The 47,798-nt window shown below is 47.4% G+C and carries 48 protein-coding genes and 1 pseudogene; 45 read left to right on the forward strand and 4 right to left on the reverse strand.

The window, feature by feature from the left end; all coding sequences use genetic code 11:
* Both AN477_RS23860 and AN477_RS16170 read right to left on the reverse strand, forming a co-directional pair.
* Nucleotides 1-126 (reverse strand): annotated as a pseudogene (locus tag AN477_RS23860) (hypothetical protein); the annotation flags it as partial.
* Nucleotides 127-371: 245 nt separating this feature from the next.
* Complete coding sequence (locus AN477_RS16170; RefSeq protein WP_054970211.1) at nucleotides 372-890, reverse strand: helix-turn-helix domain-containing protein; 519 nt, start codon at nucleotides 888-890, stop codon at nucleotides 372-374.
* 679 nt (nucleotides 891-1,569) lie between these two features.
* Here AN477_RS16170 and AN477_RS16175 point away from each other — a divergent pair.
* The 16 genes from AN477_RS16175 (at nucleotide 1,570) to AN477_RS16255 (ending at nucleotide 14,828) form a co-directional block, all read left to right on the forward strand.
* Complete coding sequence (locus AN477_RS16175) at nucleotides 1,570-2,514, forward strand: hypothetical protein (protein ID WP_054970212.1); 945 nt, start codon at nucleotides 1,570-1,572, stop codon at nucleotides 2,512-2,514.
* Nucleotides 2,515-3,168: 654 nt separating this feature from the next.
* A complete protein-coding gene (locus AN477_RS16180; RefSeq protein ID WP_054970213.1) occupies nucleotides 3,169-3,645 on the forward strand; it encodes a hypothetical protein in 477 nt (158 codons plus the stop codon).
* A gap of 109 nt (nucleotides 3,646-3,754) precedes the next feature.
* Complete coding sequence (locus AN477_RS16185) at nucleotides 3,755-4,444, forward strand: zinc metalloprotease (RefSeq protein ID WP_054970214.1); 690 nt, start codon at nucleotides 3,755-3,757, stop codon at nucleotides 4,442-4,444.
* Between the two features lie 619 nt (nucleotides 4,445-5,063).
* On the forward strand, nucleotides 5,064-5,906 hold the full coding sequence (locus AN477_RS16190) for a hypothetical protein (protein WP_054970215.1): 843 nt from the start codon (nucleotides 5,064-5,066) through the stop codon (nucleotides 5,904-5,906).
* Nucleotides 5,907-6,217: 311 nt separating this feature from the next.
* On the forward strand, nucleotides 6,218-6,454 hold the full coding sequence (locus AN477_RS16195; RefSeq protein WP_054970216.1) for a hypothetical protein: 237 nt from the start codon (nucleotides 6,218-6,220) through the stop codon (nucleotides 6,452-6,454).
* A 296-nt stretch (nucleotides 6,455-6,750) separates the two neighbouring features.
* Complete coding sequence (locus AN477_RS16200) at nucleotides 6,751-7,188, forward strand: JAB domain-containing protein (protein ID WP_054970217.1); 438 nt, start codon at nucleotides 6,751-6,753, stop codon at nucleotides 7,186-7,188.
* A 94-nt stretch (nucleotides 7,189-7,282) separates the two neighbouring features.
* The gene (locus tag AN477_RS16205; RefSeq protein WP_054970218.1) at nucleotides 7,283-7,861 is read left to right on the forward strand and encodes a DUF6618 family protein; all 579 of its coding nucleotides are present in this window, start codon (nucleotides 7,283-7,285) and stop codon (nucleotides 7,859-7,861) included.
* Nucleotides 7,862-8,249: 388 nt separating this feature from the next.
* Nucleotides 8,250-8,453, forward strand: a complete 204-nt coding sequence (locus AN477_RS16215) for a hypothetical protein (protein ID WP_054970220.1) — start codon at nucleotides 8,250-8,252, stop codon at nucleotides 8,451-8,453.
* 54 nt (nucleotides 8,454-8,507) lie between these two features.
* Nucleotides 8,508-8,795 carry a hypothetical protein gene (locus AN477_RS16220; protein WP_054970221.1) on the forward strand — a complete coding sequence of 96 codons (288 nt, stop codon included), beginning with the start codon at nucleotides 8,508-8,510 and terminating at the stop codon, nucleotides 8,793-8,795.
* Between the two features lie 482 nt (nucleotides 8,796-9,277).
* On the forward strand, nucleotides 9,278-10,624 hold the full coding sequence (locus AN477_RS16225; protein WP_054970222.1) for a hypothetical protein: 1,347 nt from the start codon (nucleotides 9,278-9,280) through the stop codon (nucleotides 10,622-10,624).
* Between the two features lie 66 nt (nucleotides 10,625-10,690).
* Nucleotides 10,691-10,933: a hypothetical protein gene (locus AN477_RS16230; RefSeq protein WP_054970223.1), complete on the forward strand. Its 243-nt coding sequence runs from the start codon at nucleotides 10,691-10,693 to the stop codon at nucleotides 10,931-10,933.
* 256 nt (nucleotides 10,934-11,189) lie between these two features.
* The gene (locus AN477_RS16235) at nucleotides 11,190-12,020 is read left to right on the forward strand and encodes an ArdC-like ssDNA-binding domain-containing protein (RefSeq protein WP_054970224.1); all 831 of its coding nucleotides are present in this window, start codon (nucleotides 11,190-11,192) and stop codon (nucleotides 12,018-12,020) included.
* A 60-nt stretch (nucleotides 12,021-12,080) separates the two neighbouring features.
* Complete coding sequence (locus AN477_RS16240) at nucleotides 12,081-12,428, forward strand: winged helix DNA-binding protein (RefSeq protein ID WP_054970225.1); 348 nt, start codon at nucleotides 12,081-12,083, stop codon at nucleotides 12,426-12,428.
* A gap of 31 nt (nucleotides 12,429-12,459) precedes the next feature.
* Entirely contained in the window at nucleotides 12,460-12,717 is a 258-nt protein-coding gene (locus AN477_RS16245) for a hypothetical protein (protein WP_054970226.1), read from the forward strand.
* A 966-nt stretch (nucleotides 12,718-13,683) separates the two neighbouring features.
* Nucleotides 13,684-14,100, forward strand: coding sequence for a hypothetical protein (locus tag AN477_RS16250; protein ID WP_054970227.1), 417 nt, complete (start codon nucleotides 13,684-13,686; stop codon nucleotides 14,098-14,100).
* Between the two features lie 2 nt (nucleotides 14,101-14,102).
* Nucleotides 14,103-14,828 (forward strand): relaxase/mobilization nuclease domain-containing protein, encoded by a 726-nt coding sequence (locus tag AN477_RS16255; RefSeq protein WP_054970228.1) that lies wholly within the window; start codon nucleotides 14,103-14,105, stop codon nucleotides 14,826-14,828.
* Nucleotides 14,829-14,850: 22 nt separating this feature from the next.
* Here the strand turns inward: AN477_RS16255 and AN477_RS16260 are convergent, their stop codons facing one another.
* Complete coding sequence (locus AN477_RS16260; protein WP_054970229.1) at nucleotides 14,851-15,183, reverse strand: hypothetical protein; 333 nt, start codon at nucleotides 15,181-15,183, stop codon at nucleotides 14,851-14,853.
* A 137-nt stretch (nucleotides 15,184-15,320) separates the two neighbouring features.
* Between AN477_RS16260 and AN477_RS16265 the strand changes: the two genes are divergently transcribed.
* The 16 genes from AN477_RS16265 to AN477_RS16335 all read left to right on the forward strand — a co-directional run bounded on the left by AN477_RS16265 (nucleotide 15,321) and on the right by AN477_RS16335 (nucleotide 32,747).
* Nucleotides 15,321-16,646 (forward strand): hypothetical protein, encoded by a 1,326-nt coding sequence (locus tag AN477_RS16265; RefSeq protein WP_054970230.1) that lies wholly within the window; start codon nucleotides 15,321-15,323, stop codon nucleotides 16,644-16,646.
* Nucleotides 16,647-16,733: 87 nt separating this feature from the next.
* Nucleotides 16,734-17,453 (forward strand): SAF domain-containing protein, encoded by a 720-nt coding sequence (locus AN477_RS16270; protein WP_054970231.1) that lies wholly within the window; start codon nucleotides 16,734-16,736, stop codon nucleotides 17,451-17,453.
* A 20-nt stretch (nucleotides 17,454-17,473) separates the two neighbouring features.
* Nucleotides 17,474-18,532, forward strand: a complete 1,059-nt coding sequence (locus AN477_RS16275) for a hypothetical protein (RefSeq protein WP_054970232.1) — start codon at nucleotides 17,474-17,476, stop codon at nucleotides 18,530-18,532.
* A gap of 14 nt (nucleotides 18,533-18,546) precedes the next feature.
* Entirely contained in the window at nucleotides 18,547-20,028 is a 1,482-nt protein-coding gene (locus tag AN477_RS16280; RefSeq protein WP_054970233.1) for an ATPase, T2SS/T4P/T4SS family, read from the forward strand.
* A complete protein-coding gene (locus AN477_RS16285; RefSeq protein WP_054970234.1) occupies nucleotides 20,007-20,996 on the forward strand; it encodes a hypothetical protein in 990 nt (329 codons plus the stop codon). The genes AN477_RS16280 and AN477_RS16285 overlap by 22 nt, the downstream gene beginning before the upstream one ends.
* Nucleotides 20,997-21,008: 12 nt before the next feature.
* Nucleotides 21,009-21,866, forward strand: a complete 858-nt coding sequence (locus AN477_RS16290; RefSeq protein WP_054970235.1) for a hypothetical protein — start codon at nucleotides 21,009-21,011, stop codon at nucleotides 21,864-21,866.
* Between the two features lie 214 nt (nucleotides 21,867-22,080).
* Complete coding sequence (locus tag AN477_RS24635) at nucleotides 22,081-22,236, forward strand: hypothetical protein (RefSeq protein WP_157062015.1); 156 nt, start codon at nucleotides 22,081-22,083, stop codon at nucleotides 22,234-22,236.
* Nucleotides 22,237-22,264: 28 nt separating this feature from the next.
* Nucleotides 22,265-22,642, forward strand: coding sequence for a hypothetical protein (locus tag AN477_RS16295; RefSeq protein WP_054970236.1), 378 nt, complete (start codon nucleotides 22,265-22,267; stop codon nucleotides 22,640-22,642).
* Nucleotides 22,639-23,139 (forward strand): hypothetical protein, encoded by a 501-nt coding sequence (locus AN477_RS16300; RefSeq protein ID WP_054970237.1) that lies wholly within the window; start codon nucleotides 22,639-22,641, stop codon nucleotides 23,137-23,139. Before AN477_RS16295 ends, AN477_RS16300 begins: the two co-directional genes overlap by 4 nt.
* Nucleotides 23,140-23,306: 167 nt before the next feature.
* Nucleotides 23,307-24,668 (forward strand): hypothetical protein, encoded by a 1,362-nt coding sequence (locus AN477_RS16305; protein ID WP_054970238.1) that lies wholly within the window; start codon nucleotides 23,307-23,309, stop codon nucleotides 24,666-24,668.
* A 38-nt stretch (nucleotides 24,669-24,706) separates the two neighbouring features.
* A complete protein-coding gene (locus tag AN477_RS16310; RefSeq protein ID WP_054970239.1) occupies nucleotides 24,707-29,863 on the forward strand; it encodes a hypothetical protein in 5,157 nt (1,718 codons plus the stop codon).
* A gap of 14 nt (nucleotides 29,864-29,877) precedes the next feature.
* Entirely contained in the window at nucleotides 29,878-30,429 is a 552-nt protein-coding gene (locus tag AN477_RS16315; RefSeq protein WP_054970240.1) for a hypothetical protein, read from the forward strand.
* Nucleotides 30,430-30,448: 19 nt separating this feature from the next.
* Complete coding sequence (locus AN477_RS16320; protein WP_054970241.1) at nucleotides 30,449-31,150, forward strand: EAL domain-containing protein; 702 nt, start codon at nucleotides 30,449-30,451, stop codon at nucleotides 31,148-31,150.
* Entirely contained in the window at nucleotides 31,137-31,766 is a 630-nt protein-coding gene (locus AN477_RS16325) for a restriction endonuclease (protein ID WP_054970242.1), read from the forward strand. Before AN477_RS16320 ends, AN477_RS16325 begins: the two co-directional genes overlap by 14 nt.
* Before the next feature lie 12 nt (nucleotides 31,767-31,778).
* Entirely contained in the window at nucleotides 31,779-32,024 is a 246-nt protein-coding gene (locus AN477_RS16330) for a hypothetical protein (RefSeq protein WP_054970243.1), read from the forward strand.
* 57 nt (nucleotides 32,025-32,081) lie between these two features.
* A complete protein-coding gene (locus tag AN477_RS16335) occupies nucleotides 32,082-32,747 on the forward strand; it encodes a hypothetical protein (RefSeq protein WP_054970244.1) in 666 nt (221 codons plus the stop codon).
* Between the two features lie 100 nt (nucleotides 32,748-32,847).
* Here the strand turns inward: AN477_RS16335 and AN477_RS16340 are convergent, their stop codons facing one another.
* A complete protein-coding gene (locus tag AN477_RS16340; protein ID WP_054970245.1) occupies nucleotides 32,848-33,099 on the reverse strand; it encodes a hypothetical protein in 252 nt (83 codons plus the stop codon).
* A gap of 1,018 nt (nucleotides 33,100-34,117) precedes the next feature.
* Here AN477_RS16340 and AN477_RS16345 point away from each other — a divergent pair.
* The 13 genes from AN477_RS16345 (at nucleotide 34,118) to AN477_RS16405 (ending at nucleotide 47,575) form a co-directional block, all read left to right on the forward strand.
* On the forward strand, nucleotides 34,118-34,678 hold the full coding sequence (locus AN477_RS16345; RefSeq protein WP_054970246.1) for a recombinase family protein: 561 nt from the start codon (nucleotides 34,118-34,120) through the stop codon (nucleotides 34,676-34,678).
* Between the two features lie 265 nt (nucleotides 34,679-34,943).
* Complete coding sequence (locus AN477_RS16350) at nucleotides 34,944-35,309, forward strand: hypothetical protein (RefSeq protein ID WP_054970247.1); 366 nt, start codon at nucleotides 34,944-34,946, stop codon at nucleotides 35,307-35,309.
* Between the two features lie 51 nt (nucleotides 35,310-35,360).
* Nucleotides 35,361-35,672 (forward strand): YodL domain-containing protein, encoded by a 312-nt coding sequence (locus AN477_RS16355; protein WP_054970248.1) that lies wholly within the window; start codon nucleotides 35,361-35,363, stop codon nucleotides 35,670-35,672.
* Between the two features lie 141 nt (nucleotides 35,673-35,813).
* Nucleotides 35,814-38,189 carry a type IA DNA topoisomerase gene (locus tag AN477_RS16360; protein WP_054970249.1) on the forward strand — a complete coding sequence of 792 codons (2,376 nt, stop codon included), beginning with the start codon at nucleotides 35,814-35,816 and terminating at the stop codon, nucleotides 38,187-38,189.
* A 46-nt stretch (nucleotides 38,190-38,235) separates the two neighbouring features.
* Nucleotides 38,236-38,604, forward strand: a complete 369-nt coding sequence (locus tag AN477_RS16365; protein ID WP_054970250.1) for a pilin — start codon at nucleotides 38,236-38,238, stop codon at nucleotides 38,602-38,604.
* An 18-nt stretch (nucleotides 38,605-38,622) separates the two neighbouring features.
* Nucleotides 38,623-40,572: a VirD4-like conjugal transfer protein, CD1115 family gene (locus AN477_RS16370; RefSeq protein ID WP_054970251.1), complete on the forward strand. Its 1,950-nt coding sequence runs from the start codon at nucleotides 38,623-38,625 to the stop codon at nucleotides 40,570-40,572.
* Nucleotides 40,569-41,486 (forward strand): conjugal transfer protein TrbL family protein, encoded by a 918-nt coding sequence (locus tag AN477_RS16375; RefSeq protein WP_054970252.1) that lies wholly within the window; start codon nucleotides 40,569-40,571, stop codon nucleotides 41,484-41,486. The genes AN477_RS16370 and AN477_RS16375 overlap by 4 nt, the downstream gene beginning before the upstream one ends.
* Nucleotides 41,487-41,505: 19 nt before the next feature.
* Complete coding sequence (locus tag AN477_RS16380; protein WP_054970253.1) at nucleotides 41,506-41,841, forward strand: hypothetical protein; 336 nt, start codon at nucleotides 41,506-41,508, stop codon at nucleotides 41,839-41,841.
* Nucleotides 41,798-44,206: a VirB4 family type IV secretion system protein gene (locus AN477_RS16385; RefSeq protein WP_054970254.1), complete on the forward strand. Its 2,409-nt coding sequence runs from the start codon at nucleotides 41,798-41,800 to the stop codon at nucleotides 44,204-44,206. Before AN477_RS16380 ends, AN477_RS16385 begins: the two co-directional genes overlap by 44 nt.
* Nucleotides 44,207-44,209: 3 nt before the next feature.
* Nucleotides 44,210-45,172: a hypothetical protein gene (locus tag AN477_RS16390; RefSeq protein ID WP_054970255.1), complete on the forward strand. Its 963-nt coding sequence runs from the start codon at nucleotides 44,210-44,212 to the stop codon at nucleotides 45,170-45,172.
* 148 nt (nucleotides 45,173-45,320) lie between these two features.
* Nucleotides 45,321-45,638, forward strand: coding sequence for a helix-turn-helix domain-containing protein (locus AN477_RS16395; protein WP_054970256.1), 318 nt, complete (start codon nucleotides 45,321-45,323; stop codon nucleotides 45,636-45,638).
* A gap of 2 nt (nucleotides 45,639-45,640) precedes the next feature.
* On the forward strand, nucleotides 45,641-46,825 hold the full coding sequence (locus tag AN477_RS16400; protein WP_054970257.1) for an FtsZ/tubulin family protein: 1,185 nt from the start codon (nucleotides 45,641-45,643) through the stop codon (nucleotides 46,823-46,825).
* Nucleotides 46,826-47,251: 426 nt separating this feature from the next.
* Entirely contained in the window at nucleotides 47,252-47,575 is a 324-nt protein-coding gene (locus AN477_RS16405) for a DUF2958 domain-containing protein (protein WP_054970258.1), read from the forward strand.
* The last annotated feature ends 223 nt before the right edge of the window (nucleotides 47,576-47,798 follow it).

Below are 47,798 nucleotides of genomic sequence, written 5' to 3' on the forward strand. Positions count from 1 at the left end.
TGCGCCGAGGATTTTGCGGGTCTGTGCATCCGCAATCAGCTTGAATACACCGGTGGTCTCCCGATTCACAAGTGCGCGTGGTACGGCATCCAACGGCAGTACAGAGGATATCACATCGTAACCTTCCTATTTGTGCGCGTAGACCTCAAGGAGTTGCAAAGTACCATCTCCTCGTCTTCTAATGGCCTCGTGCGCCCTTTGGGGGGTGCCGCCTGAGGCGGAAAAATCATGGGGTGGGAATCTGCGTGTGGGGGCGAACTAAGCGGTACCGGACTAAGCGAAGCGCAGGAGGATAAGGAGCAGCCCCCATGCGTAGGAACCCCATGATAGCCTATGGGCGGTGGCACCGACTCCTTAAGCACGAGACCAGATTACTTTTCCTTATCCCTTCCGTTTTTTTGTCCAAATGGCCACCAACGGTGTTTTTGTGGTTCACGTGACTCTAGGAGTGTTCGAATCTGTTCCGGAATCTCCTGTGCTCTTCGTTCGATGTACTCATCTACGTGATTTTGTAAGACTTGATATTGTTCTTTCATCTCGCTAAGTTCTTTAAGAAGTTGGTTTTCTCTCTCGTTTCGCTGTTGCATACTTTCTCTAAACTCCGTTTGCAGGCTCTCGACCGACACAAGAATTTCGTTGCGTTGTGTATGGAGTAATTGGTCGATGAGTTGACCGAGTGCCTTCATATCGACAGTGCGGTCTACCTGTATTACCTCTCGTACTTCCGCAGAAGGCAGCTCTGAGGCTTTGATGTAGTATTGCGAACCGTAAGCACTATCTTTGAGTTCTGCTTGTAATTTTCCGTCCTTAATCCACCGACGCAACGTCTGCGTACTTACACCAAATGCTTCTGCTGCTTCCCTCAGTGTTAGTTCTTGTTTGTTGTCCATTCTGTTCACCTCCGTCTCCGGACCCTCTTCAACATGCTTTATCCATTCGTTACAAGCACCCTATTCCCTTGTATTGAGAGAAAATTCAAATCTATGCGACTAAACTTTGTTCTTGGTGTATACATGTTTTTTAACTATGATAAATACTGATAAAGGTTATAATGTACCTTACACAGAGAAACGTTCAAATTGGGGTGTGCTGAACAAGCCGACTTGTGTAGCGTTAGCAGGAATACGCCTGAACATGTCGAATTTACCAGTTCAGTGACGTGACACGGAGAATGTGAAACGCCCACCCCGGCAAGGGTGAGCGCGGAACGACTGGGTTTTCCATCCCAGTCCATATGACCAGGAAACACTCGAATTGTATCCTGATCACAATAAGCAGTTTAGTAGGATGTATTCGATACGCATTCTATAAAATCCTGCAACGTTGTGTCAAATTATCGGGCGTTTCTACGGTCATATGAGCCGTGGGAGCGCCCTATTTAGTACCATGTAGCTCCGCTAATATCAAAAAGGAGGATAGAGCGGAACGTTACCGTTTAGAGGATAAAAACGAAAAAAAGAACGGCTTTAGCAGCCGCCCAACACAGTATCCTGATAGAAATTCGCAAAAAAAGGATACCACGGCGGTTTAGTTAGAGTCAACCATTAAACGGTATTCCGTGCAGAAACTATGACTGTTGCAATTGTAGAAGACCAAGAAATAGGCGAACGACCTTACTATCAAACCCCTTATCTTTATGCCAAGTTTTATACGGCAATGCGCCATCGACTGGCCGAAATGAATCTCTCTGCCAGTGTTGTAACTGCGTTTATCGGTGTACACCTCATCTGTGATGCAAATACCGGTGATTTTGTTCTGGACTATTCAGCTTTGCGAGATGCTTTACACTTACCCAAATCAACCGTATATGTCGCTGTCCAGGAGCTCTTAAAAACACCTCTCGTCACTCATGTTTATGAGGATCACTATCGGATTACTGATTATGAGGCGGACCGTACCGCACCAGGAGCCAGTTACTTCAACCTCACACCGCGTTTCATTGCACTCCTCTCCCTATTAGTTGCACATCATCTACCCGCTATGATTCTCTTCTGCCTTGAAATTATGGATGTGAGCCGTCATCGCAATAGTGAAATTCTCCGCAAGATGAGAACGCTTATGTACAAAAAGCATCTTGGTAGTGCACCAAGCCGCGTGAGAAAGAATCTCGCATTGCTGGACGGTTTTATAGAGTGGGGTGAACTTCCGAATGCTTCCGGAACGGACGTTCTACTCCAATTTTGGCTCGTAAAAGACGATTCGAGAACTATAGAGCAAGAAGCCTTCCGAGCTTTACATGGAGCGGTAAGCCGCGAGACTTTGGAAGGCTATGCAGCTGCGAGGGGGGCCGATACTCCCACATGGCGCGAGCTCTCGAAGTCTACACGTAGATTGATCGCTTACGGTATTGATATGAAACTCCATCCTGAGACCATTCTACGGATTGCTTCTATGTTTGGCGCTATCTGTGCAGCGCGACACGTGAAATGGCGAGGTGCATACCTCACGAAGCTCTTAAAATCTGGTGATTTACTCAAACAAATACCAGCGTGGAGACTCAAGTACACCGCTTAAGTTCTAACTGTTCTCTACATCTTCATTGGCCCCCCCTAAAACCAGGCCTTTTGGCGTGGTGTGTTTGGCATACCTGAAGTTCTCTCTGATACTCTCTTCATCCTCCTGAGATGGGTGTTTCGTTACCCTTGTACACAGCACAAGGTTCAGTCGATGCCATGTGTCTCCATTTTTTACCCAGATTTTCCCTTTTGAACAGGTGTTCTGTCTAGATTGTGCATGTCTCAACCTGTGGATAACCCATCTAACGTCTATTTTATGCACGGTAAAAGTCTAGATTGTGCATGACTCAAATGGGCTGCAAAGGCTTGCTACTAGTGTAATTTGTACTACTTGTTGATGCGTGCTTAAACTATTCTTTTCTAACAAATATTGATAAGACTATGTGGAGTGCCTACGGCACATTCCACATCTTTTAACAGAAATACATGCTTTCTATCTACTACTAAAAACAAACGAGAAGTTTTCGTATCCACTAGATAACAATGCCTATAAAATCTTTAAGCCGATAATGATAGCCTTGCCGATCGCCAATGTTTCTATTCATGCACTCGCTTACCTCTATAACGTTAGTTATTTTTTAAGTGGTATAATAAAATTATTAAGGTTAAGTAAATTGGTGTTCAACAATTTCAGAAAGAAGGAATGCTCATCATGTTGGAAAAAACCCAGGCACTCGTTGACTTGATACATGAAGAGAACGCTTTAACCTCAAAAGTCGTTCAGTTTGCTGGATGTGCGGCGGATGAATTGGCTGAATGTGTAGGGGAACTTTCGAAAGGTACTTATATCTACGGAACAGGTGCCGTCCAAATCAAAGGTTTCGGTATGTTGTTCATCGTGCAGTGGGACGGTCCCAATGGGACTATCCCTGTAATGCGTCATTATCCGGTACGGGATAGAACTCCTGAAAGCGGAACCTTTATCACGAGTCGAATGAAGCCAGGTCAGGAATGCATTATCGATTCACGAATACTGTATGCTGCTCCTGTCTCACTTTATGTCGAATTCGCGCGACACATAGAACTCATAGTTGCTAAGTTGGCAGAGAAAAAACAATTACAGATTCAAGACCTTCGCTCGATACTCAAGACCGTGCACAATTGTGTCATGTCACCTGATGGTAATTAGAATATGAGATCAAGGAGCCTGTTCAAACTCGATCACAGACCATGTATACCCTCTTCAATATGGTATATGCCATTTGACATCGATGTCCTAAAACTAAAGGAGGTTGACAATGCGCACGATGATACTCACAATCTTGTTACTCGTCGTCATCGGTAGTCCATTATGGTACATATTTACATACATTATTGCCGTGGTACATGAGTTTGGTCATTACCATTTTCGGAGGAAATACGCAGTACCAACAGATGTTTTTATCGGTAGGGGCAGTTTGCGTCTGAATATCGGAAATTGGTGGTTTGGGTTACTGCCGCTCAAGTTTTGTAACTATCCAGCGAGTTTTTTAAGCCTCAAAACAGACCGGAGATTTAAGACGGTGATTATCGCTGGTATCCGTGTGAGCTTGATTGTGGGAGCTATTGGAATTTTTGTTTCCATTGCGCTTTTTCTATTCCACGTGGAATACATTTTAGCGGGGTTATTGTTGATACTCTCTGCGAGCATGATTGTTGGTAATGTGCCGAATGGGTTGCCATCCTATCAAATCTACGTTAATGGCAAAGTGAAACATAAGAATGGTCTTCCTACTTTAGGTGATCCCGTTGTTGGCTTGTCTGACGGAGCGTGGTTTAAAGTGTGGGATAAATGTATATTGGACCACGCTCTGGTGGATGAGTTATCGGCAAAACTGCAAGTCCCTACCGTCCGATCTACCCAGGAAATGAAGTACCTTATTGAGCGGAAAGCCGTTCGGGGTGCTAAGTTGGGCTTATACCATATCCCAAGTCAATTATCTGTTTGAAGTATGGTCCAATTATAAGGACGCACACAATGAAAAAGAATACTTCCTCGATGTCGGTGTCTCAGGGAAAATCCCTGAGACTTTTTTGTCTCGTGCTTAAGGAGTCGGTGCCGCCTTACTGAGGCTATCACCGGCCTTTCTCAGTTCAAAGGGCCGCGCTCCTTATCCTCCTACGCTGCGCTCGTTCGGTACCGCGCTTATACCCTTCGACCTGAGCCTCTAGGCCGATGATTTTTCCGCCTCAGGCGGCACCCCCAAGGGACGCACGAGACACAGCCGCTGGAAAGGGGGGATCGCAAGTGGGAAAGGATTTACTGGTGGCTCTGGATGTCTTGATTAAGTTGTTGACCGTGGCTTTGCTCCTGTTACAAATACGGAGGTTGCGGAAGACAACGAAAAAGGCTCGCCGTTCAGCCAAACGGAGAGCCACTGGTAAGCACCGGGGGAGGGGCGACTAGCCCTTTCCCGTCCCATTTAAAATTCACTATCGAGATTGTAACCCATTCTCATTTTGCAAACAAGGGAGTGTGACGGATGAGCTTTGTAAATGTGCTACTGGACCTGATTATTCTGGGGCTCGTGATTCGACTTCTCATTATGCAGGGAGGGAACCGATAAAATGGACGTGCAAAAATGGAAACAATTGGACTTGTTTGATATTGCAGAGGCCAACGACTGGAAAAACAAAGTGTATGGTAGCACGTTTGCACTGGACGATATTCGCATTGGGGATCGCTTTGAAGTCCACTGGAGTAACGGTGTGCAGTTTACGGGTACTTTTGTTACGCGCGGTTGGTGGCAAACAGAACGGGAAGAGTTGGATTACTATTGGTTACAGACAGAAAAACATGATTTTCGGCACATGTCATCGGACGATGAATGGGTGTACTTAGGGCATGATGACAGCTATACACCACCGCGCAAGGACGACATTTGCGAACGGTTGGTAGATGTACTTAAACAAGTGCCACTAGACAAAAGGATTCCTGCGCTCCAATCCTTCGAACATCAGTACCCGTACCTGAGTTCTGAATATCATCCGCTGGTCCGTGAGGCATGGGATAAAGCGATTGTGGCAGTGACCAGTCTTGATGAGCTGTTGAGTTACTACGCAAGTTGGACGTGTAAGGCAGAGTTTCCAAAGGGCAAGGGCAGTGTGATTCGTGAATATGTTCAAACCGTTTTTCAGTTCTCACGTGAGCAATGGAAGGAAGAATTATTGAAGCTCAGATGGACCGAGGGGGGCCAACAAGGTTGTTTTGTCTATCGTTTTGCAGCTCGTGACGTTACGTATTATCGCCCTCTTTATTTACACTACATCACTGAATGTCGGACTCCGGAAGAACTTCTAAAGCTCATGGTCATGCGCGGCTCGGATTCGAGTTATGAAAGATCAATGAAGTCCGATGTAAGAGTGTGGGTGGACGAAGGAGACCCAGAGAAAACACAACAGGCCTGTTAATAGGAGTGGGGAGAGCCCCCTCAAAGGAGACCCCATGGTTCGCCATGGGGTTTTGAATGAGATGAGAAGCAAAGTAAAGGAAACTTCGCTGTCGCGAAGTCGTAGGCGATACGAAGGTGCTTTGCGATTCGTGGCGTAGCGTTTACCTGGTTGCCGATTGGTTCTTGCCTCCGCTCGGGTCGAGGCATTGTATCATGTGGCACAACGCTGCGCGTCCTCCACTGCGTTCCGGCCTCCGGTGCGCTCACATGCTGGTACTTGGGTGCCCCGAACGGGGACAACACGGCCAGCGCGCCAAGGAGGTTATTCTCATGTCCAATCAATTTTATTACGAAGTCGGTGCTTTCCCAGTATTCCTCGATGAGGAGTCAGGTCGATGGAATGTGCAAACCTCCACGTGCTCACTTGGGGGTTGCGATATATGTGAGGAGTTTGAGACTCAAGAGGATGCACACAGCCGTGCCGCTCAGTTGGCGGCCACCAAACATGAACTCGACCGTCACGCGTGCGAGGACTGCTATCAGGAGTACGTGAAAGACTGCTGGTGAAGGGGCTCGTCCCCTTTTTTCCTCGCGTACTTGTTGGTGGTACCCATTGTTGAACTGCAAGTCGGAAACTTCGCTGTCGCGAAGTCGTTAGTGATACGAAGGTGCTTTGCGGTTCGTGGCGTAGCGTTTACCTGGTTGCCAATTGATTCTTGCCTCCGCTCGGGTCGAGGCATTGTATCATGTGGCACAACGCTGCGCGTCCTCCACTGCGTTCCGGCCTCCGGTGCGCTCACATGCTGGTACTTGGGTGCCCCGAACGGGGACAACACGGCCAGCGCGCCAAGGAGGAGTTATCTATGGAGAACATCGATATTGTGAAGGTTGTCATGGTTAAGGAGGGCGCTCTTCAATCCGAACGGTTCCAGATTGGTTCTTCTGAAGATGCTGTATTTGTCGCACGTCGCTTTTTAGAAGGAGCTGACCGTGAACACTTCATTGTCATGATGCTCGACACGAAACACTACATCAACGCGATACATACCGTGTCCATTGGCTCTCTCGATGCGAGTATTGTTCATCCGCGTGAAGTGTTTAAAGCTGCAATTCTGTCGAACGCCAGTGGCATCATTTGTGCACATAATCATCCGTCCGGAAGGCCCGATCCAAGCTCAGAGGATCGCTCCATTACTAAGCGCCTCGTGGAAGCCGGTCGTATTCTGGGCATCGATGTGGTGGACCACCTAATCATTGGCGACCCTGGTCACGTCAGCTTGCGTGCGGAGGGTTACATCTAAGGGGGGAACCCCCCCTTTTTTTCCTCACGTCACAGTTTACTTTTATTGGTTCTATGTATATAATTAATATATAAATTATTTTTGGGGTGGTACTGTGGCTCGTCCAAAGAAACCGTCAGATGAACGTCAAGCGGAGAAGATTGTCATATATACAACCGCTGAAACGAAAGAAAAATTCCAAACGGTCGCAAAAGCGTCTTACATTTCGGAATCTAATCTTGGTGAGCTTGCTATTCAATCCTGGTTAAAACAGAAAGGCGGGTCTTTGTTGGAGTATCCAGAGTCTTCTTTTCATGGTGATTTAACAGGTTCTTTACATGGTGCGGAATTAGTAAGGCAGCGGGCTATCGAAGTTCCATTTGCTTGTAAATTAACGGTGGATGACTGTTTGGAAACTTGGGATGGAATGGTTTCTTGGATTGTTTCACATGGGAGTCACTATGAGTTTTACGTTCAGGCTAGGGAAAGTGGGTTTAAGGTGATCGTCGGTCCTTCTTTGTCGGGGTGGTTCCTTGCGCTTCCCGTTCATGAAGTTTGTTTAGATCTTGCTTCTCCGTCTGACTTGTTTTACAACGAGGAAAAAGTTTTTGCTTGTTCTGAATTGAACCAGGTTGATGGTATTTCTGCTGTGTCTGCCTTGAATGCTTTGTATAAATCAGGTTTTTTTTCTTGAATTCTTCTCAGATCGCTTTTCTTTCGCAGCTTAGGTTCCTTGGGTGGTGTGCTTGTGAGGAAGGTTTCGGAGAAACTGTATGCTTCTTTCACGGACCCGTTTACGATTCGTAGATTTTTGAACCAATTGGCCGAGGAGTTCTCTAACACAGGTTGTGTTGTTCGTCGGGGGCAAAATGGTTCTGTTTTTATTACCTTGCCTGATAAAGTGCTTCACTTTGTCCCTGATAATGATATAGGGGTCAAACGTATTACTTTTCGTTATACCTAATACATTTGGCCACCTATACGGCCACCCACTCTCGCTACGGAGCCTATAGTCTCCGTTTTACGCTCGTAGGCTAACGCCTACCGTGGGTCCCCGGCCTGGTGGAAAGGAGGGAAAGCTCGTGATACGTGCCATTTTCAGCCTCTACCGCATTATTGTAATCCCTGGAATCCTATATGTGCTGCTTGTTAGTGACCACTGGCACATGACCCCTGTAGCGTGGTTTATCGTGGTTGCCTGGTTCATTGCTGTGTATTCGTGGGTCAAACGTATCCGTCGCCTTCGGAGTCGCACGGATCGGCGTCGATTTCCAAAGCTGTTTTGACCCATAGTCTAGTCCAACATTTACTTTTCAAACAGTCGAATAGGGGGCGCTTGTATGTACACATATAGTTTTCGGTTTGCTAATCCGAGGATTAACGATAGTTATATACGTTTATCATTCGCTGATGTAGAGTATCCATTTCAACTACATTTTGGTGATGTTGTGATTCTTAGTGAGACCATGGTGAATGAGATTCATAAACACCAACCGAATCATTCACGCATTCAATTCTGGGTAGGTGCCGTCCATCATTTTGTCGATGCCAAAGACAATCATTTGTCGCCAGAGGTCTTTCTTGTCGACTACAAACCTTACACAAATCTGCATCGCTTATCCCTTTAATCAATGAACGTCATTCCTAACAATCTTCATTTGGGGGCGCATATGCTCTCTCCTCTGGTTGCTCTAGTTGTCCTAATTGTGTTGGGTTCTTTGTTTGGTGGCTTGATTAGTAAACCGTTACCTTGGTTTTTACGAAGATTATTTGTTGGTATCTTTGCACTTACCGGTGCTGTCTTGTGGGCTTGGCTCACATTCTACGTACATATGTTTCCCGCTATATAACACAAGAGCATCGTTCTACTCATTGTTGCCTCAGGGATTTTCCCTGAGGCTTTTTGTCTCGTGCTTAAGGAGTCGGTGCCGCCTTACTGAGGCTATCACCGGCCTTTCTCAGTTCAAAGGGCCGCGCTCCTTATCCTCCTACGCTACGCTCGTCCGGTACCGCGCTTACACCCTTCGACCTGAGCCTCTAGGCCGATGATTTTTCCGCCTCAGGCGGCACCCTCCAAGGGGCGCACGAGACATAAGGGAGGATGATAGATATGTATTACAACGACAGAAAGCCACTTTTTCGAAATCTCTACAACATCCGTGAGCTCGTTGCGAGCATAGCAACCGCAGAACTGACAGAGATAGAACACGACTACAAAGGAAATCTCACGTCTGTGCGGCTGGAGCTCCCTTTAGAAATGCGTGGTCTCAAACATCTTTGTGTCATTCTCTTAGGCGCATGGGAACCGACTGAGGGAAAAGGTTTCTTTTGTGACATCGACTACCGCGCGAGTGCCACCATTGGCGACACCCGTGCTCGCCAGATTCAGGATGCGCTAACCGAACAATTTACAGCGTTTGAGCTGAACACAGAGCAACCCGAAGGTCTTTACGAGAATTACGGTTCGTATCGCTACGACAAACACGTTTGCCTGGTGAAACGGATCTCTACAGTAGACCTTGTGCCATTGTACACATATCAGTATGAACGTTCTAATGAGACCGCGACGGTCTATCGTATGGGTGCAGTTCTCGTGGAACGGCGCAAGTATTCCAGTGATTTCATTGACGAAAACGGCGAACGATACAGACTCATGCGCTCCATTTCTGCCATTGAGGACAAACACGGTTTTCTCCTATGTGTCAGCAAGTACCGTACAGGCCATGTCACCTACTCAGACGCCAGCAACGACATGAAAGAACGCATTGAGATTCATAACGAGTGCATTTTGTCGCAAGCTCCAAAATTGCCGCTTGGTACGGTGCTATTCGATGAAGAGGAACAGAGGTACGCAAAGCTCATTGAACACGAAGGTGAGTTCCATTTGCAGTACGAGAGTTCCAATCATCGAGGGACTTATGAACCATTCCTTTTGTCCGACCGCTTTGTTGTGACAGAAGGTATGGCCTTTGAGATGCCCGCAGTGGGGCTCTATTACGACACACACGAATGTCTCTTGTACAAAGCCATTTCACGCAGGCCTCATTACATGGTGGTGGAGTTGGTAGACCGTAACCCATTTCCGAAACGCACCTGGAATGCACCAGATACCCGTGTTGGAGTGGTGCCCATGTCGCACATTGTAGAGCTGGAGGCAGATTACCAAGTGCTCACCCAGTCCGGCGTCACTGCGTTTCAAAATACGGAGCTCGGAGAAGTCGTCACAGACCTGTTTACTCGCACAAGAACCATCATGGAACAACAAGTCTTTTTCTGGCTCGGACTTGCCATCGAGCACTATGGCAGCCTTGAGCAAGCCTGTCATGGTGTCTACTTCGAGCTGGTTGGACAGATGCGTCACACTTCGGCAAACACTGAAGAAGTGAAGGCCTTTCTTGAAAAACTTATTGTTCCCAAGTTGGTGCAAGTACACGTGTCCGAGGCAAAAAGCGCATAAGTGGTAGCAAGGCAGGGGTTTCCCTGCCTTGACTCTCCATCACATTACATGAAGAGGGGAACAGCCATGATAGAAACACTGAGCATGTGGTATCACGCACCGGTGATTGTAACGGCGGGTGATTGGTCGATTCGAGAGTGGAATGAGGCCCGACAGGGATATGCCGTTTCATGTGCAGGTAATCTCCGAGGCTGGTTTGCAGGGCCGGATGAAATTGAAGCTGCGTTCCCATTTCCACGAGGAGAAGAAATGACACAAAAACTGACGGCGGTTGAAACGAAGAAACAGCAACTCATGCTAGGGATATAGAAATGCACCAGGGCAGTGGATGCCTCAGGGATTCTCCCTGAGGCTTTTTTGTCTCGTGCTTAGGGAGTCGGTGCCGCCTTACTGAGGCTATCATCGACCTTTCTCAGTTCAAAGGGCCGCGCTCCTTATCCTCCTACGCTGCGCTCGTCCGGTACCGCGCTTATACCCTTCGACCTGAGCCTCTAGGCCGATGATTTTTCCGCCTCAGGCGGCACCCCCCAAGGGGCGCACGAGACATAAGGGAGGATGATAGGAAATGAAAAACAACCAGGTAATGGAAGCTACTCAACGACTACTGGCAATGTGGGAATCCGGTGACCTGCCACAAGCTGTCGCGCACACAATGTTAAAACGCAAATCAGGCGACCGCCCTTCTGATTCTTGGAGCCTTGCCAATCAGATTCTTACTTTTATCAATGGCACGGAGGACGCGCGAGGTTTTCGCCAATGGGAACAGGTTGGCAGGCATGTGCTCAAGGGTTCCAAAGCCATCTACATTCTTGGACCTGTCGCCCGAAAAATCAAAGAGAAGAACACAGAGACAGGGGAGGAAGAAGAAAAAACCATTATTACTGGCTTCAAAAGCATTCCGGTTTTCCGGATTGAAGATACCGAAGGCAAAGCCATCGAGGACAGCCGACCGGATTACACTCCCCCTGTCATGCCACCTCTGATGAACGTGGCGAAGGCGTGGGGCATCGATGTGAAGTATCAAGGAGGGAACACCCGTTATTATGGAGCCTACTACCCCGGCAAAGATGCCATTGTGCTTTGTACACATGATGTAACCACGTTTTTTCACGAGCTTTCTCACGCAGCTCATCACCGCATCCGACCCCTGAAGGGTGGACAAGATTCGACACAGGAAATTGTTGCCGAGACGAGTGCTGCAATTCTGTGCTTGATGTACGGATACGAGGGATATGTGAGCAAGGCCCGCGACTATGTTGCACACTACGCCAAGATGGAGCCTCAGGAATGCACCAAGGCCGTGATGAGAGCTATAAGTGACATTGAAAAAGTACTGACCATGATAATCGAGGAGGCTGAGCAACAATCGACGACCGATACTGCAAAGGCGGTTTAAAACACATCGGCGGGAGGGGTACCCCCTCCCGCACTCCCCAAAAAGGAAGGAGCTGCACTCATGAAACCATCAAAAGTACAATTACAACTACTTTGGAAGGTCTCTGCACGTGGTAACACTTCGAATCCGGTCAGGCCTTGGAGCCAATCGGAGCTGTCTCGCATGTCCCGAAGTATCGCAGTGTGTGTACGAGAAGGTTGGATCGAACGTATTGAGACTTCCAAAGCGCATAAAGAAGAATGCCTACGACTCACCACGAAAGGCGAGAAAATGATTCGCAGGTATCCAGATCGAAGGTTGTCCTTTCAAGAATACAGCCAGCTTCTGGAAGACACCTTGGAAAGGCTCGGATTGAAAGATGACACCGCAGGCAAACCCATCGAGGAACCAACTCAAATTATAGGCTAATGAACGCCATCCAATGAGAGGACGGATACATATGGCACGCAATATGAAGCACAACGGGCAACTCACCAAAGAGGAACTACGAGCGGTAGCAAGTTCAGGTAATTTCATTTATGACCCTGATTATCAACGGTTTGCTGATCTAGACGGTACGGAAGCCAAGCGTTACCTTGAAAGTAAAGGATTCCACGTAATCAGGAGCTACGACACTGGACGTAACGGACAGGCCATTACCGAATGTGGATTGTGTTTATCTACTAACGGGTACCTTCACCAAATGACTCTTGAATGATGCTGTACTGAAAGTATTACATTTTACTTCAAGGCACCTATACGGTGCCTTTTTCTCTTCGTTTCGGACTTATCTATACTGTTATGTTTAGTATTATATAGTCCTATTCTATTTAAAAAGTGACCTCCTTCTTGTTGTGCGTCCCTAATGGGTGCCGCCTGAGGCGGAAAAATCATGGGGTGGGAATCTGCGTGTGGGGGCGAACTAAGCGGTACCGGACTAAACGAAGCGCAGGAGGATAAGGAGCAGCCCCCATGCGTAGGAACCCCATGATAGCCTATGGGCGGCGGCACCGACTCCCCGAGCACGAGACATACCGAATTACCGTCATTTATTGTACCACATAGTACTATATAATACTATTTTGTTCTTGTTATTGGCGTGGTTACGTTAATACCATTGTACTGTATGGTACTATGTAGTGATATTTTGTGATGTTCACGATGTCACCATCCGTAACGCCTGGTGCAGAGTTGTGGCCTGAAGTGCAGTGCAAGTGCTTAAAGGCGAGCGCCCCCTTGGGGGGGGCAGCGGTCCGTCTACGCTCAGTGTGCCCCGTGGTATTTGTTCCTGGAGATAGAACACTCCAGGAACGGCCCCCTGACCTCGCCGTACCGGTCCAACCACCATGTGTCGCTTCCTTCGGAATCGAACGCCTTACGCCCGTCTTCTCCATCGGAATGGAGCCGTCTCCAAGCGTGTCTCAGAGCCTCGCTAAAGCGAGCTCTATCGACGGAGCCAGCTCCGGAGAATCCGGTCTCAAGGCGACCATGGCGGTACGCAGGATAAAGAGTTGCTGTCAGCAACTCGAAAAGCCTTGCTACGCAAGGCTTAGATTATACGTCACATGATTACATGTGTGACGTCATTTTAGTGTTTTGCCTTGCATAGCAAGGCAAAACTATACTACAATCGTCTTACATCTTTCGACTGGTATATGTTTCCTTAGGTAAAGGGGAGTCCCAGGTGAAGAAGACACTATATTTATCAGATGCAGCGCTAACCTCCTTAACTCAGTACCAAACGCTACTCAAAAAGAGAGGTATCAAGAGTAGCGAATCAGAAATTGTTTCTCATGCGGTTGTGCAATACGTCCTTGCGGAAGGACAGGACTACGCGAGGAAGCAACTCGACCAAATGGTTGAGGAGTTAATGCGAAAGCAATTCAATCGTCTTGCTGCAATGATTGGCAGTGTTGGTATGGATGTGGCCATGGTGTTGATGGATACGCTGGACGAGCGTCATAAGGAATACCCAGAAGTCAAACAGAGACAGATTTACACAGACCTGCGTGACAACGCAAGAAAGTACTTCAGCAGCAAAGAGTCATTCAAGATACAGGAGTTTGTTGGTTCCTCATCGAGTGAGACGGGAGAGAAGTAATCATGGCTGAAGCACGGGTATTCGTTAAACATCAAAGACGTAACAGTGTCCAGGGTGCCCGACAGTACACAAAATACATTGGTTTTCGTGCGCGCGAACGTGCGGACGAAGAGCGTGGTTTTTTTAATGAGCGTTTTGACCGTGGGGCCGATTTTGAGACGTTCATCACGAAGATCGAGACTCACCCTGCTTTGCAACATGGAGCTACTGTTAAGATGCACGCACTGATTGTATCTATGCGTGGCCGTGACTATGATTCGTTTATTGAAAACGGAGGCAATTACAAGGAATTTGCACGCGCATTTATGAGGGACCTCGAAGAACGCAAAGGGATGAAGCTAGAGTGGATTGCTGCGGTACATGAGAAGACAGGTCATCCGCATGTACACATACATATCATGGGAGTTGGGGCAACTCCGGACGGAAAGAGCAAGCGGGTATATCTCAATAAAACTGACTATGAATGGTCTAGAGACATTCTTGCACAGAAACTAGATGCAATTGCTCCCCAAAGGGATTTTCATCAACGCGTCCCTGGGACTCGTCGCACGCACGAACCCACTCCAGAGCGTACTATGGAGCAAACTTTACGATCCATCGGACGAGATACTTCCTCAGATGCTTCGACTACGGCGCATGCCGTCAAGGGAAACCGAAGACGGCGTGCCCGTCGCGATCAACAACAAAAGCAAATTGCTCGTGAGACGGATCGCGAGTTAGACCGTTAGTGTTTTTCTTCGTTATGTCTTACTACTGTGATTCCAGGTATCTCAACATGGCTGTCGCCACGAAGCCAAACATGTCCAACTCACGTTCTATCACTAAAATCCGCGCCTTCTTATAAACCTCATTTTCTACGGAAAGTGTCCACGCTACCCACGTATCTTTCGGGTATTGGTCTAGCTCTGTAGCCACAGGTTCTGTGTCGCCGTGTTTAACCGCTTTTACGTGCCTCTCCATTCCTTCCGTCACAAGGTCTCTCAAAGCGATTTCCTTTCGACGTTTTACAGATAACATCTTGAATTCTGTAAAAATGTGTTCTGGGACTTTTGCTTTATATAGTTGGTACGTCTTTTCACTCACGAGTACGCCTCCTATATCCTTGTGGTATAAATTTAACCCAAATTACTTTTGAATCAAAGGTATTTTGTAGTAAAATATCACTGTAACTATTAGTATAGTTTATTCTTTCGTCAAGTCACGTCTATGGATGTGGTAATGTGGCCAAAAAATTACTTTTGTTAATGCGAAGTCAGACAGTCTACGCACGTATTCTCAAAGATATTTCAGGACCATATGTTGCTCCTTTCTTTGCGAGCGAGTCTGAACTCCAGGGTTGGTTACTCCAACAGAGTGAACCACCTGCAGCTGTGCTGCTGGATCGTCATTGGGAATCGCTTACGACGACCGAAAGCCTATTGCAACGAATCCAGGCTTCGGTTACATACTTCGACGATTTTGTCCAGGCTGCGTCGTGGCTCAAAGACTCTTTGCCGCTTTGTTCTGTTGGTGCAGAACCATTTTATCCAGACGACACCAAGATTCCTACTTCCGTTTCCGATGTTTCTGAACATACGGTCAATCCTGCTTCCAAGGATGTAGCAACTAAGGCTGAAACCTCCGAAGGCAAACTTGGGATTGAGAAGTATTTGAAATCCAGCAAAAGAAAAACTGTTGTTCAAGACGTGTCGAGTTCTGTCACTTCGTCGGAGCCAGCAGAGACGCTCTCACTTACACCTTCGGTACGTGTGGTAGAACGAGAGAAGATCGTTGAAAAACCGGTGTACATTCGTGAGCCAGTTATTCAAACTTTGCGGCCACGTTTGGTAGTTTTCGTAAATCTTTGGCCTGGTTCCGGTTCAACGTTTATTTCTTTCTGTTTGGCACATAGCCTCACCAAAACTTTGGATGCTGGAAGCGTTTCATTGATTGAATACCCACTCCAGGATGCTAGGTATTGGACGTACTTTCGGTTGTATGAGCGAATTCTTCCCTACACACATTGGCTCCAGGACCGGAAGGGGAGTTCTATTTCGATTGAAGGTGTGGAGCTTGTTCCCTTGCCACCGAGCTATACGCCAAAAGCGTATTCGGACGAGGAAGGTCTTGTCTACATTCATCATCAACTTCGTAAACCGTTTGTCCTAGTTGATGTAGGTTTTAATCTTCAAGACTCCATGCTCCTTGAATCAGCGGACGATCTTTTTCTTTTGATGGATTGTGACCCTACGCGTATATTTTCCACGAGCTGGACGGAACAAGCCAACAGCTTCTTGGAACGTTATCCACGTGCACATGTAATCCTAAATAAATGGACGCGTCACGTAGATCCCGATGTTCTTACACTTTCTCCTGAGCATCTTTATATTCCTTACCTTCCTCCAGACATCGTTGCAAGGGCTGCATGGAACGGTACGTTTCCAACAACCGAATCTACGATAGCTGAGGAACTGAAGTTTTTTACCGAACAGTGGATCGACCGATGGGTGCCAAAAGCCCTGATACGGACTGAGGAAAAACGTAAACCATTTTGGAGGAGGCATTAGTCCATGCAATTACTTGGAGTATCCTTGCCATCGAGAAAGAGGCCGTCTCACCCACCAAAAAGCCCTGTTTCGCGGGAGAGAAAACGCATGTGGGTAGGCAATGCGCTTGCCGGTATCTCCTTGGTAGTGTTCGTTGGCGGTGCAGTTGTGTATGAACAGTATCTATCGCCTATTTTGCAAGACACTACGGTGTGGGTTGCCGCTACGAACATCCCGCCGAATACTCTTCTGACCGCGCACAATGTTAAAACAGAACTCGTGCCAAGAAGAATTTTAGAAACCGGAGCGATTACAAACCCTGTGTTTTTGCGTAATAAACGTTCCGCAACGCTATTAGCTGCTAACCAACAGCTCACAGCCAAGGACCTTGAAACGAACGCATTAACTCCAGTTGGGAATGAACAAATCTACCCCATTCCCTCGTCGTGGATTTATGCCATTGGGGGAGGAATTCGTCGTGGTGATTCCGTTTCTATCTATGCCTATCCGAAAAACAATACACCAGGCACGCCGTCTAACTCTTTCAGCACTTCTAAAACCACGACACAGACAGCAACGTCTTCGAGCCAATCCGTTGCTTCGGTCATCCTTAGCCATGTAGCTGTTGAATATGTACGTAACGGGAGCAACCAAGAGATCACGAATGCCTCTCCCAACGCCCTTAGCTCTACGAATCCATACGCTCAACAAGAAAATGGCAATGGTACACCGACGACTGTAGACCTTCTCTTAACTCCGGTTCAGTTTCAGCAACTGAAGACTTTATCGCTGACCAATCAATTCATCTTTTCCTATCCGAGTAACTAATCCCTAGGAGGGGTTATCTGATGTACTTTGTAACGCACACTGAGCGCTTTCGTCAGTTTGTTCCAAACGTGTCTGTTGATTCTGTGGCGCAGTTATCCGCTATTCCGGATACAGCTGTAAATGACTTGGTGCTTATCGATTCGGATACCGTTTCGACCACTGATCTTTATGAGCATGTTACGACTCATCGCGACTCGAAAATGGTGTATGTTGTGGACCGCATCACTAATCCTGTTCAAGCCATGTCTACTGCTTTAAAAATTCCTGTGATCACATGGGACGGACTTGTTTCTTATCTTGAAAAGACAGAACGTCACATAGAGAGTCGTCCCGTCGTGACGTTCTTTGGTGTGCTACCTCAACTTGGGACTACAACTCTTTGTCTTGCCGTTGCTTCAAAGCTTGTGGAGACTTATCGTCTGCGTGTCGGTGTTTTGGGTCTCAACTTGTACGAGCCTGGTGCGTGGATGATATCTCAGCCATTGCATCACTTAGATGAATTGCAATCTCACTTAAAAGAACGCAGTCTTACTCCCGCCTCTCTCACCGAAAACATGTACGAGCTGAAAAGTGGTGTAAGGTACCTCTTCGGTCATCGCAACCAAGCTAGCGCACTCGAAAAGTACACCATCTCCGATATTGCGTACTTAATTGAGCAGGCAGAACAGGCTTTTGACCTGGTTATACTCGATGCCGGTAGCGTGTTTAATACACCCGCTGCACTTCAAGCCCTCATCACTGCCACTCTTCGCTTCGGTGTCATCACGGATCGTATGTATGTAGATCGTAAGTTTCATCAATTCTCTCAATCTATTTTGCGACCACTGGACATCCGTACTGAAGACATCTTTTTGATTGGAAACAAGATGCAACAAGCAAATGAACGTACTCTTCTGGCCTACGCGCGCAACTTGAAAGCACAGCCTACGCGCACGTCACTGCCGGATGAAACTTTGCTTTTGTACCAAGCGGAACAACACGAAGATGCTATCTCCCGATTCCTTGAAGCCCGTACGGTAGGGGCAGGAATATCTCTTTTAGCCGCAATGATTGCCGCGACTTACGGATATGCACAGTAAAGGAGGATCACTGCGTGGATAAGCATGCACTATTGGCCGCTCTTTCTGCTCCAAATCGTTTTCTCGCCAATGAGTGGTTATCGAGTAGAGAGCATAAACGCATACGACAAGGCCATCACTACGCATTCGACGCTGTTTGCAAGGTTGTAGACCGGCATTTATTGACATTGTTTGAACGCAATCATAAGGAGTATTCGGAACGGCAGAGTCAGGCATTGCTTGGCGAACCTACAGCGGTTGCTTACTTTGAAGAGCAAATCTCGCTCTTCTTGCGCGAACAGCCACAGTACCAAACTGACGATTATCCTGAGTACTACGAGAGCCTTCCGGAAGCACTCTTCCAGACCATCCTTGGGTTTGGACCTATGTCAGTATGGTTTAAGAATCCCACCGAGAGTGCGGTTATTAATGGTACTTCCGTTTTGTTTGAGAAGACCGGAGGTCGCAAAGAGCTACAGCCTTTTTCCTATCGCTCGGTGGATGATGTGCGCCGCATGATTCGTAACTTAGAGTCTCGCCAGCCCTACGCACAGCATAATGATTTTAACCCGACAGTTTCTATTGAGATGCTGGACGGGACTCGCGTGCAGGTTTTTGACCGCCCACTGGTGGACGAGCCATATGTGGTTTTCCGACAGTACACCATGAAAGACTACACGTTTTCTGGACAGGCCAAAAGACGCACTATCCCCGACGATGCTGTGCGTTTCTGGAACATACTTGGACGCTTACCTCTGAACAACGTCATTGTCGGTCCAGTGAAATCCGGTAAAACTACATTTTTGAAAACGATAGTTGGTACTCGTGACCCAGACCTTCTCGTTGTCACTGTAGAAACCGATTCAGCAGAGGTCCGGCTACGCCAGGCCTTTCCGGATCGACACGCTTTCATTGTCCCGATTGTTGCCACACTGAAACAACAGCGTGAGTTGGTTCCTGACCTTCTGCGTTCGGACGCAGCTTACTTCGTCATTCCGGAAGTCAGAAGTGGTGAATTAGAGCTTGTTCTTGAAAGTAAGTCGAAGGGGAAATTTACGCTTACGACTTACCACGGCCATGCAGCTCCCGAACAAATCCCAACCGAGTTTGCCAACCAAAGTCTGAAGGACTATCCGGAACGTGAGTGGAACGCGGAATATCGTCGTGCTGCGAAGGCTTTAGATATTGTTATTTCAATCTACGAGGTTGAAGAGGGTCCGGATCGGGGGCGAAAGGTGGTGGATCATGTCTACGCGTTTCACTGGGACGACCCTACTCAAACCCTACACATGGTACCTTTGGTGACTTATCGTCGTGAACATGATGATTGGGTTTACAATCCCCACATTTCTGAAACTATCGCCACACGACTTCGGAAGTACAATCCGGAGTTGTTGGAGACCTTTATCAACGAATTGGAAACTTTGGCTACTTTACATCCTGATCACACCTCTAGTGTGACATCTCCTATGTATGAAGGAAGGAGTGACCTTGAATGCGAATCCTCGCAGCTCTGATACGACTTATTATATATGTCGGTATTTTTGCGAGCCTTGCGTATCTCTTCCGGTCTTCTCTTCGAACCACTTACACGGTTATGAGACAGCGTGTATATGGTCTTGCTCAACGGCGACAACTCTCCCGTTCCAGTGGGCATGTCATTGTTGAAGACCCTCTCTTAGTACCGTTGAATCGACGGAGAACTTTTCAAACCCATATCACGGATTTACTAGAAGCGACTTTTGTCCAAAGTGTCTCCCGTCAACGTACATTTCGACGGTTTGTGGAAGTGAGTGTCGGTACCGGCCTAGGCCTTTACCTTCTCGTGTACTTTGCGACAGCTCACTTTCTTGTAGGGATACCGTTTGGTGTAATTGGTGTCCTGCTTCCTTACGGTGCACTGAGCATTTATAAGTACCGTTTGAGTATCCGTAACAGTTATGACATTGCAGAACCCATTACCCTGCTTGCCCAGAAGTACGGTCGTCACAACCACAAAATGCTTGTGGCTTTACACGAAACTTTGAATGACCTCTCAAATTCTCCGATTCGTAAAGCCTTATCGCGTTTGATTGTTCGCTTGGAGCGCTATACGAGTGAAGAAGAACTACTCGATGCTATTGACAGTTTTAATATTCAAGCCGGTACTACGTGGGCCATGCGGCTTTCTTCGTTAATTTTCGCGGGTGTGCAACGTCTCGATGTGAACACTGCACTCAATGAACTTTCTGACCAGTTCACAAATGTCCGTAACGTCTTGCAAGAGGAAAAAGCAACACGGACGGATACCATGCTTCTAGGTGTAGCTCCAATCCCTGTTTTCTTAGGAGGTCTTTACATGACCTATGCCCTCGTCACTCACAATGCGCTGCGTTTACTTCTCACGAACTCTCGTGGACGCATGTCTCTGCTTATTGCCCTCGTTGCTGCCATCATTGCTCCGATTATCGCTTTAACCTTCTACAAGCCGAAACAGGATCTTTAAGGGGGGATTTTTGTGGGACTTGTATTCACCACGCTACTCATTATCGGTGTGATCGTGAGCGTTGTTTTGTATGTGCGAACTCACTCTAGTGAAACCTTTCGCGTCACCGCTCGTGCGCGACTTTTAAATCAGTGGAAAACTGTACAGATCAAAACGTCCGAGGCTTTGCACGATGCGGGTGTGCAGCAAGCTTTTCGTAATGCAGGGCTCTCCGTTTCGGCGCAAACGTATTACATCGTTCGTGCGGGCCTCTCTTTGCTTGGTTTATATTATGGGATTTATACCTATTACCACTCAGGAAATCCATTTGTGCTGGTCGCTCCAATCGCCGTATGGCTTCTTTTGGGCTACAAACGTCCGTGGGCTATCTATTGGTTACTCTTAACGCTTGCCAAACAACGTCAGCAACAACAGGCTCAAGACCTCTTCAGGCTCGTTGCACACGTCAAACAGGAGCTTGAACTACGCATCAATCATCACTACAGTGTACGCGAAATTGTCGCACGCGCTGCGCCTGGTGTTCCTCGTCTGCGTGCTCCAATACTTCGCTTGGTAACATTCTGGCCGCAAGACCCAAAAGCGGCTCTCCTTCGGTTTGCGGAAGAAGTGACATCTACGCACACCATGCCTTTTGTTATGGCGCTCTTAACGATTGATGAAAGTAATCCTGAAGTTGGGTTTCCCGCGCTACAAAACATCTATGACCAGTTCGAAAAGGATCTCGTGTCAGGATTTCACTCGCGTATTAAACTCCGTGACCTTGTCGTATTTAGCCTATCGTGGCTCTTTATCTTTCTCGCTGCGTGGCCGACCCTCAACGTATTCTTGCTCTACACACAAAGTCTACTTAAGTTCTCCTTGATGTCATGAATTAACCTTGCTTAAATATTCGTATATGTTTAAACTATACATCGAAAGGGTTGGCGTGTTGAAATTACTCATTACCGCAATCCTTCTTCTCGCTCTTTTTGTGGTTGTGTTCAGCAATGCGTTTCGTCCTGCGTATCACAATGCACAACAAAAGTCTTTGGAGTATGGTCAGCAAGTGATTCAACACAAATTTTCTTACTAGGGGGATATTCGAATGAGAGCATTAGTATCAGGCGTTCTATTAGCAGCTATTGCAGTAGCCGTGGTTTTAACGGTTGGTAAGCCGTTTTTTGACAACACGGCGGGTGCTACAGCCAATTCGGCAAATAGTGCGATTACGACGGAGACATCCAACATCGTCGCTCCTTGAGTTGTGGTAAGGCTAGGAGGTACCACCCATGCGTGACCTGATCGCCGCAATCCTATTATCCATCTTTTTGTACTTCTTCGCGTGGCAACCGTTTCAGGACGAGCTCAACGCGAACAAGTCTCTGTTAATCCAGAATATCGTTCATAACTCACTCTCTCAGGCGTCCGTTACAACTGGGTATTTTACTACTTCTGACCTGTTGTCCATTCAGGCAGAAGTGGCGAATGACCTAGGTTACCCGACCTCTGAAGTGACCGTTATAGGGACAACCACCCCGCAAACGAGGGGTGGCCTTTTATCACTGACGATCAGTGTTCCAACGTCGCTTACATTTGTACATATTCCATCCACCGAGGTTGTTCCAATCACGCAAAGTGAAACCGCTATGTCCGAGGTTCTGCAATGAAGTGGCTGGTGGCTGGTATCTTCCTTGCCGTTTTTTCCATCATGATTCACGTCGCTATTTTGAGTAATGCGGTTGCACAACACGCAGATGAACAATTGCACTATACCTTGGAGTCGGCTACACATGCCGCAGTGTTAATGGTGGTGCCATCTAGTGTCAGTGATGGTGATATTACATATGATCAGACGAAGGCCAATGATATATTTCGTCAGATTGTCGCTACTAATTTAGCGTTAAATCCAACGACTCTCGCCCCGTTGCCAAACAGTCCCTATCAAAGCCCTCTCGTGATTGATTCCGAGGCATTTATCGACTACAGCGACGTGAGCAGCTTTCCTTACGTATATAAGAACCCTACGTATGGGATTGACGTGACACTACATGGACCCGCGGTTGTCTATGTTGTGCAGATACCGATACCTAGAGCATTTAATGCATCACTGGCCTACCCTATCAGATGGACCGTTATCCAAGCATATCCGTACGCAGCTCCATAGGTCTCGTGCTTGGGGAGTCGGTGCCAGCGCCCTTAGGCTATCATGGCCTTCCCACCGTGCAAGGGACGCTACGCTTTGCACCCTTGCACGGGTCCCGCGTCCATGATTTTTCCGCCTCAGGCGGCACCCGCAGGGCCGCACGAGACATTACACAAGGAGGGGTTTTGATGAAAGGTAAAACTGTCGTAGCCGTTGCCCTTGTTGGTGGTGTCGCAACCATGTTTTCTACGCATGTAAATGTTTACGCTGCTACCACCATGCTGTCTACCCATATCGAATTAAATGGTGCCGATGTGATCAATCCAGTACACACAACTGCCGTAGACCCGTCCACACACCAAGAGACATCGTTTTTACCGATTTATTATGCCATGGAAGTTTTGAACAAGTTGGGTGTGACTTCGAACTGGAACGGAACCACGTGGAGCATGTCGGTACCGAGTGGCTTAAACCCGGACTTGTTCAATCCCACGACCGCAACGAATCAGATGTATTTCGTAATGAACGGCGTTCGTGTGGAAGCAGCTCCTAAGCTGGTTGCGGTTGACCCATCATCAAAGCAGAGTACTACTTTTGTACCTATCTACTACCTAGAGAACGCTTTAAAGCGGATCGGCGTATCCTCCACCTGGAATGGAACAACGTGGGATCTGACGCAAGCATCCGTTGCCCCTGTCACTCAATCCGACATGGCAACTGCAATGTGGAATACCTTTGCTTCAATTTCGTGGGACATCAACAGCCATCCAAGTATGAGCGAAGTTGGTATTACACCGAGTAGTACAGCGCCGGTTACAGGAGGCCAAGTGGCGACGTGGTTGTCGAAGTGGGCATCGAAAGCAAAGGGCATGACAGCACCAAATGGCCCACAAAAGGGGCAATGGATACCCTATAACCTCACGTATGAGGCATCGATTGACCCTTTCACCTGGGCACAAGTCAACGGTCTTTTTAACGGTACAAATATATCTGGCGCATCGAGTGTGGTTTCGACCTCTGAACTATCTACTATCATCAATAACCTTCAGTGGTGGCTAACAGGAGATAGGGTTATCAACGGTGTGAATCATCTGCATGTCCCATTTTATAGTGACTACGGAATGTGGCTCACCGAGACATCACCCAAACCTACTACTTCTGGAGCAAGTGGAGGCAACGGTGTTTCGGAGAGTAACTATCAGTCCTATCTTGCGGATGAAACGCTGTACTATGACCAAATTACAGCGCAGGTTAGCGGTACAACGATCCTATTGACCTTGCCGAATACGTCTTACAGTGCAAGTAACATGGCTTGGGACGTGGTTGATGGTTATTGGGAGTATGGTGGGTGGCAGGCAAAGGATAACCGAGGCGGAAAGACGTTAAGCGTACCGAATAACGGAACTGCTGGATTGAATATTGACACTGCATCTCTCAATCCTGACATGTATCTCGAAGGATTTCAGATTGCATTTAACAACACCGGTACTGACCCTGGGTTAACTCAGGCATATGACTGGGGCGAAGGGCAAAACCCTCCCGCCAAATAAGTTGTGTTGAGCGAACGGCGCAGTTAAGGGGGATTCTCATGAGGCGCAGGTACAAAGTTACGGCGATAGGGTTAAGTTCCGTTGCGGTTTTTATTGGCAGCTTAGCGTTAGCCAATAACAACGCGTACGCCTACACAGTCAACAACGACCTTTCTGCATATGGATATGTCGTCCAAAACGTGAATACCTATACGCTCATGGGTGGAGATACGATCAAAGTATCTTCCACGGGGTATGGCCCCTACCCTGCCCTTGCTGGCCAAAACTTACAAGTTGGGCTAGAGCAAGCTTATGTGAGTGACGGAAAAGGAAACTGGGGCATTATGCTTGCAGATATGCAGGGTGCCAACGCAAACAATGGCTATCTGCTCGTTTCCGATCCATCTACCGAAAATAGCGGTAATGCACAGGCTTGGGTCCAGCGCTTCGGCGGTAATTGGTCCTACGTCCAAAACTATCTTCAAACACATAATCAACAGATACAAACTCAGGATGAATATAATCACACGAATTACAATTACGTACCATTTGCCACCATTGTGAGTCAAAGTGGCGCTATCTTTGTTGGCAACAAACAGATTACTGGACCTATTGGTACTTACACAGATCCACAAACGGGCCAAACATACCCAGAGTACAGTTATACCTATCCTATCGAGACGTCAAATCCACCTGCTGCAACAGGTCTTACAGAGACGGACCCAAATACAGGTTCATCTACGATTACCCAAGGGGACCCCATTCAGTTCAGCGCTTCATCTGACGTGTATTTGTTCTCGCAGCTCTCAGGTGGTGCCAGTGGTCATCATTACGATGCTCTTGAGATCACAAATCAGGCAACGGGGCAATCCTATTGGGCTGTAGGCAGTGGCACATCCAATATATCGAGTATGCAATCCATGACCGGTGGAAGTGGCGTGTTTGATGACGTATTAACGTACAACAGTGCTAACTTACAGCCAGGCACATATACCGCTAGTTTTTGGGTTGGTGACGCGGTTGACCGTATTTCTTCGACCGATGCAACAACTACCTTTACCGTCACCACTACAAAACCTGGACCTGGTGTGACCTTGACAGCTTCACCCACAAGTTTGACGAGCGGACAAGCTTCCTCACTAAGTGCCAAGGGATATTCTGTGCCGTCCGGAGATTATATCAAGATCATTGACGAATCGGGGGCGGGAACGCTCTCAGGAAGTAATACATATGCGGACCTAAAAACAGGTGAAACATCACTTACGACGACAGCCACTAGCTCTACTGCACAGACTGTCGCCTACGAAGCCGAGCTCATCAATCAAGCAACAGGGCAAGTTGACGCGACCTCCTCTCCTGTTTCTGTAACTTGGGCCACTGCACCGGTTGAATCGATCAAAGTAACTGCGAACCCAACGCTAGTACAGAGTGGCCAAGCCTCCACTGTATCTTATACGACTTCTAACATGCAGCCAGGAGACACAGTTCATCTAGTAGGTGTCGGAACGTCTCAACCGTTTGAAACAACATCGACCTTACAGGGCAACAGTTATATACAAGTACAGACACCCAGTGATGGTAACAGTGTCACTGTGTACTACTCTGCAACCATTCAAAATAGCTCAGGTCAAGTTGTGGCTTCGTCGCCTTCGGTTGCAGTAACATGGAAAAGTATCCCGCCTTCGATAATCTTAAAAGCGACACCAAACTCCCCTTTGCGCCCAGGACAAACAGACAGTGTTACTTATATTGTTTCTGGACAAATGGGGGCTGGTGATACTGTTTCCGTTACGGGCATCGGGAACGCTGCGAATCCGTGGCACACAACAGGTCAAACCAGCTATGCAGAAAGCTATGGGGAGACTGAGAATCCCACTTCGGGGCAAACCATTAGTGAAACCTATACAGCCAGCATTATAAATCCGAGTGGCACTGTGATAAGTAGTGCAACCGTTACTGTGAGTTGGGTTGATTCATGGACTGGTACCATTACCTTGTCTGCAAGTCCTACTCATTTGCCTGTACAGTCTCCTACGACACTCAGCGTTTCTACGAGTCAATCTATTCCTAGCGGCTATACGCTCTATATCGTAGATGAAACTACAGGCGCAACCGTAGCTACGTCCACTTCTGCGCCGTACAGTACTCAGTACAACAGTTTTAATCCTGAGACAGATACATTCGTAGCGTACTTGTCTGACGGATATGAGCAGGTTGGCAATTCATCTAATACTGTGTCTGTTCAGTGGAGCCAATTGTCTCTTTCGGCCAATCCAACAGAGTTACCAGCAGGACAATCTACTACTCTGACGGTATCCGGACAAAATGTACCATCCGGATACTATCTAACTATTTATGACCAGAGTACAGGTCAAGAAGTTGGCTATACCCAATCCACCCCTTACAGTGTTACTGTAAATCAACCGAGTCCAGAGACGGATACGTTTGTTGCGTACATCAGTTCAAACACTGCTTCTAGCGGGTCATTTATGTCATCCAATACTGTTAGTGTTACATGGTACACTGTCCAACTTTCGGCTACTCCCCTCCGCTTACCTGTCGGCCAAGGAACCTTACTCACTGCTTCCTCTGTCGACATTCCAAGCGGATACGTCTTAGACATTCTCAATCAAACGAACGGTGCAGTGCTTGTCACTGGTAAACCAGGTGAGTCCACCTTAACTTATATAGATACTAAAAATACGCCACAAACAGACACATATGTCGCCCAAGTCGTACAACCCTCTAATCCGGGAATTCCTGCATTAACCGTTCCTGCAACAGTACCCACAAGTGGTTTGTTTGGCCAGGTCGCGGGTAGTTCGAATATTGAATACTACAATCCAACCAATAATACATGGGTGACGGAACCCACACCCAGTTCAGGTACTGGTGGTCCGACTGGCGGTGGCTATCAGATAGATCCTTCGGGAATAGGCGCACCTCTTGTGTACAATCCTGCCAATCAGACTTTGTACAGTGACATCATATGGTCCACCTTTAATAATCAAACCTACCAAATCTGGAATTCACATTATATGTTTGGGCTCAATCTTGCGCAGGGAACTTGGAACCAAACGAGCTTGGGAGAAACGCAGGCCGAGGGGTTTGGCTATTATGAGTTTCCCCAATCCGGTGTACTCGACCCTGCTAACAACACTGCATATGTAGTTGTGCAAGCATCTGGAGGCACTGGTTCGCTCTACAGTATAGCTTCCAATGGTACGGTCCAGACGAGTGGCACGTATCCACCTTATGGAAGAACCAATTTTTACCCTACAGGTCCTATCACTGTTGACACGTCCAATGGCACGCTTTACTGGGTAGCCAATAATAATAATGGTACAGGCGGCATTATTGGATGGAACCCCACTACGCTCAACACTATCAATGTTGATCAAAATGTGGCGAATGATAGTGGGTGGACCTATTATCCGAACTCCAACTCCGTCGCTGTAGACTCAGTGCACCAAATTCTTGTATCTGTAGATACGAACTATCAGACTTTAAGTTTCATTAATTTAAGCACTTTCCAACGAGGGGCCATTTCACTACCAAATAACGATACAAGCGCACATGTCTTTTATGATTCATCAACTGGTGTGATGTATCTCATGAACGGTACTGGTATCTACACTGTTAACACCACGAGTGAGAGTACTTCTCCCATAAGTGGATCTCCTGGTGGCATGACCAGTGCCATTCTAGATAGCCAACTTGGTGGCATTGTCTTTTCCGGTTCCAATGGAGTGTGGCTCTATAATGGTTCGTCATTTCGAGAACTCGGGAACTTAGCGAATGCCCAGGTTGCCTATGCTTCTGGGAGTGCCAGTGCAACCAATGCCGTCGATTATTTCCCTTTCTGGACGTTCAGCAATATGCCGTCATACGTGCCGCAAAGTTTGTTTCCGAGCCAGGCTCAATCGTCTGGGGAGAATACTTCAGCCATTTGGACAACGGCAGCGAGTAGCCCACCGAACGGAACAGCATTATTCCAAGGTACATTCACGTTGCCGCAAACGGAAACCGTGGACTTCAGTAATTTTTGGGTTGACGATTACGGACAAGTCTATATCGATGGAAAGCCATTGATGCAGGTAGGTGATGCGGCGGGGTACGTGGGTGGAAATATACCGAACACGACAGGTACATCTATTACCCTCTCCAAGGGTGAGCATCAAGTGATCATCGAGGCCAACAATAATAATGGGTTTGGAAATCCATCCCCAAATGGTGCAGCAGCCCATCTAGTCGTTACGGCGAACGGACAAACATTGCTAACTACTGCAAACTCGTGGCAATGGACAACCACTGGGTATGTCACGCAATTGCCGGCGGGCTGGTTTTCCGGTGCAGTAGGCACGTATAATTTCACGGAATATGTGCTTGGTGAACTAGGAACCGTTGTTACGCAACAAGCGTCCTATAGCGTGCAAACAACAGCTCAAACCGTTGACTTACAATCACAATCTGTGTCCGTTACTTGGTATCAGTACGGATTAGATTTACAAGCTAGCCCGACTTCGCTTTTGGTGGACGCGAATACAACACTATCCGCCAGTGCGCCTTTAGGTGCCCCAGGAACGTCTGTAATACAGATATGGAACACCACAACGAATCAAATGGTAGGCGAAAGTAGTGCTGGAGCCACGACATTCACCGCTACGACAACACGGTCAACACCAGGAACGGATAACTTTTCGGCTGAATTGATAGACCCATCCTCAGGGAGTGTGTATGCACAAACATCCCCAGTCTCGGTGACGTGGAACCAACAACCACTAACGTTAAGTGATGCACTTGTTACGCACACACCGCACTGGTTAGAAAACCTTCAGGCCTATAACAACGTCCATCCAGGTACACCACGGTCTTTATCAGAATTCTGGGCAGGCGAAGAGTTGGTCTTTAACGTTACTCCTTCACTACAAACCATTGCTTCCGCGCAAGTCACGGTCAGTGGGCTTAATTACAGTAACTACGCACCTGTTGGTGCACCATCATATTTCACAGTAAACCTAACTCTCAATAGTAACGGAGTCCTGGTTGGTAACACGGACCCATCATGGGAACCGTGGTTTCAGTACCTCAACCCAGGTACGTACACGGCTACTTTCTGGGTAAAGAGTCAAGATGCGCAGACAAGTACCGCTACAGCAACTTTTACCGTCAATGGGAACTGGACTGATTTCTGGAAGAACACGCAGGTCTATTAAGGGAGGATATGCCGATGTACGCAAAAACAATCATGGTAATGCTTGCCGGACTTGTGGTACTAACGCTCACTGCTTGCGGCCAGGGTGAAGGAAACACTTCAAGCAGTAACAAAACCGTATATCGTACCCCTCAAGTACAACTACCATCTGGAGTTACCAGTCATCTTACAGGCTACCATCAGCGCGTGGTTACTCGACCACAATTACCGCTACGCCACGCCCTTGATGCCGGAGGAACGTCACTGTCCATACATGCTTCGAACGTCCTTTATATTGCCCCCTCCGAGGCTTATGCGATTACACAGTACAAGCAAGTATGGAATCGTCTGACGAGCGTACCTGCTGTAGTCTGGACAAGCACTACACCAACGATTGCTCACAAAGAATGGCTTCATGAAGGCTACAAAACCGACCCACTCCCAAGTCATCAAACCTACTACACGTACAGCAATATTCCAACTCCAGATTCGTACCATCGGCAAACCAAGGGGTGGACCGAACTGCCAGGTGTTTTGAAAACTAGCCAAATTAAACAATGGATGACCTTCTTTAGCGCTACTAAATAATTATTTCCGGAGGCGACTAATGCTTACCTTAGTTCCGTACGTGCAAGCGATTGTTGATGTCAATAATCAGTCTGTGGTTGGCTACGAGGCCGTAATTCGAGCCAACGAGAATGGTATTCTTCATTCTACATCAGAAATACTTCGTAAAGCACAACGTCGCAAACGTCTTCCAGCACTAGACAACGCGATTCATACAACCGTGCTCAGTCAGTACATGAATCCCCATATACCGATATTTCTTAACTGTTCTCCTCAGACACTTTCTGCCAGAAAACTATTTTTCCCAGAGAATGTCGACCTCTCTAAAGTGATTTTGGAAATCACTGAGGGGGCTCCGTTTCATGCTGAACTCGATGACGTTGCTAACTATCTTGCACCTTTTCGTAACAACGGGTTACGTATTGCCATCGATGACTTCGGGATCGGATGGGCAAACTTTGACCGCCTCGCGGCCCTTACTCCGGAATTCGTCAAACTGGATCACAGCTTAACTAGGGACGTTGCGACTAGACAACCTGTTCAGGATATGATCTCCGGATTGGTGAGCTTTGCGGCCAAAACTCATACTCATTTAATTGCCGAAGGGATAGAACGAGATGACCAAGCCATTACCATTCAACGCCTTGGCGTACGCTTCGCTCAAGGCTTCTATTATGACCGTCCAAAATCTCTTTTGCCGGAGACTGTGAAGGAAGGTACAACGAACTATGTCCTATCGTAAACGAGGTATCTACCGTAAGCGTGACAAAAAACTTAGAGAAGACTCGCTAGGTCTCCTACTCATCCCGGGCTTTTTATGGTTCGGAAAGTATCTGTTGCATCTTCCCTTTTCACTGCAATTATTAACAGAGGTCACGGTCCTTATCGTCCTGCTTGTTGTGATTGCGTTTCTGTTGGGATCACGCCCTGTACACAAACGTTTGAAACCGAACCAAATGGATGCAATGTCCGGAATAGACTTTGAACGGCTTCTACGTCAAACACTCAAAAAGACTGGATGGCAACTCAGTATGACATCTAGGACAGGAGATTTCGGTGCAGACCTCATCGGTATCAGTCCATGGGGAGTAAGTTATGCGATCCAAGCCAAACGTTGGAAGGCTAAAATTGGTGTTCGCGCTATTCAAGAAGCTTACGCAGCTCAGGCCCACTATCAAACCCATCGTGCACTTGTCATTACAAACAGTTGGCTAACGAAACCGGCTCGCCAACTTGCGCAAGAACTCAGCGTGGAAGTGTGGGAACGTCCGCGACTTGAAAGAGAATTTGAAAAGGCTTACGACTCTAATAAATCCAACAAACGTACTTCACAAACACAAAACGACTTACATCATTAAGGAGGCACCTGCATGACTCGTATTGTGAATCGACCCATCCAGGTAACCGACTCGAATCCGCAAGGATTTCCGGTTTCTTTTATCGATAAGAATAATGAACATTGTATTGTCCTTATTGTTGATGACTGGAGAGAATCGGGTAACTGGATAGAGGGAGAACCAACAAGACACCTGTATCGAATATTGACAGACACCGACGCTTGCCTAGAACTTCAGGAACAAGGAAGCATTTGGTCAATATACAAGGTGTATGACTAATTGCCCTTTGCTATCATGCCGTATTGTACACGGATATCATACTTGGGAGATGATTACATGAGTTACATCAAGGAATTTTACAAACTCGTATTTACCATCCCTGACAACGGCTTTCTGGTTTTGACAAGGTATTCGGATAGTGGGACTGGTGAAATAGGTACCAATTTAGAAAAGCTATTCAGTCACTTTACGTACACCGAAACGGCAGTAGACTATCTTCAAAAGACGGAAACCTCCTTAGTCAATATAGAAACCGGCTATATACGCAAGGGCTTTTCTTTGACTGTTGGTGATGACGAGTTTTACACCCCCGAAGAGTACATGGATTATCATCACGCGATTTTCCAACACCCTTATCCTATTGATTTTTTATTTAAGTACTATCTAGCCTATTTCCAGTTGTACATTCAGGAACGTACTCCCGACTTTGAACAACTCATTACCACATTACGTATGGAACCTTCGCATCCACACCCTTTACAGCGTTTCAATCTTTTGCAGGAATTTAACTCATTGAGAAGCCGCTTAAAAAACATCGAAACCATCATCTATGTTCTGAAATATCTTTCAGACAACGATCCTTTTGCAGGCAACATGAACGTCATGTACGACATTGAAGTTTTTGATAGATATAAACATAAACGCATATGGGACGACCATCCCGGTTTCATTCCATACCATGTGGATGAGGAATGGGACAACGACCCTGTTTTCATACCGTAGCATGTGGATGTTGACTAGGGCCAAAACAACACAGGGAGAAGGTTATACTTTTGCACCATAACCTTCTCCTTGTTGTACTCACCCCGTCTATACTGTTGTTTTAACTAACCCCATGGAGATGTAGTCTAGACTGTTCGCCCACGTCTTCGACTTTTACCCCAAGTAGATACAGCCCCACTCGTTGACAGGCCGATAATGTCCGTTCCTTCGTAAATCCGCACATACCTGCAATCACATCCACCGGCAAATCCTCTCTCGCCTCGATGGTCTCCATTGCCACGTAAACCGCAAGTCCGTCAGCCCCGCATTTCTTTAGAATTTCCATCGCTGCGTCTTCATCAAATGCAATCATGTTAAGTGACCTCCTTCTTGTTGTGCGTCCCTAATGGGTGCCGCCTGAGGCGGAAAAATCATGGGGTGGGAATCTGCGTGTGGGGGCGAACTAAGCGGTACCGGACTAAGCGAAGCGCAGGAGGATAAGGAGCAGCCCCCATGCGTAGGAACCCCATGATAGCCTATGGGCGGCGGCACCGACTCCCCAAGCACAACAAGACATGGCAGTTACTTTTTTGCTTCTCCCAGAGGGTTATATATCTCCACTATTTTTAGGTCAGATCAGACAGCATTTACAACAACACATTTTTTCTTCCCTTATGCTCGAAGGTTTACTTCACAGATCGTGACGGTATAATATACATGTAACGTATGGTTAATTCGCACACTAAAAAAAGCCCCATCCAGCGGTAACTGGACGGGACTCTTTTAAGGGCCTTGCAACTCACCAGTTCGGGCCGTTTAGTGCTTCAACAGTCAATCCCGCTCTTGGCCAAGAGATTTAGGGGATTGGCTGTTGTCTTTTTCAGAACTGTATTCGAACCGAATTACAGGAATCCAGTGAACCAGAGTGAAAGTGACTTTGAAGCGCCGCTTCACAGACCTCACCTCCCTGTTTCGTGACGTAGCACCGACTGGTGACAACGACACGACCCAAACGGGAGTTGCGTGGCCCCACAACCAAGGAGGCGACCTGTGCGAACTGGGTATTGCTGGTGCACTCAGGTGCATAGGTCTATCTTATCACCTTCCACTCCTTGGCGTCCTCTACTTTATTTATCCTTCCTCAAATCATGCAAGTCCCGATATATTACTCACTTTTCTCTTTTGAATTCCATTTTTCGCCATCAATGCAGTTCGAGTTGCTTATTCCTCACACATCACGGATAAACCTGTCATTTTAGCCTATACCGTAATCTGACGTCAGATATATATCCCTAAAATCGTCAGGATAAAGCTTAGTTATATATTTATTGACACATGTAACGTTACTTCTTAGACTTATTTCTGACATCATCGTGAATGGAGAAGGCACTATGAATGGTCAGCGCATTGGTTATGTTCGTGTGAGTACCTTTGACCAGAACGCAGAACGGCAGTTACAGGAAGTCCAGGTGGACCGAATATTTACAGACAAAGCGTCAGGTAAGGATAGGAACCGTCCTCAACTCGATGTACTACTCGGATATGTACGTGATGGGGACACCGTAGTTGTACACAGTATGGATCGGCTTGCTCGTAACTTGGATGACCTTCGCAAGATTGTTCACGACCTGACTAAACGCGGTGTACAGGTGGAGTTTATTAAGGAACATCTGACCTTCATTGGTGACGACTCGGCCATGGCAAATCTCATGCTTTCTGTGATGGGAGCCTTCGCAGAGTTTGAACGTGCTTTGATTCGTGAGCGCCAGAGAGAAGGCATTGCGTTAGCGAAAAACCGTGGTGCATATCAAGGACGTAAGAGATCGTTGCGGCAAGACCAGGTGTTAGAATTGCGGAAACGTGCTAAGGCAGGAGAAGCTAAGGCATCCCTTGCGCGTGAGTATGGTATAAGCCGTGAGACGGTATATCAATATCTTAGAGAAGAATCGTAACTACAGTATTAATAGATAACCACATTTAGATGTTGCCTCAGGGAAAATCCCTGAGGCTTTTTGTCTCGTGCTTAAGGAGTCGGTGCCGCCTTACTGGGGCTATCACCGGCCTTTCTCAGTTCAAAGGGCCGCGCTCCTTATCCTCCTACGCTGCGCTCGTCCGGTACCGCGCTTATACCCTTCGACCTGAGCCTCTAGGCCGATGATTTTTCCGCCTCAGGCGGCACCCCCAAGGGGCGCACGAGACATAAGGGAGGAATACCTAATGATGATTCAACAACTCACCTATGCAGAAGTAAAGTTGCTTAAGGACCAGCAGAAAAAGACGAATACGCCTGTTACCAATGACGGTTACCCTATCTTCAACACTTGTACGCACACCTTTCTCGACTTGTCTCATCCTGAGGAAGACTCCACGACAGAAAATAATATGCACACTTTGTGTGTGCATCTCCCAAATGGAGATTATGTAACTTTCTGTAACATTCCATATCGTCATACCAATAACAGTGACGGTTGTGTGGATATATCTTACTACGGTCCCCGAGGAACTGAAATCATCGGTTTAAATTTGGGCGGTGCCGATCAGCGTGTGAAGGGGAATCTTTACACCATGACGTACACGAAATGAATTTCTGATAAAGGGGGTATTTACCCCCTTTTCTGGAGGAGGGTTTGGATAATGCGCTATACCCTGTATCAAGTACGTAAAGAACACCGACGCGAATATGGATTCATGAGCTTGGAGGAAAGGCAAGCCATTCTCGGAACAAAAGATATAGACCTCTCCGTGTATGGAGTTACGTATCAGAGTGATGTGGACACTGAACATCCTCATGCCGCTTTAGATTACCTGTTTCATGTCTTTAACCTGGACCACCCAGACGATTTTTGCAGTTACTCGATGTCGGTTGGGGACGTTGTACATCTTGGAGATACCTGGTGGTACTGTGACTCTTCCGGTTGGACTCCTATCCATACCTGCCGAACATGACCTAAAAAGACCCTTAGCGTTTTCTGCTTAGGGTCTTTTTCATATAACTAATGCTAACTTTTCACCTTGATAATGTTTCCACCAAGACATATACTAAATCTTAGTAAAAATCGTATTTTGTCGAAGGAAGAAGGCTATCGGATGGAGCTCATTATTGCGGAAAAGCCGGACGTTGCAAAGTCCATAGCAAAGGCCTTAAAAGCTCCTTGGAGCAACGACATCGCGGCTTACCAAAATGACCGCTACCGTATTATCAACTTGCGTGGTCACGTTCTCTCGCTCAAGGGGCTCCGGGAGTCCGATGAGCGTTTTCAGGCTGCATGGAACCATGACACTCTATCCATGTTACCTGTGTATCCTGACCTCACGCAGAGAAGCATTTTCAATGTCCCTGCCAGCACCAAAAGTCTCTTGCAAAACGCTCTAAAACACTTGCAAGACAAACGTATTCAAACCGTTATCAATGCTTGTGACGCAGAGCGCGAAGGAGAACTCATCTTCTGGGAAGTGTACCACTATGCTGGATGCACGAAACCTGTGCTTCGCTTTTGGGAGTCGGAGTATCCAGATGAAGAAGTGGTTTCCCGTGGGCTTGCAAATCTTCGTGGCGAGGATTTTTACGCTCCCCGCAAACGAGCTGCATATGCTAGGCAAGAGGCCGACTGGTTTGTAGGCATGAATCTCACTGTAGGTTACATTTCTGCTGTATCTCAGAAAGTGACTCTGGGGACAGTACAAACCCCTACCCTTGCTTTAGTGGTGGAAAGGGATCGTCTCAACGATGAATGGCAGACCGTTCCCTATGCCGAACTTCAGGCCTCTTTTAAAGGATTTACAGCTCGTTACAAGCCTGAAGCACCACACCTCGAAGGAAAGCCGCACAGTCTGTCTCCAGCTCGTGCAGACGAACTACTAAATGCGTTGAGCTCTGCAACATCTGCAACCGTTCAAAACCTAACACGGACACCAACGAAAGTGTCTCCACCGCAGCTCTTTAGTCTCACCGAGCTACAACGAGTGGCATCCCGTAAATATGGGTTTTCACCGTCAGACACCCTCGAATTGGCACAAAAACTTTACGAGGCGAAGGTACTGTCCTATCCACGTACCGACAGTAAGGTTATCGGTGACACAATGGTGGATAAGGTTACGGCGATTGCGGCGGTCCTCGGGCCACACTACGCGATCCCCTACGGGGAGCTACACATCACCAAGCGCAACACGAACAATGCTGAACTGACGGATCACCATGCTATTCTCCCGCTAAAGCCGTTGCCAAGTGGTGCCTCCGACCGTGAAAAGAAACTGTATGACCTTGTGTTACTTCGTTTCTTTCAGGCGTTTGGCGTCGATGGTAAGGACGAGAAAGGGAGAATTACACTCACTGTTCAGGATTCTATTTTCGAAGGTACTGGACGAGCTGTACTTGAACCTGGCTGGAGAGCTATCACGCGCGATGGACAAGTTGATGACGAGCCAGAATCCGAGGACTCAGAGGATGTCACAACACCTGCACTGTTTCAGGTAAAACAAGGACAAACCATCGGGTTTACAAAGCCCCTTGCTGTACTGCAGAAGAGTGTAGACCCACCACCACGCTTTACCTATGATACTCTCCTTGCGGCTATGGAGAATCTATCGAATTTCATTGAAGACAAAGACCTTCGAAAGCAGACTCGGGAGGTCAAAGGACAGTTAGGAACACCGGCAACTCGGGCGTCGCTCATTCAAATGCTTATCGACCGAGGATATCTGGAACAACAAAAGAAAAATATTGTTTCGACCGCTCTCGGAAAATCCATTATTGAACTGGTGGCCGACGACATCAAAGACTTTCGCAAACGTGCGGAAATGGAAGTGTTGCTCAATCAGTTTGACAATCCAGCGGCCATCCCTCAGTACATGGAAGGTATTCAGGATATGATTGCATCCAATCTGGCCTACTGTAAGACATTGAAACCCACTGCCTTCGAGACGGCCACGCTCGATGTGGACTGCCCGAAGTGTCACAGCGGCCAACTCACAGATCGCGGCAAGTTCCTGAAGTGTACCCAGTGCGGCAATACCCTGCCGAAAACCTTCGCAGGGCACAGCTTTACCACAAAAGACCTACAGAACCTAGCAAAAGACGGTTCTACGGCCATTCTTACGCTCAAGAGTACGAAACATAAGGGCCAAACCTACCAAGCGAGAATTACGTATCAGGATGGACGCTTATCTCTCACTTTTCCAACGCCAGATGAGTTGGCTCTGGGTGCTTGTCCTGTTTGTCATAAGGGCCACATAGTTCCATCTGGATCAAAAGTCGTCAAATGCAATCAATGTGACTTCATGCTCTGGCGTTCGGTCTACGGCAAAAACCTTACCGACAAACAACTTATCAGGCTCCTAAAGGACGGGCGCTTGCCTGAAGTGAAGGGGCTCCAATATAAAGATCACAAGTTTGATGCTGTTCTTGTCCTTGATATCGAATCCAAACGTATCCGCACAGAACGGGCGGGAAAGGGGGCACAGTGACCGTTTCTCATAAGTAGTACTCATATAACCTGATTGGAGGATCATTATGTCCACACTCAAATCTATCACAGAGAAATTTAAGACTGTATCACAAGGCTGGAAATTTGCGCTTTATTCATTCCTGGTGCTCTTGCTCTCTCCCTCTGATGCTTACGCCGCCAACACTCTTCAGGGGCAAGTAACCAATGCTGAAGCTCAGGCCACTACTGTAGGACAGTGGGCTTTTGGCATCGGCTTCGCTTTCGCCGGGATAGTGTTGTTGATGAAGTTTCTCAAAATGCACAGCAGTGAGGACGACCAAGATTATAAACAAGCTAAAAAGCAATTAAAGTGGTCTCTTTACGGTTTAATCGGTGCAGCTTCTGCTTGGGTCATCGTGACATATATCAAAACTACTTTTTATTCTGGTGCGTGATGATGGGAGGTGCCGTGAGTGCACGAACAACGAATAAAGGTACGGTACACCGTCAGTGCCATTTTGACCCTCATTATTTACGGACTTACTGCAACGGCGGCTGGAATGCTTACCGAGTTTATTCAACACTTGCGGCATCTGACCAGTCGTACCCTTTTACTTATTAAAGTACATGCTTTACATGGAGCGTATTTACTCTGGCCTTTTACTCACCAGTCCCCTATAACATGGATGGGTGTCGGAGTAACTGTTGCCTTCGCGATCTGGGACAACTGGAAGACCTATACGGTCTTCCGTAACTCCCGCAGACAGTATGAGGTTAGAGACCGATACGCTGCGTATGGAACAAGTCGTTGGCAAACTAGGGACGAGGCAAAAACATTCTACGAACGCGACAACAAAGGTTATTTGCTCGGTGACTGGAGTCGTACTGCTTATGCACCATTACCCGATGCTGCCTTTGATGACCCGAGATCCGGAAGTTATGATGTTCATCCATGGACGAGTGACCTCAATCACCAGTACATCGTCTTTGGCCCCCCAGGTTCCGACAAGACGACAGGGTTCATATTACCGAACATTTTCCACGCTGCTCAACAGGGTATCTCTATGGTTGTTACAGACCCTAAGGGAGAGTTATACGACCTTACTGCCAGTTATCTTCGAGAGCGTAACTATCGAGTTGTCGTACTTGATTACATTCATTTTCGTTATGGTGCAAGACTGAATCTCTTGAATTACGTTTACGACGAAGCGCAATACGCGGAAATTGCATCTATGTACCTGGAGTCCACACGTAATGAAGGTGACAAGAAAGACTTCTGGGAAGGCAAAGCACAAGAACTCTTTACATCACTCATTGGCTTTGTGAAACAGGCCTTCGGTGACGCGGGTACCCTTACAGACGTGTACCGCCTCATTCCTATGATTACCGATCCAGACTCTCTACTGAATTTGTACAACAAACATGGTGTAGGTGGTGCGGCGAAGGACCTTTTGCGGAGTATTCTTGCCATGGCTAAAAGTGAAAACACGCTCGGAAACATAGCGGGTACGCTAAGTGAAAAATTACAGCTTTTTACCTTGTCTAATGTTCGCGCCCAGACCAGCACAAGCGACTTTGAACTGGATACCATCGGCGATGTGCCTACTATCGTTTACGTGTGGATGAGCGACAGCCAAAACACATACGCTCCACTTGTGACGGCATTCTGGACGGTCTTCTTTAACGCCTTGTATGAACGGGCTAGAAAGAATGGTCACAAACTCCCGATCCCCGTCCTCCCCCTCATCGACGAGATGGGTAACATCGGGAAGATTGCAGGCTTTTTGACAAAGCTTACTACGATGCGTAGCCGTCGTATTTATCCCATGATGATTTGGCACAGTCTGCCTCAAATCAAACTCGTTTACGGTGAAAAATATGCGGAGGCCATGCTTGGGGCGTGTGATACCAAAATTGTACTTGGTTGTGGTGACCTCGAAACTGCGGAATATATGAGCAAGATGATCGGAGACACGACCATTGAAACACAAAGTAAACGTGGTTCTAGGACCGTCACGGCAGAGCCACAAAATACAACACAACAGTATGCCATGCGCCGGTTGATGCAAGCTCCTGAGATTATGCGACTGAGTCCTACAGATGTCCTTGTGTGGCAACGGAAACGTCATCCGCTCATCCTTAAAAAGGTGAAGTATCGGTATTGGGAGGAATCCATTTGCCCGACTGCTTCTCTTGATGAATTGCCTCAGTACAGTCTTGATGAAACCAATATCTCTCATGTCCCTGAACTGCCCCTTCATCCGGAAACGGAGGAGACGGTGAACACTGAGCATGAACTTTTGTCCGAAGACGCTGGTGAACTTCTTGACGATTCTCTTGAGGAGCTGGATGAACCTATAGCCGTGCCTGTCAATACCGGAGTGGCCAATGCAGAGGCTTTCTGGGAGGAGGAACACGAATGACACAGTGGATCGTAAACGGATTTCAAACACTGGTGGCGGACATTGTAAACGGGATTATGCAGGTCATCTTTGGAGTCATCAACTCTGTTGAAGTGACTCCCTATCACCCTAATCAATTGCCAGGTTTTCTGCCACTGCTCGTCGCAATTCAATCCATTGCCTCAGCCTGGTTGGTAGCTGTTTTTCTCAAAGAATGGCTCATTAACGAATTTGAGAGTCTGGCCGATACTGGCGTAAATCCTCTCGCCTACGTGAAGAACACGATTATCTCCGGAGTGCTCATTTGGGTTGCTCCAGACATTGTGACCGAAATTATTTTGCCACTTGCGGGTACTGTGCAAAACCTTGTTTCTGCTCATGGAAGTATCGGGTCTCCGTCTACGATGACGTATGACATGCAACACAGTCTCGTTCTCGACGCGGGAGCTTCAGCGGGTGTTGCTGCGGGCTCTATGTTGATAAGGGCGTTTCCTGAACTCGACTTCTGGGCATCGTTTCTCTTGATTGCTGCCTTTCTCGTGATTGTGTGTATTGTCGGCATTCAATCCGGTAAGAGATGGATGGAAATTTTTGCACTTATTCTTATTGGGCCTGTCCTTGCACTTTCCAAGGCACAGTTTGGAGGCCTTTGGGACCAGTGGCTTCGTCAAACGCTTACCGCTGCCTTTTCGCAAGTGGTGCAGTACTTTTCACTCGCTCTCTCTTTCAACATCTTTTTAAACGGTACGTCTGCCCAAGCGGTTAACGGTGCGGCCCTGACACCTCAGGCGCATGTAGTTCTATCCATCGGGGCTGCCATTTTTGCTGTAACCGGACCTGGTTTCCTTCGCAATTTGCTGCTAGGAGCCAACGGCGGGGCAGGACTTAGAGCTGTACAGGGAATAGCGAGTACAGCCTTTAAGGCGGTCGCATGATAAAGGAGGCTGTTCAAGGATGGATAGACCTGTTTACCGGATTCCTAAGAATGTTGAAACGCGGCTCACTTTTGGAGGCATGGATTGGCGTGGTTGGCTGGTAATCGCCATTGGCGCCTTGGTTGGTATCATGCAATTCCTGCTATGGAAACCACATACTCTAAATGGCTTGCTCTTTAGTCTTGGACGTTTGGCACTTTGTATCGGTATACCCTATCTATTCGCCCAGGACCCCAAGCTCGTCGGCATTTTACGCAATCTCCAGTACCACCGCAAAAACAAAAGCTTGCTTAGATGGGAGAGTGACCCCAATGCCATCCTTGCTTTTCTCCAAAAAGACAAAGACAACCGATAATCGCAAGGCATCCAATACAATGCTGTCAAGTCTCAATATTGCAGAAGTCGGAGAAGGATATATTCGCCGCAAAGACGGGAAATACGTTGCTCAGTTTGCTGTTACGCCAATCAACATGCAATTGCTTACTTCGGAGGAAGCGGACAACACCGTGCAGGCGGTTCGTGAGGCCTGTAATACCGTCCCTGGCAGAATGCAGATTCTCGTCTCCAGCGAACGTTTAAATCTGGAGGACTATTTAACCTATCTACAAGCGTTTGCTGATGCTGCTTTGGACCCTGGTCAACTCGAACGTCTAGAGTCAATGATTGAATACATTAAGTCACGCTCGATTCATAGTGAAAAAGTACTCAAGTTCTATCTCATGGTGGAAAGCCAGTTTGATAAACAAGACCATGCTATTCGAGAACTCATGACCACAGAAAAAATGCTCAAGGACGTGCTTAGTTCACAAAGCATTTTCCTAACCCGTTTGAACGAGGCGCAATCCCTTGCACTGCTTTATCAAAAACTGAACCCGACTACTGCGCTCTTGGAAGCACCACAGAGAGGCATGACGCTCCTTGATATATTGCCGTCCGTGATTGATACTCGCAGCTCCCCCAACTACTACATGGTGGACGATACGTATTTTAAGAGTCTCACTATATCGAGCTTTCCAACGCATCAATACCAGGCGTCTTGGCTGACCCCTATATTTGAACTTCCGATTGACCTTGATGTCTCCATTGCACTTGTCCCAACGGACAAAGAAAAGGTATTGGACAGTATCAATAAGTCACTTCGTGCTATCCGTTTGACATCCGAGGATGCCAAGAAAAAGGACCCACGGCAACACAAACAGCTTCAGCGCGAAGAAGAGGACGCCGATCATTTGCTGGATCTCATGGGCAACGATAACGAGTCTCTGTTTGAGGCCACCATTGTGCTTACTATCCGTAGTGCCTCTCTGGAAGACCTACATCATCATGAGCGTACGCTTCGCACTCGTGTAGCCGGTCGTAAAATGCGGACTAGGCCGCTTAAATACTGGGCCTTGCAACCTCTGTTGTACACCCTGCCTATCTGTTATCAGGGTGAACTTGAAAAACATGTGAAGTACAACATGCCGGCAGAGACAATTGGGTCCATGCAACCCTTTAACAGCTCTGTGCTTGCTGGAGATGATGGTATCGTCTACGGCATCAATGAACAGTCGCATGATCTCATTATTGTGGATAACAAAACCCGCACGAAGTATCCTCATCGTGTTGTGCTTGGAACCACTGGAGCTCGTAAGTCGACGTGGATGTTTGGGGATATTCACCGCGTTCTTGACCAGAATACCGGTGGCCAAAGAACGGTGATTGACTTTGATGTCGAACGTGAACGTGGAAAAATTCGAGGAAACCATGTCATCTTCGGCTTGAATCGAAAGACGTGTATTAATCCCTTTCATATCCGCAGTACGGTTATCGATACCGACAATGATCATAGCGAAGACTCGAACCGACCAGGCGAGTACTTGCGTGTCAAATGCGACCGAACACTGCCTTTCTTCCGTTGGATCTATCCGGCCCTGAATGAAGTCGACACGGCTGCCATTCTACAAGCGGAAATCGATGTGTACCGTAACCATGGACTGACTTTCGAGTCCGAAACTTTGCCTCCTGAAGGCCCACACCAGTACCCTACCTTGAGTGAGTTTGTAGAGGTTTTAAAAACAAAACTGAACAATGATGCTTTTCTCACTGCACTTAGTGCTTTTCATAGCGACGGGATTTATGCCAGGATGTTCGACGGTCAAACCAACTGGGGCTTTGTGGACGAATATGGAGTGCCTTATCCTTACACGAGGTTTGACATCCATGAGTTTTCCGAGAACAAGCAAGTGCAAGCAGCCATCATGGACCCATTGCTTAATGATACTTGGGAGTTTATCAAGACAGATCGCAAGATGGAAAACTATCTCTATGTTGACGAAGCTCATGTTCTTTCAGATCCAGAGAATCCACACACGCTCCAATTTCTGTTTACGATGTCCAAACGTGGCCGCAAGTACGGAGTATATCTGACCACGGCCACACAGAACACCAATGATTTCTTACGAACGAAACCTGGTGCTAGTGTTGCTCCCGGACAAGCCATTTTGAGCAACAGCCAAATCAAACTCTTGCTTAACATGGACGAAAAGGAGATTCGACAAATCTCCGAGTTTGTACCCTTGTCCGAAAAGGAGCAGAAGATCCTTTATAAGGCCGAACCGGGACACGGAATACTCTTGGTAGGTCCACAACATGCACAGATGGAAATATTCCTCACTCCTGCCGAAATGAAGTTGTTCAATCCGGACCTATACCGGCAAATCTACCTCGTGGAGGCGTAGACCATGCCGAGTCTCAAAGTTATGGGAGGCATCGTTGCGGCAAGCATTGCGGCTCTATTCGTTCCAATGTTTGCCGTGGTGGCCGGTCTCGTCCCTTCCGGTAATACGAATTTGCAGGCGCTTTATCAAAAGGAAGCTGCTCAGGATAGTTACGATCCACTCACGAAGCGCTCTTATCTGAATTGGGCAGATGTCTATATGTATGACTATATTCAATATCACAACAACTTCAGCAAGGTGACTCCTGCCAGCATCCACGCCACGGATCGCTTGTTTATCTATTACATAACGGAGAAGAGGAAAGTACCTGTGCACAATCCGAAAACAGGTAAGATCATCAGGTATGCGACAGTGACTTATCACGAACCTCGCGCGTACTCCTTATTGGATGTGATGAATAAGCACGGGTATTCCACAAAGGACTATGATATGGCATTATCTATCGAACAAGACCTTATCGGTTCTGGGGGGAATATGCCGGTTGGCGACGTTACCGTTCCGGAGCTTCGGTACAAGGCGGTTAACCCAGTACAACTCTATAACTACGTCCATGCACGCCAAAGCTTGTTTACTTTACAAGATATGCAAAACCTCGAACTTGCCGCAAAGACATATGATGTAAACCCTGTACTCCTTCTGGCCATTACGGGACAGGAGTGTAGCTTTGACCCTGTATGGATTGACCATGCCGCAGAACGCCACAACAACCCGTGGGACGTATTTCACAGTTATGCGGATTACAACACAACCTTTTCTGATTCGGCCAACATAGCAGCTAATACATTACGGCATAAACTTTCGACACCCCCTCCTCCAGGTGAGGATGCCATTCAGTGGTGTAACGACCCATCCAACCCTTGGGGAGCTTACGCACAGGACAGTCAGTGGGCGTACGGCGTTGAAGACATCTTCGCAAACATCGAGGCTTACATTGGAACACCCCTCACCCCATCCTCTTTGAATTGATCTTAAAGCCGCCAAGAGAGCGGCTTTTTTATTCCCCGTTCTCAAATCCACCCCAAAATACAATAGTACTATATTGTATCATATAGTTGATAACAGTATTATATAGTGGTATTATAGTTTTATATCAATTATAGGTAGGAGGTACGGTATGACACTGCGTTTCACGGATGAGCAACTACAATATCTGTCTCGTAATTTCGCAAATCAAGACTGGGCAATTGTGTATTTATTAACACACGATGAAGATGGAAATCCAATTGATTTCGATGCTCTCCAGGGCATGATCATGAGAGAAATTCATGAGGGTCTAACAATGACCTTTGAGTCTTTCAGATATCGGATTGCGCGTTTGGAAGGTGCTGGTGCCGTAGACATGGTTACGGGCGTTCGTGACGGACGAAGCAAATTGGTTCGGATCACTCCAGAAGGTTACCGAATGTATCAACTTCATGAGGGAGGTAACTAAGCATGTTGCGAATGGCTTTTGTTGGACTCGGACAATACGGCGGTCGGCAAGTAGACTCCTTCCTTGCTCTTGATAGTACTCATTATTCCGGAATGGCTGTTAATACCGCTGATAATGACCTTGCAGGTCTCCAGCATGTATTAAAGGGTAATCAGTTCCATTTAACAGGAACTAACGGTGCAGGAAGAACCCCACAAATTGCCTATGACGCTTTTCTTAATCACGCGGCCGATTTTTTCGAGATGGTCCAACGTGTGACCACCGGTGCGGATCAGGTGTGGTTGGTTGCCGGTCTCGGCGGCGGAACGGGTACTGGAGGGCTCCTACTGCTCCTTGAACACATGGATGGACTATTTGCAAATCCTCCAGGTCTTATTATTACGGTTCCCCGTGCGTCCGATGGAGCGGTACAGACCATGAACGCATTGCCTGTCATCCAGAAAATGCAAGATGCCATTGATCATGGGTTGTTGGGGAGTGTCCTTATCCTTGATAACGACAAATTCTACAAAGAGTTTGCCGACCAAAAACGTGCTGGTGATTGGCGTAACCTTTCCAACGAATTTGTAGCCTCTACTCTGCATGAACTCAATTTACTCAGTGGACAAGCTGGTATTGCAAACTTTGACCGTGAAGACTTTCGTAAGGTACTCTCCGTACCTGGATGTTTGGCGGTTGCTTCTGTGGCTCTGGCGCAGGATCTCGCTTATACGAGTGTTGCCAAACAAATCGAAACCAGTTTGACGAAGGGCTTTTTGAGTGATGGTTACCGCTTGCAGGAATCGAAAGTTTACGGAGCTTGCTTTACGGTGAGTGAGAAGGGACGCACTGCATTGCTGAAGGCCGAGTCTCAACGACATATTGAAAATCAGTTGATGAGTTTGTTCCCGAACTCCTACGACCGCTATATGGCAATTTACGAGGGTGACGAGAATAAGGTAATGACGGTTGTTGGTGGCCTTGGTTTTCCTGCTCGGGTACTGGATCTTCCAAAGCTCCTTGATTCTTTCAAAATGGCTGAAGTGCAACGTTTCGACTCAACTGTTCAGGCTGGTTTGGGTGGGCTTTCTTCTTTGCTTCGGCCAACTCAGGCACCAAAGGCGGCTGCGAACAAGGATAATCCTTTTCTTCGGAAAAATGCACCTACGCAACCGAAGGCAAATTCGAACCCCTTCCTCAAGAAATAAATGGACACTCATCGAGGCCGTGGAGACTGATATTCGAGTTAAGTACCTACTCGAGTATCGTCTCCCTACTCAGCAGAAGATGCTTTGATGAAGCTCTGCTACTATCCCGAAGGGGGCTCGTGCTTGCCGCCTAACTTGCTGGACCCCCTTGCAGTAGAGCTTCATGAGCGCAACTTCCAATACCGACCGGAGACTCCAGTCATTTGACTGGAGTTTTCTATGTCTCTTGCTTAAGGAGTCGGTGCCACCTTACTGAGGCTATCACCGGCCTTTCTCAGTTCAAAGGGCCGCGCTCCTTATCCTCCTACGCTGCGCTCGTCCGGTACCGCGCTTATACCCTTCGACCTGAGCCTCTAGGCCGATGATTTTTCCGCCTCAGGCGGCACCCTCCAAGGGGCGCACGAGACATAAGGGAGGATGATAAGCATGGAACTATGGACACAGGAAATTGCAGCTCAAACACCAGCTCTTTATGCTACGGAGGACGTAAACCTAGCGAATAAACAAATCACTGCCAAGTTTTTTGCTCTCGGTAGTGGGCTAACCTGGTATGTTGCTGAAGCAGAAACACAGGCAGATGGAGATGTGCTCTTTTTTGGATACGTTGACCACGGTGGGGATGCCTTTCTTAGTGAATGGGGTTACTTCACACTAAACGAATTAACCGCGCTGCAATGGTGGGGTATTCCACGAGTGGAGAGAGACCTACACTTTCATGCAAAGCCGTTTTACCAGATTGCACATAGGTGAACGTTATGACCGCAAGCCCACCACGGTGGGCTTTTCGTATTTGGGGTCCCGCCAGCAAAATGACGTAAAACCCACGCTAAGACAATTTGTGGAACGAAAAATGTGGAATTTCTTACGCTAAGACACAAATGGAAACGGTCTAACCTTTTTGTGAAAGTGGATACGATACAGCAAATGTCACCGTTTCAACTTGTGCCATTTTCTCAACGCAATGATCCCCCAA

Origin of the sequence: Paenalicyclobacillus ferrooxydans, from assembly GCF_001399675.1 — a bacterium.
Classification (GTDB): Bacteria; Bacillota; Bacilli; order Alicyclobacillales; family Alicyclobacillaceae; genus Alicyclobacillus_B; species Alicyclobacillus_B ferrooxydans.

Excerpts from the sequence above, each read along its gene's own strand:
- AN477_RS16275 (WP_054970232.1), top strand. The coding sequence starts at position 17,474 with ATGTACTTTGTAACGCACACTGAGCGCTTTCGTCAGTTTGTTCCAAAC.
- AN477_RS24635 (WP_157062015.1), top strand. The coding sequence starts at position 22,081 with ATGAGAGCATTAGTATCAGGCGTTCTATTAGCAGCTATTGCAGTAGCC.
- AN477_RS16225 (WP_054970222.1), top strand. The coding sequence starts at position 9,278 with ATGTATTACAACGACAGAAAGCCACTTTTTCGAAATCTCTACAACATC.
- AN477_RS16365 (WP_054970250.1), top strand. The coding sequence starts at position 38,236 with ATGTCCACACTCAAATCTATCACAGAGAAATTTAAGACTGTATCACAA.
- AN477_RS16185 (WP_054970214.1), top strand. The coding sequence starts at position 3,755 with ATGCGCACGATGATACTCACAATCTTGTTACTCGTCGTCATCGGTAGT.
- AN477_RS16375 (WP_054970252.1), top strand. The coding sequence starts at position 40,569 with ATGACACAGTGGATCGTAAACGGATTTCAAACACTGGTGGCGGACATT.
- AN477_RS16220 (WP_054970221.1), top strand. The coding sequence starts at position 8,508 with ATGTACACATATAGTTTTCGGTTTGCTAATCCGAGGATTAACGATAGT.
- AN477_RS16355 (WP_054970248.1), top strand. The coding sequence starts at position 35,361 with ATGCGCTATACCCTGTATCAAGTACGTAAAGAACACCGACGCGAATAT.
- AN477_RS16330 (WP_054970243.1), top strand. The coding sequence starts at position 31,779 with ATGACTCGTATTGTGAATCGACCCATCCAGGTAACCGACTCGAATCCG.
- AN477_RS16395 (WP_054970256.1), top strand. The coding sequence starts at position 45,321 with ATGACACTGCGTTTCACGGATGAGCAACTACAATATCTGTCTCGTAAT.
- AN477_RS16340 (WP_054970245.1), bottom strand. The coding sequence starts at position 33,099 with ATGATTGCATTTGATGAAGACGCAGCGATGGAAATTCTAAAGAAATGC.
- AN477_RS16180 (WP_054970213.1), top strand. The coding sequence starts at position 3,169 with ATGTTGGAAAAAACCCAGGCACTCGTTGACTTGATACATGAAGAGAAC.
- AN477_RS16385 (WP_054970254.1), top strand. The coding sequence starts at position 41,798 with ATGCCATCCTTGCTTTTCTCCAAAAAGACAAAGACAACCGATAATCGC.
- AN477_RS16170 (WP_054970211.1), bottom strand. The coding sequence starts at position 890 with ATGGACAACAAACAAGAACTAACACTGAGGGAAGCAGCAGAAGCATTT.
- AN477_RS16195 (WP_054970216.1), top strand. The coding sequence starts at position 6,218 with ATGTCCAATCAATTTTATTACGAAGTCGGTGCTTTCCCAGTATTCCTC.
- AN477_RS16390 (WP_054970255.1), top strand. The coding sequence starts at position 44,210 with ATGCCGAGTCTCAAAGTTATGGGAGGCATCGTTGCGGCAAGCATTGCG.
- AN477_RS16245 (WP_054970226.1), top strand. The coding sequence starts at position 12,460 with ATGGCACGCAATATGAAGCACAACGGGCAACTCACCAAAGAGGAACTA.
- AN477_RS16285 (WP_054970234.1), top strand. The coding sequence starts at position 20,007 with ATGCGAATCCTCGCAGCTCTGATACGACTTATTATATATGTCGGTATT.
- AN477_RS16235 (WP_054970224.1), top strand. The coding sequence starts at position 11,190 with ATGAAAAACAACCAGGTAATGGAAGCTACTCAACGACTACTGGCAATG.
- AN477_RS16190 (WP_054970215.1), top strand. The coding sequence starts at position 5,064 with ATGGACGTGCAAAAATGGAAACAATTGGACTTGTTTGATATTGCAGAG.
- AN477_RS16360 (WP_054970249.1), top strand. The coding sequence starts at position 35,814 with ATGGAGCTCATTATTGCGGAAAAGCCGGACGTTGCAAAGTCCATAGCA.
- AN477_RS16295 (WP_054970236.1), top strand. The coding sequence starts at position 22,265 with ATGCGTGACCTGATCGCCGCAATCCTATTATCCATCTTTTTGTACTTC.
- AN477_RS16400 (WP_054970257.1), top strand. The coding sequence starts at position 45,641 with ATGTTGCGAATGGCTTTTGTTGGACTCGGACAATACGGCGGTCGGCAA.
- AN477_RS16345 (WP_054970246.1), top strand. The coding sequence starts at position 34,118 with ATGAATGGTCAGCGCATTGGTTATGTTCGTGTGAGTACCTTTGACCAG.
- AN477_RS16325 (WP_054970242.1), top strand. The coding sequence starts at position 31,137 with ATGTCCTATCGTAAACGAGGTATCTACCGTAAGCGTGACAAAAAACTT.
- AN477_RS16230 (WP_054970223.1), top strand. The coding sequence starts at position 10,691 with ATGATAGAAACACTGAGCATGTGGTATCACGCACCGGTGATTGTAACG.
- AN477_RS16240 (WP_054970225.1), top strand. The coding sequence starts at position 12,081 with ATGAAACCATCAAAAGTACAATTACAACTACTTTGGAAGGTCTCTGCA.
- AN477_RS16255 (WP_054970228.1), top strand. The coding sequence starts at position 14,103 with ATGGCTGAAGCACGGGTATTCGTTAAACATCAAAGACGTAACAGTGTC.
- AN477_RS16320 (WP_054970241.1), top strand. The coding sequence starts at position 30,449 with ATGCTTACCTTAGTTCCGTACGTGCAAGCGATTGTTGATGTCAATAAT.
- AN477_RS16405 (WP_054970258.1), top strand. The coding sequence starts at position 47,252 with ATGGAACTATGGACACAGGAAATTGCAGCTCAAACACCAGCTCTTTAT.
- AN477_RS16175 (WP_054970212.1), top strand. The coding sequence starts at position 1,570 with ATGACTGTTGCAATTGTAGAAGACCAAGAAATAGGCGAACGACCTTAC.
- AN477_RS16270 (WP_054970231.1), top strand. The coding sequence starts at position 16,734 with ATGTGGGTAGGCAATGCGCTTGCCGGTATCTCCTTGGTAGTGTTCGTT.
- AN477_RS16310 (WP_054970239.1), top strand. The coding sequence starts at position 24,707 with ATGAGGCGCAGGTACAAAGTTACGGCGATAGGGTTAAGTTCCGTTGCG.
- AN477_RS16315 (WP_054970240.1), top strand. The coding sequence starts at position 29,878 with ATGTACGCAAAAACAATCATGGTAATGCTTGCCGGACTTGTGGTACTA.
- AN477_RS16380 (WP_054970253.1), top strand. The coding sequence starts at position 41,506 with ATGGATAGACCTGTTTACCGGATTCCTAAGAATGTTGAAACGCGGCTC.
- AN477_RS16305 (WP_054970238.1), top strand. The coding sequence starts at position 23,307 with ATGAAAGGTAAAACTGTCGTAGCCGTTGCCCTTGTTGGTGGTGTCGCA.
- AN477_RS16300 (WP_054970237.1), top strand. The coding sequence starts at position 22,639 with ATGAAGTGGCTGGTGGCTGGTATCTTCCTTGCCGTTTTTTCCATCATG.
- AN477_RS16350 (WP_054970247.1), top strand. The coding sequence starts at position 34,944 with ATGATGATTCAACAACTCACCTATGCAGAAGTAAAGTTGCTTAAGGAC.
- AN477_RS16335 (WP_054970244.1), top strand. The coding sequence starts at position 32,082 with ATGAGTTACATCAAGGAATTTTACAAACTCGTATTTACCATCCCTGAC.
- AN477_RS16200 (WP_054970217.1), top strand. The coding sequence starts at position 6,751 with ATGGAGAACATCGATATTGTGAAGGTTGTCATGGTTAAGGAGGGCGCT.